The following is a 57,671-nucleotide window of genomic DNA, read 5'->3' as shown; positions in this document are numbered from 1 at the left end:
CAGGAATATCGCTGTAATCGTATGTTCTTACAGTCTCATAATGGCCATTAACATATATCTGTCCTGTTATTTCCGGGAATTGCCTTGGGGTTCCGTCTGCATTCAGGACAATTATATTAATCGTAACTTCAGTATTCTCGGGGTAATTGATTGTCACATTGGAACCGGCGTAGACGTTATATGTGTTTGTCTTGTTTTGATCTACTGTATAATTGCTGGTTCCTGTATTGCCCAAAGAATTCGAGGTGCTGATAACCATATTCTGCAGGCGATCCCAGTCAATATAATCATCATCAACAACTGTGACGCCATTAGGCTTTGTTCCTGTATAACCGTTTTCACCGGTGTATGCGCCATTAATATAATGATCACCCACAACCGTATTAACTGAACCGACATAGCTATTCCAATTGTTATCATTATTCTGACGGTTGTTGAAGAAGGAACTCTGCCTCTGCGGAACATATCCACCTACAACGGACGGCTTCGTAATCTGCGAGCTGTCAGCAACGCCTGTACCATTCCTGTAGATAATATCTCCGCGAACCAGTACGCCGCCCATCTGATGCTGATCCATCAGGAAGTCGCCGTCGCCGAATGCAGAGGCTCCGCTGTCGCTCGGGCTGGCCACCGTGTTGGGGCAGAGCGTTACGATGTTGTATCCGTTCAGGATCTGCTCAAGCGTATATCCTGTAAACTTATCTGTATTCTTTTTCAGTTCAATAACATCATAAACATCCAGATAACTGTCATAATCCGGATCCCCAATTATTGTACGGCCCTGGCTGGTGCCATTTGCCTCTACAGAAGAATAGCTGATAATCTGGAAAGAATTCAAATATTCACCTGTATTGACTTTTGCACCATCAGACGGTTTTGTGCCGGAAGTATTCTGCTTAGGATAAGCTATTTCTGTCGTTACTTTCTTCTCGCTCCCTGTGAATGTCTGTTCGGCAGGGCCCGCAGCATCTCCATTTGCTTTTTTCCATTCAGTGATCGGAATATCAATATAAGTGCAGCCGTTCTCTTCATCTACGGTCAGGTATTCCGCAGTCTTGTGTGTCGCATTGCTCAGCTGAACATAGCCATATGTATCCTGTCCGACGTTATGCTCAACAGTTACTTTGACATAGGCGCCACCGTCCAGGTTTATTTCATCCGGATCCGTTGTATCAAACTTCAGACGAACATGGTAGCGTGGGGTTGCTGTAGCCCTCTTCAGATGAACATTATAACCGTCATCCGTTGCTTCTCCGCCTCCGAATGCCCATCCTTCCGGCGGTGTATCCTCTACATGGGCAGTATCGCAGGCCTCCTCATAGTTCTTCGGTCTTTCAGCCGGACCGCCTTTCAGTTTTATAACACGGATTTGTCCTGGACGGGTATCGATGTGGTAACCGTCATCCAGGTTAATTGCCGGTGTATTCGGTTCAAAAGCGTTTGCGTTTTTCAGAACGAATTTTTCAATCTCAACATCAATATAGTCTTTGTCTTCCGGGAACTCAAATTCCTGTAAAGCATAACCCCACAGCTCCGTACCGTCAGTTCCGGACAGCAGCGGAACACGAATATAGTATTTCCCGGGGATTTTTTTATCTGGCACTAACGGCGTTTCGTTGTCATGTTCATAAGTAGAAACCCGAACGATGATCTTGCCGGTTTCCGTCGCGGTGAATACATATCCGGGATCTGCCCTGGTACGCAGCTGCTCCCAGGTATATTTCCCCAGCTTAGTGGTTGCTTCCAGATCCTTGAGGTCAGCCAGCGTCGGATTGGTTTTTGTTCCACGGTATTCAACCAGTTTTACAGCCATACCTTCCGGCAGACCGGTAAAGCTGTCAACTCCGTTGCTGAAGGTATTGTTGTCAGATGTGGAAACTTTAGCATAGTACAGAGCTTCATCACCGTCAGAGGCAACCATATAATAATTTCCGGTCAGTTCCGGATTATTATCAGGGTTCCCGTTTTTATCATAGTATCGAACTTCTACATCTTTTCTTTCGTTGCGCTTCGCTTCAAATGTACAAACTGCATTTGTTTCATCAAAACGATGTGTGAGAGCGTATTCTCCCAGAGTCGTTGCAGTTGATGCTGCAGCCGCTTCTTCGAGAGAGGCATTTGCACTGTCCGTTTTTTTAATCTCAAGGGTCATGTCTTCTGCCAGTCTGATGACATTTCCCCGATCATCCGTAAATACCATATTTCCGGAATTGGACGGTACAGCAGAATAAGCTACGGGCTCTCCGTTCTTATATGCCACAATATAGTAGTTTCCGTTCAGGTCAGCATTATTCTGGGCCGTATCCCCTTCATAATACTGTATAGAGGATGTGTACCGTTTGGGGCTTTCTGCTGTGAAAGTAATGATATTGTTTTCCGGTTCAAGTGTTTCCGGATAATTCAATGTATATTCTTCCATCTCGCTGCCATCAGCGAGCCATACGTTCCCCGTGCTCTGGAGCTCCTGGAGGGTTGGATTATCATTAGAACCGGTATATTCCACAATCTGGATCCGCTGAATTCCCGGCAGTTTTCCATTGGAAACCGCGTTATCTCCCACAAAGCTTCCGACAGTTCCGTTGCTGCTGACCGGAGCATACAGATCAAAAGCATCTCCGTCTGTGCTGGCCAGGATATAGTATCTCCCATTCAACGAAGGTGTGACTTCCGTCCCGTCCTCTTTGAACAGAATCTTTGCTTCATATTCCGGCAGCGTACCAACGATGATGGTAGTAATATCCCCCGCATCGTTCCGAATGTATTGCACAGGGAAACTGTTGTAAGTGCTGGAATCTTTATCTATTTTTGTTCCGTTAAGCTGGCCTCGAAGGGCGTTTTCAAAACTGAAATAATCATTGGGGCCCACCATCAGAATCACAACATCTGTGGTGTCACCCGATGTATAGTTGATTGTTGTCGGATTTTTGTCCGGATGTGAGAATGTTGTTCCTGAATGGATGGTGTGATTTGTTCCGCTTGTCATCCCTGTCAATTCGATTACAGAACCATAACCATCCCTTGTTCTGTCAAAGAAGATTGCATAAATCGTTCCGCTCAGATTGACACCTTTGCCGAGTTTGACTATGGCTATATGTTCGTCAGGTTCCGTTGGTTCCGGCTCATTCCCGCCGCCTTGATTATTCTCCGATTTAGTGATTGTAATCTTATATGAACTATCTCCTGTTTTCTCCCATGAAAGATTATAATCATTTTCTCCAACAGAAATCGTATTGCTTGTATTCAGGTTAAAAACAACGTCATTGCCGTTTTCGTTCGGCGTCGGTGTTTCGCCGGATTCATAGCGTTTCAAAATAACAAACAATGTGTTTACTTCATCCAGTCTGTCAACGCTGAATCCATAGGTACCGGCGGGACTGCTTGCCGTGATTTCCTGATTCTGATAAGGCGCAATGTCGTCATTGCTGCCCACAACAATATAATAACGCGATCCATCCGCGGAAAGATCAATATTAGTAGCTTCAACGGTTACCGTAACATTGGAACCGTCACGTGTAGCTTTTGTCGGTGCTTCATTAGCAACAGTTAACGTGATGATACCATTGGTTGTTGAGGTGTCCGACCAGGAGAAATACAGGCCGTCCAATATTCCGTCTTCGGTAAGAACATCATACTTGGGCTGCGTTTTGGCGCCGCTTAATGTTGTACCCCGCCAGTCATCATCCAGAGTGTATTGCTTGGTATTGGGCTTAACCACAATGTATGAATAACCGGAACCAAGATTTGCTTGCTGCTGGCCGTTTAAACTGTCAAAGGACAGTTCTGTCCCATCAGGCGCATAACTCAGCTCGGCAGATAGAATCGCTATTCCCGAAGGATTGAATGCAATGACATAATACCCCTGCGGTACGTATTCAATGCCGTCCTCCACATCCAGTTTAACACTGTATGAAGATGGCAGGCCTGCAGGCTCTACTTCCCCGGTATTACCATCCGCCGCAAACACGGACAGCGGGAATATGTTCACCAGCATCACAAGAACAAGCAGGAATGCCGTTGTTTTCTTCAATGTGTATCTCATCTGGTTCCCTCTTTTCAGTCAGCCTTTAGTATTTGTGGTAAAGCAGCATCTGCCGTGTTCATAACGAACACGGCATCCGGCTGTTATTCTTCCTGGTTTTCCTCCACATAGACGATGATCCGCCAGTAGACAACGTTATTCTCTTCTGTGATAACCATATCCATGGTAGTATCTGTTTCACCCGGGATATCGTACCAGGTTTCCTTGTCCGGGCTGTATTGCCACTGGACCGTATAATCCACATCTTCATAGCCGTTCAGCGTGGCAGTGAAGTGGGCTGTATCTCCAACAATGGGATAAGCAACATCCCATTTGATTTCCACATCGACAGACCTGCCGGATTCCGGTTCTTCTTCCGCAGGCTCGTTTTCTTCTTCAGGCTCTTCTGCCGGTTCTTTAGGATCTTCGTCGTTCGCTTCTTCAGTTGTTTCTTCTTCCGGTTCGCCGGCTTGTTCTTCTGTCAGTTCTTCTTCCGGTTCTCCGGCGGGCTCTTCTTCAGACTCACCGGCTTCCTCTTCCGCGGGCTCCTCTGTCAGTTCTTCTGCCGGTTCAGTTTCCGGTTCTTCCGGCTGTTCTTCAGTGGGTTCGGTTTCCTTTTCTGCTTCCGGTTCTTCGACGGGCTCTTCTTCGGAGTTCTCAAGGGAAGCTTCCCATGCGGCATATCCCTGGTCATCCAGGATGGTTGCCTTTGCTTTGGCCATCTTGTTAGGCTCTACAGGGCCGATGGTGATCAGGTAGGAACCTGCTTCAGCTTCCAGGTTGATCACAGCGAGCTTCGTTTCAGAATTCGCTTCAATCTTGCGAAGGTTGTCCGCGCTCTGCTCGGATTTGCGGATATTGGCCCATGCGTTTTTGCCTTCCACGATCAGGTGGATGGTCTGTGCTTTATCCAGGTCCAGTTTCAGGACCGTCAGTTTAGTATCCCGTGTGACACCTTCCCAGGTTTCACCCAGGCGCACACTTTTCGTGATGATCACTTCAACACTGTCAACGGGAGGTTCAGGTTCTTTAATCTCTTCTTCCTTCCCGTCTTCCTCAGTTTCCGGAACCTGGGGGTTTTCTTCCTTCTCGTCTTCCTCGGTTTCCGGAACCTGGGGCTTATCTTCCGGAGTCTCGATCTCTTCTTCTGCTTTCTCCTCCGGAACAGCTGTTTCTTCCTCTTCAGGAACCGCAGCCTCTTCCTCCTGTGAAGGTGCCAGGTCTGTCGGGGTGGCAGCCGTTTCTTCTGCAGAAGCCCATACGGAAACAAGGCCCGTCATGAGCATGATCGTGCAGAGAATGGAAAGCATCCGGATGAAACGATTCTTCATAATCTTGACTCCTTTAAGGTCGGTCGGTAAGGTTACATCACATCGTCCAGGCTTTTTGTTTGTAACTAATGTCCGAACAATTACCGCAAATGCAATTGTTGCAAACGTTTTTAATGTTCTGTTTTCAGCTGGATTATAACACGATAAGCCTTATTTTTCAACATTTTGAGCAGATTGTATAATTTCGTTTGCATGCAAATGTTTGCAATCCTTTGCGTCACCATTGCGTTGATTTTGCTGTATTTTTATGTAATTATGAAAAAGAGTTGTATTGTAAAAAACACGCTTTCATTTCGAAAGCGTGTTTTTTGAAAAAACTTTTTTATTCTTCCGGTGACTCAAGTTCCGGCAGGTCCGGTGCCATTCCCTGGGAGCTCAGCGGACCGACGCGGTAGTTAAATACGATGTTGCTGTTGGGGTAGCTCCGGTAGAAAATGCGCTTGATACGTTCCAGGACCATGCCGCCGGTATTGTAGTTGACCGTGGGCAGAAGCAGGGCGAAAATCGAGGGAGCAAACCGGGTGATGGTGTCGCCCTTACGGAGGTTCTGTTTCAGGATTTCCAGCAGGCCGTCCATGATGTTGTTCTGCCGCAGGGTATCCAGTTCCTTGTCGTTATAGGGGGAAACCATGATGATGGCCAGGAACATGGTGGCACCGAGACGCTCCAGGTTGCGCATCTGCAGGTTGAAGATTTCCTTGAATACGGCGTACTCGCACACGAAGGCACCGCGGTGGTCTCCGCTTTCCCGCAGTTCGTTGCGGATGGATTCCAGGTTGAAGTCCAGCGTCCGGCCGGCGGAGATGATCTGCTTGTAGAATTCCTGCAGGTCCTCACTGGGCTGGACACCCAGGTAGCGGTAGTTCAGCTGCACAACGTGCTTGTACTGCACCAGTGCCTCACCTGTCCGGTTGATCTTGATCAGGGCGGACATGAGTTCCATATGCAGCCGGTCATCGAAAGAGTCAACATCCAGTGCGCGGCGGCAGACACTGACGATATCCGCGAACTGGGACTTATCCTTCAGCAGTTCAATATAGGCATACACCGCTGCCATATACTTGTTATGCAGGGTGGTCGCCTTTGCCAGCGCCCATTCATTCTGCTCGCTGTGCTGCAGCAGGTCGCCCTGGTACATTTCCAGCAGCTGGTTATACAGCCGGCGCTGTTCCTGCACGGGAAGGGTATTCTCGGACAGGCGCTCAAAGATGGCATCGATCTCGTACAGGTCAATGCTCATGCAGTCCGGGCACTGCCAGTGATAGGCACCCCGGTCGGAAACAACGCAGGCGCCCAGCATCGGGTCGATCTGGTTAAGCAGCACGCGCAGGCGGCTGACCAGCGTTTTCAGGGCATTTTCGGGGTTGGTGCTCTTTTCCTCGTCCCACAGGGCAGCCAGGAGCTTCTGGTTCGGGACAGGCTCTCCCTCATTCAGGATCAGATACTGAACCAGGGCTGCGCCCTTCTTGGATTTGGTCGCCAGATGATCTGTCTTTTTTTCATCAATATAGATAAGGAAATGGTCCATCATCTGGATGCGGATGCTGTCTGCCACGGGCTCTCCCCCTTGCGTTTTAACACTTTATTCCAGTAAACCGTGAAATATTTCAAAATTATGACGTCACTTCAAAATTTTGTCACATTTTCAGTCACGGTTACATTGTAACAGGGCTCAACGCATTTTGCAAGTATTTTATTGAGTCAAATGCAAATATATTGCCATCGGATGTAACTCATAATTATCAATGCTTTTACCCGTTCAATCCTTTCAAACCCTTGTTAAAAACGTTTGCAGCAGGAGCCTTTGATTTTCAAGGAGTTCACTCAGGCTGTCATTTTCCTGTCCGGATTCACGCTTTGTGCTGTGTTTCGCATCGGTGTAACCGTGTCGGCGGAAATGTTGACTTTTTCTGTTTCCTCCCTAATAATGATAGCAGATTACAGCCGCGGCAGAAGGGAGGCGGAGCCTGTGACCCGTATGGATGAAACCGGGATGCGCAAGGCGCTGGAGGAAGCGGAAAAAGCGCTTGCCGAGGGCGAGGTGCCCGTCGGGGCAGCACTGTATCATGGTGATGAACTCCTCTGGGCGGACCATAACCGCCGGGAGGTCAGCAAGGATCCGACAGCCCACGCAGAAATGCTCTGCCTGCGTCACGGCGCTGAAAAGCTGAGAGACTGGCGTCTGAAAGACTGCACCCTGTATGTGACACTGGAACCCTGCCCCATGTGTTCCGGCGCCCTGCTGATGAGCCGGCTCGGCCGTTGTGTGTTCGGTGCTGCCGATCCGGATGCGGGCTGCTGCGGCAGCGTTTACGACCTGCCTGCGGATCCCGCACTGCACGGGCATACCCTTTGGACCCACGGCGTGCTGGAAATGGAATGCAAAGCACTGCTGGATCGTTTCTTTAGTGAAAGACGACCGGAAGGAGTGAACCAATGAAAAAGACCTTACTGATCAGCATTCTGGCCCTTTCACTGCTGTTCACGGGCTGTACGGGCGAGAGCGCCGGGGAAAACGAGATGTCCCTGCTGGCCATCAACGTCCGGAAAGCGGATGCGCTGCTGCTGCGTTGCGGCACAAGTGCCTACCTGATCGATACCGGAACAAAGAAAAGCGCTGATGATATGCTGGCCGTCCTGCGCGGGGAAGGCATCACCCGGCTGAACGGGGTGATCCTGACGCATACCCACGCGGACCATGTCGGCGGATTGAAGGCATTGCTTGAATCCGGTATTGAAATTGAAAACATATATACCTCTAAGTATTATGTCCTGAAAAAGGAAGACGGAAAGCATCCCGTAGATAAAGCCATTAAGAAGAAAGACTATGAAGTCACTTACCTGGCGGCCGGGGATACGCTGCCCCTGGACGGCGGAAAGTTGACCGTTGTCGGCCCGCTGGAAAAGAATGAGGAAGCGGAAAACTGCAATTCCCTGGTACTGCTGGCGGAAGGCGGCGGTGGCAGCATCCTGCTGACCGGGGACATGGAATTCCCGGAGGAGGCTTCCCTGCTGGATGCCGGGCTGATCCCCCATGCTGATGTGCTGAAGATCGCGAACCACGGGGAAAGCGATGCCACCAGCGATGCGCTGGTCGCCGCGGTATCCCCTTCCCTGGCGGTTATCTCCACCAACACAGTGGATGAGCCTGACACGCCGGACCCCCGTGTCATGCGCCTTCTGTCCGGTGCCGGCATTCCGGTGCTGATCACCCAGGATTCGGAAAAGGGTATTCTTGTCACCCTGCGTGACGGAGAAGTCATTACCGAAATAAAGTGATACCGTCCATAACGGTAAATACGAAAAAGCTCTCCTGCGCGGAGAGCTTTTTCATGAAGTACGAGCGTGACCATAAGCCGGGTTCTGTATTGGACGGTCATCTATCCAGGCCGTACGTTACCGCACGGCTCAAGCGATCGCGGAGGGCGCAGCGGGCCGCCGACATGCCTCCATTGCATCTTGCACCGGGTGGGGTTTACAGCACGGGCCTGTTACCAGGTCCGTGGGTGAGCTCTTACCTCGCCTTTCCATCCTTACCGTCCCGAAGGGCGGCGGTTTCTTTCTGTTGCACTCTCCCTGGAGTCGCCTCCGCCGGCCGTTAGCCGGCACCCTTGCCCTGTGGTGCCCGGACTTTCCTCATGCCCGAAGGCCTGCGACCGTCTGTTCACCTCGCACCCGCATAGCATATCCTGCATAAGTTGTTTTGTCAATGCGCAAAGGTGAAAAATCGGTTGACACAGCCACAGTCCGGTGATATAATGCATATCTGTCAGCGGAAACGGCAGGTTTCCCCTGAAAGCGCCGATTTTTCTCCGGAGGAAGCCGTCCTGCGGCATGCGCCTGTAGCTCAGTTGGATAGAGCAACGGCCTTCTAAGCCGTGGGCCGGGGGTTCGAGTCCCTCCAGGCGCGCCAGATTCCTATGGTGGGTATAGCGTAGTTGGTTAACGCGTCAGATTGTGGCTCTGAAGACCGTGGGTTCGAGTCCCACTACTCACCCCATCTTTTTTCCTTCGGCGTCAAGCTGGCAGTTTACCTACGTTGGGGTGTAGCCAAGTGGTAAGGCACGGGACTTTGACTCCCGCATTCGTAGGTTCGAGCCCTGCCACCCCAGCTTTGTATGACCCATTAGCTCAGTTGGCAGAGCACTTGACTTTTAATCAAGGTGTCTGGAGTTCGAATCTCCAATGGGTCACTTTCCTCTGCTTTCGCCGGGTCTGACCTGCGGGCGTGGCGGAATGGCAGACGCGCCAGACTTAGGATCTGGTGTCGAAAGGCGTAAGAGTTCGAGTCTCTTCGTCCGCACAGTTCCCCGGTTTCCTTTATGCGGTAGTAGCTCAGTTGGTAGAGTGCCACCTTGCCAAGGTGGATGTCGCGGGTCCGAGTCCCGTCTACCGCTCCATCTGCGGGTGTAGCTCAATGGTAGAGCTCCAGCCTTCCAAGCTGGTCACGTGGGTTCGATTCCCATCACCCGCTCTCAAAAAACAGCCGGTGCAATGCATCGGCTGTTTTCATATGCTCTTGAATCCCCGGAAGTTATTCTTTCTTCTGTTCTGCCTTCGGCAGGTCAAACCAGAAGGTGGTTCCCTTCCCTTCCTCGCTCAGGACACCGAATTCGGCATCGTGTTTTTCCAGGATGCCCCGGCAGATATTCAACCCCAATCCGCTGCCGATCACAGCGCGGCGGTGGTTCTCACGGCTGCGGTAATACCGGTCCCAGATAAAGGGAAGCTCGTCCGCAGGAATGCCTTCCCCGCTGTCGGAGATGCGCACGCGCACCCTGGAGCCCACGTCCTGCTGGGTAATATGGACGGTTTTGTCCTTACCCGTATAGGTGAGTGCGTTTCCAAGGAGATTGTACAGCACCTGACTGATCCGCTTGCTGTCTCCCTTCACCACGCGGTCCTGCGCCTCGTCAAAAACCACATTGTAGCCGTCCACAGCAGTCATCCGGCCGATCCGCCTGACGATCTCCCGGATCTGCTCCGTCAGGTTGAAGGGGGCTTCCTCCAGTTCCAGGTTGCCGGTCCGCAGGCGGCTGAAATCCAGCACCTCGTTGACCATGGAGCTCAGGCGGGTCGTCTCATCGATGATGATCTGCATATTCTCCGGGGTTACTTCCTCGGGAATATCCCGCATGGCCTCGGCATAGCCCTCGATCATGGTCAGGGGCGTGCGCAGGTCATGGCTGATATTAGCGATCAGCTCCCGCTGCAGGTCCTCCACCTTGCCCAGGTCTTCCGCCGCGCGTACCAGCGTATCGTTTAGTTCCGCGATCTCCCGGTATCCGCCGTTGAAGGACGGGCGTGTATAGCGGGAACGGCTCAGTTCCTTGGCTGCTTCATTGGTCTGGATGATCGGTTCGGAGATCAACCTGGCCATGGTAAAGCCCACCAGCACGGTAGCCAGCACAATGGCGCCCACCGTCAGGATGAATTGGGTGCGCACCGCGTCCTCGATCTGGATCACCGTAGCGCCCCGGTACAGGTTCCGGAAAAGGACTCCCTGCAGCATCCAGACCGTGGAAATGATAAATCCCGCAAGAATTGCGAGATAAATCAGGATCTTGGCCCGGATACCGACCCGGCCGGCAAGGAACTCCTCCCGGTAAGCCAGATTATTCTTTCTCAAAGCGATAGCCTACCCCTCTGAGCGTTGTGATCTTGTCTGCATACGGTCCCAGCTGTTTCCGCAGCAGTTTGATATGCGTGTCCAGTGTGCGGTCATCCCCGAAAAAGTCATAGCCCCATACGTCGCTGATGAGCTTTTCCCGGGTCAGGGCAATGCCGCGGTTGCGGATCATATAGAAGAGCAGGTCATATTCCTTCGGGCTCAGTTCGGCTTCCACTCCGTCCACGATCACCCGGCGGGCTGTGAAGTCCACGGTCAGGCCGCCCACAGAGACAGTCTCCTCCGCCTTCTTTTCCGCTTCCCCGCTGCGCCGGATCACAGCGCCGACGCGCATCATCAGTTCCTTCGGGGAGAAGGGTTTGACCACATAGTCATCGATGCCCAGCTCAAACCCATGGATCCGGTCATACTCCTCGCCCCGGGCGGAAAGCATGATCACCGGCACGGGATCGTTTTTCCGGATCTCCCGGACAGCGGAGAAGCCGTCCAGCTCAGGCATCATAACGTCCATGATCACCAGGTCATAATGATGCTGCCGGCACATTTCGATGGCCTGCATGCCGTTCTCCGCCTCTTCGGTCTCATAGCCTTCAAAGGCGGCGTATTTGCTGATCAGGGCACGGATCCGCGCCTCGTCATCCACAATCAATAGCTTCATGTTTTGTCCCTTTACCTGTCATCGATATGAAACAAGTACCATGTCATTCCGACCGAAGCCGAAGGCGTAGTGGAGGAATCTCCCCCGCCCCGGCGGATCATTCTGAATTCTTAATTCTGAATTACTTTCCCTCTTCCGTTGGATTCTGGATAAACTTCTCCACCTTGGACCAGTCCCCGCCGTTGTCCAGGTATTCCTGGATCGCCTGCTGCAGCTGTTCCGTAAACTCTTCCAGGCACAGGCCGTTCTCCATGATATAGGTGGCGGCAGGGATACCTACATAGCGCATATGCCAGGGCTCATAGTTGATCTCGGTGATTTCTTCCTTGTCGGAAGGATAACGGAGGATAAAGCCGTATTCATGGCAGTGTTCCGCCATCCAGATGCATTCCGGTTCCTTGCCCATCTTGCCGTTCATGGCCTTGTCGCGCCAGCTCTTGGGCACCACGTCGCATCCCAGGCCGGTCTGGTGGTCGCTGGAGCCGGGCTGGGAGACCCAGCCGTCATCCTTGCCCTTGTTCTTTTTCAGCCGGTTGTTATACATGGTTTTCTGGGTCTGGTAGGAACGGTAGGCGCTCTTGAGATACAGATTGTATCCGTCCGCCCGGGCGCCTTCGCTCATGGCCACCAGTGCCTCCGCGCAGGTCTCCTGGAGCTTGTAGGTGCCGCCCTTGGCAAAGAGGACACCGCCGTTTTTGTTGCTGCCGTCCTTGGCTGCCTTGCGCTGCTTCATCTTCACCAGCGGCTTGGGAACGAACTTGCTGTCCAGTTTATAGTGTTTGTTGGCCAGCACGACAAAGGTGGGATCCATATCCTCCAGTGCCACAGGGAAGGTCCATTCCCCGGCCTTGGCGGCAGGTTCCTCTTCCTCCGTTTCTTCTTCCTCGTATTCCTCAGCGTCGATAATTTCCTCTATTTCCAGCTCTTCCGTTTCAGTCTCCGCCAGCGCGAAAATCGGCAGGAGCAGCATCAGGGAAAGCAGGAAACAAATCACTTTCTTCATAAAACAGAACCTCTGTAAATAATCATTTGCATTCTTTTTAACGAACCGTGTCCGGATCACTCGTCCTGAACCACATAGCCTGTGAATTCCGTTCCGGTCCGGGAACCGCTGTGCAGCAGCTCCTGCAGGACCTGTATCCGGTAATCGATGAGCCAGGTTTCCAGCGGGATATCGGCATCATGGATCTGCTTGGCATACTCTTTGCCCACATAGCGGAAATGCCAGGGTTCATACTTGTAGCCGGTGATGCCTTCCCAGGTCTCGCCGTACCGAAGGATAAAACCGAAACGCCAGCAGTTTTCCCGGCACCATTTTCCGCCCTCGGTTTCCCCGAAGGAGACCTCCAGGTTCACCTTGTGCTTCTGGCCCACGTCCATGGCCATACCCGTCTGGTGCTCGCTTGCCCCCGGCGGTGCCACATATTCCTGCGCCTTTTCCACGTTCTTTTTTACGGAACGCAGCTTGCGGTTATAAATGCCGCTCTGCTTGGCATAGGAACGATAGCCGCTGATAGAAAGAAGCTGTTTGCCAGTCTCTTCCTTGCAGGCCTGGAACATCTCCCGCAGGGCTTCCGCGGCCGCCGGGCGAAGGCGCCGTACCTGTCCGGGCACATCGCTCATCTCCAGGTCCGCCGGTTCGTAGGCTTCGGAAACCGTGTATTCCCGGTTCACCAGGAACAGCAGCCCGTCAGCGTCATGCTGCGGCGCAACGGTGTCCAGGGCGCCGGAAACCATCATGGAAGCGGCGGAAAGCAGTGAGAGGATGCGGCTGACGGACGACATTGAATCCCTCCGGTAAAGTGATCAAAAAAGAATACGAAATGATTATATCACAAAACTTTGTTCAGGAAATCCCTGGTACGCTGTTCCTGCGGATTGGTAAAAATCTGCTGCGGTGTTCCCTCTTCCAGGATTCTGCCTTCATCCATGAACAGCACCCGGTCAGCGACTTCCCGGGCGAAGCCCATTTCATGGGTCACGCACACCATCGTCATACCGCTCTTTGCCAGCTCCTTCATAACGTCCAGCACCTCGCCGACCATTTCCGGGTCCAGGGCGGATGTGGGTTCGTCAAAAAGCATCACTTCCGGCCTCATACACAGGGCCCGCACAATGGCGATACGCTGTTTCTGGCCGCCGGAAAGTTGGGCTGGATAGCTGTTCGCCTTGTCTTCCAGGCCGACGCGTTTCAGCAGCTCCATAGCTGCCTTTTCCGCCTCTTCCTTGTTCATGATCCCTGTCCGGACAGGCGCCAGTGTGATATTCTTCAGGATGGTCATATTGGGGAACAGATTGAAATGCTGGAAAACCATGCCCATCTTCTGGCGGATTTTGTTGATATCGCATTTGTCATCCGTAATGGACTGACCCTCGAAGATGATCTCACCGCTGGTAGGTGTCTCCAGCAGGTTCAGGCAGCGCAGGAAGGTGGATTTTCCGCTTCCGCTGGGCCCGATCAGCACAACACGTTCTCCCCTGTTGATGTGCTGGCTGACGCCTTTGAGAACTTCCAGGTCACCAAAGCTTTTTGTCAGGTTTTTAACGTCTATCACTTGCGCGCAGCCTCCTCTCAAAGATACCCAGCAGCCAGGTGAACAGCATCACCAGCAGCAGATAGACAATGGCCGCCCCGACATAAGGATACATCGGTTCATAGTTCCGGGAAGCCACACTGCGGGCCGCGTACAGCAGTTCCTTTCCGCCGATCACGCTGATCAGGGAAGTATCTTTCAGCAGCACGATGAACTCATTGCCCAATGCCGGCAGGATAGCCTTGATCGCCTGGGGCACCACAACAAACCTCATCGTGTCCGTATAATTCATACCCAGGCTGCGTCCGGCCTCCATCTGGCCATGGTCCACGCTCATCAGTCCGCCGCGGATGATCTCAGCGGTATACGCGCCGGAGTTAATACCCAGCGTCAGAGCGCCGACCATCACAAAATTCCGGCTGGACGCGAAGATTACCAGGCCCATAATCATCAGCTGCACCATCATAGGGGTACCGCGGATCACGGTCACATAAACCTTCAGCAGCCCGTTGAAGAATCCAAGCACAGGATTCCTGTGTCCGGGACGCTGCTGGTCATGTGCCGTGCGGATCACCGCAACGATGACGCCGAGGACCACGCCCAGGAGCAGTGCCAGCACCGTCACATACAGCGTAGTCACTACGCCGTTCAGGTACTGCAGCCAGCGGTCTTTTTCAATAAATGCCTGATAGAAAAGCACATAGAATTGCTGCCATAATGTGGTTGGTTCATTCGCAGCCATCATGGCTTTCCAGGCTACAAACTGTTCCATGGAAACGGATCCTCTCCTTCACAGGTCGATTGGGTTATTATGCGATAATAACACAGAAAGGAAAAGGCTGTTTTGCCTTTTCCTTCCGGTGATCAAAGCTCTCCGGCTTATAGATTACTCGTTCCACTTCAGAATGATCTCTTCAATGGTACCATCGTCGATCAGCTTCTGCAGTTCAGCATTGAAGGCTTCCACCAGTTCGGTGTTGCCCTTTGCGAAACCGAAAGCGAAATCTTCGGGTGTATAGTCGGTCTGGAACATTTCCAGTCCGGGAATCTGCTTCACATAGGCAGCGCCGACCATGTCGTCCACCATGATGCAGTCCACCTGGCCGTTCTGCAGGGCCTGGAAAGCGAGGGAGTACTTGTCGTACGCAGTCACATGATCTTCACCGAAATTATCAATGGCGAGATCCTTGCCCGTGGTGCCGCTCTGCACACCGATCATTTTCTCACCCAGGTTTTCCATGGTGATGTCATCGCCGGTCTTGAAAACAACGCCCTGCACGATCGTCACATAGGGAACGGTGAACTCCAGGGAAGATTTCCGTTCTTCCTTCACGGTCACGCCGGAAACAACCGCGTCAGCCTTGCCGGCACCGGGAGCAACCAGTGCGCTGTCGAAGTCGATGGCATAAGGTTCGGCGGTCAGGCCGAGGTTGCCGCAGATAATAGCCAGGATGTCAGGCTCAATACCGATGACATTATCATTATCATCCGTAAACTCAAAAGGCGGGAAATCCGGGCTGGTGGCGTAAATGAATTTACCCTCTTCGAGCGTCTTCAGCTCAGCCAGAGCAGCGGCTGTGCTCAGAACCAGTGCCAGCGCCAGAACCATAGCAAGAATCTTTTTCATTGTCATATCCTCCTTGTTCCTCTTTGGATTGGGCATAGTATAGCACCGGGTTATATCCTTGTCAATAGATTTTTTGCATTTTTATACATAATAATATCTTTTTCATGTATATTATGCATAAATACAACGAATATACATGATTTAACCCTGATTTTATGCATTACAGTTTCATTCCCAACAGGATGACCGTTACAATCACACAGATCACATAGACCGCCATGGAGGCATTCAGCACAATTCCCCGATGGTCTGTTCCGTCATCTTTTACCTTGCCGGGTATTCGCGGCAGTCCCAGCAGCAGGCAGAACAGGCAGGGCAGGAAATACCGTCCCTGGATTCCCTGGATCACGGAAGATCCCTCCCCGGTCCACCAGACCATCAGGGCGCAGGAAAGGATCATCCAGCAAAGGATAAAGATCCCGATCAGCAGCAGGCGGAGTTTCACAGCCTGTTTCCGCTCCGGCAGAACAGCCTCCGCTCCGCTGTCCGCCAGTGCAACCCCGCAGAAGGAAACTGCCAGCAGGCCGGTCAGGGCCCAGGGTGAAAAAATGTCCAGGCGGCCGAACACGCCAAACAACTGGCGGGCCCAGCCCGGTGCGCTGTGAATCAGCGTCCTGACCTGCGCGCCGATCAGGAGCAGCGGATTGGCGGCTACCTCCCCCGCGCGAATCACCGCATCGGAAGTCAGTCCTTCCCTGCCCGAAAGGCTCTTCACCGAAAGCAGGTACCAGGCTGCCAGCGCCGCCAGCAGCGCCCCGGCCATCACCAGCGTCTGCCTTCTTTTCTGTTTTTTCTCTTCTTCGGTCACCGCGTTCGGCATCAGACCGAGCAGCAGTGCGGGCACATAAAGCAGCTTGCACAGCACAGCGCCGATTCCGATCCAGGCATACCGCCACAGGGAACGGGATGTATAGTCTGTATGATTATTCATTCTCCTGAGCAGTTCCGCTGTGATCAAGCTGACTCCGGCAATCGTCATGCCGTCGCAGGACGCGGACGCCGCCTCCTGCAGGGTCAGCGGCAGGCAGGCAATCGCCAGCAGGATCATGTTTCCCGCCGGGCTGCGCCTGATTGCCAGCCAGAACAGGAAACCCGTCACGATCATGCTGCCGATCCGGGCACTGTATAACAGGAAATCAATCCGGTCTGTAAACAGCCGGGTCAGGAACATCATGCAGCTTTGGGGCAGATAGGATACCAGCGGGTAGATCCCCGTTGCCTGGTTTTCTTCTTCTGTAACAGTTTCTTCAGACAGCCGGACATTCCGGATCTCTTCATCCTTCAGCGCGCTGGCTTCCGTTCCGCCCACCGCGTCCTGAAGCAGATCCCGAAGGTTTGCCGGGAAAATATGTCCGTCGTTTCCGACCTGGCCGGTGCTCAGCAGCCATACCTGTTTCAGGTGGGCCTGTTCATCCGGCGGGCCGCCGACCGGCATCACCAGCATCATGGCCAGCACAAGCGGAATATACAGCAGCAGAAAAAGCCGTTCCACGGCAATCCGGCCCTGTTTTCCTTTCATAAACCGCATTGTGTTCACCGGCCTTTCCTGGTCATTCCGGTTTCCGGTAGTTCAGTTTGTCCAGTGCTTCCTTTTTGATCCCCGGGGTGAGCCTGAAACGGGTCGGATCAAAATCCGGCGCTTCCGGTTTCATCCGGAAAACCGCGTATTTGATCGGTACTCCCAGGGCTGTATATTTCTCTTCGTGTTCACTGATATAGTTGGGGCTGAATCCGTCCCTGTGCAGGTCACTGCCGATCACCACCGGTTCAAAGCCGCACAGGTCAAAATATGCCAGTGAATCCTCAAAAAGCGTATCATCGTCCGTCTTAAACCAGATCTCACCGTTTTCCTTCAGGAAGGAACGGTACTGCATCAGCTGCCGCGCGTGGGTCAGCCTGCGCTTTTCATGCTTGGGATGCTCTGTCCAGGGATTGCAGAAATGGATATAGATCCGTTCCGCTCCGTCTTCCGGGCCGAACACCTGATCCACAAAGCAGATATCCGCCATCACCAGCTGCACATTCCCGGGATTCTCCCCGCAGGCTTCCACGATGTTGCGCCGGGCCACGCCCAGGATATCCGCGCTCAGGTCCGCGGCGATATAGTTGATCCCCGGATTATCCGCGATCATCTTTGCCGTGCTGACGGCCTTGCCGCAGCCCATCTCAATGTGCAGGGGCAGGTCAGGGTTCGCGAAACGCGGCCGCCAGGTTCCCCTCAGTGCGCCGGTTTTGGCATCCGGTCCCTTGATCGCATCTATAAAGAACGGGCAGGCCTGAAGTTCAGGTCTGGCCCATTTCTTGGTCCGCATATGCATGGTACTATCTTACCCCTTAAAGGTCAATGGAATCTTTGGTATCAGTGGCTTCCGCAAACAGCGGACGCAGTTTATCCGCCAGGGCGGTCACCTGTGCGCCGCAGCGTCCCGTGTACTTCGCGGGATCCAGCACAGAGCGCATTTCCTCTTCGGTCAGGCCGAAGTCCTTTTCCGCCGCCAGCCGGGCCAGCAGGTCGCAGGGCTCGCCCTGCTTCATCTTCTCTGTCGCGGCCATGGAGCAGCGGCGGATGATCTCATGCAGCTGCTGGCGGTTTCCGCCCCGCTTCACCGCTTCCATCATTAGGTTCTCGGTGGCCAGGAAGGGCATATACTCCCGCAGGGTCTTGTCGATAACCTTCTCGTTCACCCGCAGGCCGCCGGCGATGTTCCGCACCAGGCGCAGGATCGCGTCCGCGCACAGGAAGGCTTCCGGCAGGGAGATCCGGCGGTTGGCGGAATCGTCCAGCGTCCGCTCCATCCACTGGACGGAAGCGGTCAGCGGCGCGTTCATGGCATCCGCCATCAGGTAACGGGCCAGGGAGCACACACGCTCGCAGCGCATGGGGTTCCGTTTGTAGGCCATGGCGGAGGAGCCGATCTGGTTTTCCTCGAAGGGCTCGTCAATCTGCCGGTCATGCTGCAGCAGGCGGATATCATTCGCCATCCGGTAGCAGCTCTGGGCCAGGGCGCTCAGGGCGTTCAGGATCCGGGCATCCGTTTTGCGGGGATAAGTCTGTCCGCTGACGGTGAAGCATTCGGTAAAGCCGAAGGTGCCGGCGATGCGGCGGTTCATTTCATCAATCTTCGCCTCATCTCCCTCAAACAGGTCCATGAAGCTCGCTTCGGTACCGGTGGTGCCGCGGCAGCCCAGGAAGCGGAGATGGTCGATCACGAAATCAATCTCTTCCAGGTCGGAGGCCAGGTCCTGCAGCCACAGGGAAGCACGCTTGCCCACAGTCACCGGCTGTGCCGGCTGGTAGTGGGTGTAGCCCAGGGTGGGCATATCCTTATACTTCTCCGCGAAATCACACAGGCTCTTCATGGCGCCCAGCAGTTCCCCGCGCAGGTACTTCAGGCCATCCCGATAGATCACCAGGTCAGCGTTATCGGTCACATAGCAGCTGGTGGCTCCCAGGTGGATAATGCCCGCTGCGGAAGGCGCAACCTTTCCGTAGGCATACACATGAGCCATAACATCGTGGCGGACTTCCTTTTCCCGCTCACGCACGCAATCGTAATCAATGTCCTCGATATGGGCGGCCAGCTCGTCCACCTGCGCCTGTGTCACCGGCAGGCCGAGTTCCATTTCCGCTTTTGCCAGAGCAACCCAGAGACGTCTCCAGGTGCGGTACCGGGTATCGGCGGAGAACAGCTCCAGCATATATTTGGAAGCATACCGGGAAGACAGGGGCGTTTCATACTGCTGTGTCATGTTTTTACTCTCCTAATAGTGTTCGTTCCGCAACCTCTATCGGCGCGACTCCCCACCTGGGAGCTTGCTTGTTTCGGTTGAATTCATCTCTGACGAGATTTCCGCCACCGGCGGTCGTCAGAGATTCATCCTCTTGTAATGATGCTTTCCCGTTCCGGTCCAACGGAAACCCACTTGATCGGGCAGCGGATCTCGCGCTCGATCATCTGCACATAGGCCTTGGCTTCCTCCGGCAGGTCTTCCCAGGTACGGATACCGCTGATGTCCTTTTTCCAGCCCTTGACGGTCTTGATAACCGGCTTGCAGGAATCCAGCGCGGCCGGGAAGGGGAACTTGTCCGTTTCCTTGCCGTTCAGTTCATACTTCACACAGACCGGGATCTCGTCCATGTAGCTCAGCACGTCCAGCTTGGTCAGGGCGACTTCCGTGGCGGCCTGCACCTGTACGCCGTAACGGGTTGCGACCAGGTCCACCGGACCGACCCGGCGGGGTCTGCCGGTCTTCGCGCCGTATTCATTGCCTGCTTCACGCAGTTTTTCGGCTTCCTCACCGAACATCTCACAGGTGAAGGGCCCTTCGCCCACGCAGGTGGAATAAGCCTTCACCACACCGATGATCCGGTCCAGCTCGGCGCCCGGCAGGCCGGAGCCAACAGGAGCGTAAGCCGCGATGGTGTTGGAGGAGGTGGTCATCGGGTAAATGCCGTGATCCAGGTCACGCAGGGAGCCCAGCTGGGCCTCAAACATGATCTTTTTGCCGTTTTCCTCCGCTTCGCGCAGCAGGTCGCCGGTATCGCAGATAAAGGGTTTAATGGCTTCACAGCTGGTGTTCAGCCAGTTTTCGATCTCTTCCCAGGTGTAGGGTTCAGCACCGTACACGCCCTTGATGATGAGGTTTTTCCACTCCATCAGGTCCTGCAGGTGAGCCTTCAGCCGTTCCGGATAGAACAGCTCGCCGGCCATAATGGTCTTTTTCTGGTATTTATCGGAATAGAAAGGAGCGATTCCCTGCTTGGTGGAACCGTATTTCTTGTCCGCAAGACGTTGCTCTTCCAGCTCGTCCAGGCGGCGGTGCCAGGGCATCAGCAGGGAGGCGCGGTCACTGATCTTCAGGTTTTCCGGAGTTACGGCTACGCCTTTCTCCGCCACGTCTTTGATTTCATTCATCAGGCTTTCCGGATCCACGGCCACGCCGTTGCCCAGAATGTTGATCACATTCTTCCGGAAAATACCGGAGGGCAGCAGGTGCAGGGCAAACTTACCGTGTTCATTGATTACGGTATGACCGGCGTTGCCGCCGCCCTGATAACGAACCACGATGTCAATCTGCTCTGTCAGCAGGTCCACCATACGTCCTTTGCCTTCGTCACCCCAGTTGATTCCAACGATCGCTGTACAAGCCATTTTGTCTTCCTCCGGTCGTCATTCTTGTGCAAAAAACACAACAAGTTATTTTACCGCCGAACCATTGACGTGTCAATGTTCGTGAATGTTTTAAAGCTGCATCCGCACAGGTCTCCGGCGCACGGGTCCAGCGCCTGTTTTTCCGTTAATCCGGATGTTCTTCCTGCCGCAGGCATCGGCGGATATTCCGGATATAATCCGGCGATGTTCCGCAGCAGCCGCCGATCAGGTTGGCACCTTTCCCTGCGCAGTCCAGCAGCAGTGAGGTAAACTCCTGTATTCCGACGGGATACTGTCCCTGTACCGGATATCCGGCATTGGGTTTGCAGACCAGCGGCAGCCCGGTCATCCCGCGCAGTCTGCCGATCAGTTCCGGTAGTTCAGCAGACGCAGGCACGCAGTTAATGCCCACAGCCGCGGCGCCGGCTTCTTCCGCCGCGCGCAGGGTCTCCGTCAGATCCTCTCCGGAGAAAAGCCGGCCACCCCGGCAGGTAAAAGAGATCATCACCGCCGGTGCGGACAGCTCTTCCGCCAGTTCCAGGATGATCTTTGCCTCATCGGCATCCATCAGCGTTTCAGCCGCAATGAGATCCACGTCTCCGGCAATCAGTGCCTTCATCTGGCACCGATACGCGTTCCGCATGGCTTCCGGATCATCGGTACTGCCCCGCATGGTTGTCAGGTTGCCCGCGACCAGGCAGCCCAGGGCCGCTGTCCGGGACAGCCGGACCAGTTCCCGGTTGATGGCTTCTGTTTTCTTTTCGAGTCCCCACTTTTTCAGGGCAAGCGGCTGGGCCAGGAAGGTCGGCGCGTAAATGATTTCGCTCCCCGCTTCCGCGTAAGCCTGCTGAAGCCGGATAATCTCCCCGGGATGACCAGCGATCCACTGTTCAGTGCAGCAGTCCGCGGGCATCCCCGCTTTCCGCAGTTCAGTTCCCGTGGCGCCGTCCAGCAGATGAACCCCGGTTGAAAACCGTTCGATAAACTGTTCCCGGTTCAGCATATCATCACCCTCCGTAAGTATTTTATGCTTTCCCGTCATATTGTACAAGGAATCAATTGACGTCACCTTTTGGGAATAATATAATGATTCCGACAGATGAATAGCCGGTGTATCTGCGCAGCGATGCGCATCTGCGGTTCTTTTGAACCAATGATATAGGAATCGGATGAAAGTTCCGGGCTAACCCAGTAACCGTGAAGCTGACAAGACGCAATGAAACCACTGCCGGACGGCGGGAAGGTGCGTCAGCGGATGAAGCCAAGCCGGGAGACTTGTTTACACCGTGAATCATTGTTGTCCCCTGGGTAACGGGATATGCTTGCGACAGACCCGCATAAAAGGTCTTTGTTTGCATGGCGTTCCTCAAGGGAACGCCTTTGTTTGTAAAGGCGGTTCCCTGCTGATTCATCTGATCTTGTTTGAGGAGGGACTAAATATGTCCAAGAAACTGGTATCCCTTTTCCTTGCCGTGCTGATGGTTTTCAGCATGACAGCGGTGCTGGCTGAAGATACCGCGATCACGGTTACAGATATGTATGGCCGCGAGATCACGCTGTCCGAGCCCGCTACCCGGATTGTTGCCATGCAGCCTTCCGACTGCGAGATCCTGTGCGCCATCGGCTGCGAGGAAGCACTGGTCGGCATCGGACAGTACTGCGATTACCCCGCTTCCATCACCAGCCTGCCTGTGGTTCAGTCCGGCGCCAACACCAACATTGAAGAGATCCTGGCGCTGAATCCCCAGGTCGTACTGATGAACGACATGAGCCAGTCCGAAGAGCAGGTCAAGCAGCTCGAAGAAAACGGCGTGAAGGTTGTGATCAGCACAACCAGCAACATTGAAAGTGTTTATACCGCGATCCGCATGATCGGCACCCTGATGGGCAAGGATGACAACGCCGAAGCTCTGATCGCTGACATGCAGGCTACCATCGATGAGATCAAAGCCAAGAGCGAAGGCAATGAAAAGACCGTCTATTTTGAGATCTCCCCGCCTCCGTACCTGTACTCCTGTGGCAGCTCCAGCTTCACCCATGAGCTGGCTGAGATCTGCGGCCTTAAGAATATTTTCGGCGACCAGGCTGATGCCTGGCTGATGATCAGCGACGAGCAGGTCATCGAACGCAACCCCGAATACATCATCCTGATGAACGGTATGGGTGCCGCCGGCATCGAAGAGATCTCCTCCCGTGAAGGCTGGGGAGACATCACCGCTATCAAGGAACAGAACATCTTCTATGATGAAACCAGCATGATGACCCGTCCCGGCCCGCGCCTGAAGGACGCCGTCATTGCCCTGTATGACTTTGTCTACGGCACCGAAGCTGAGGAAGCCCCGGCTGCCTGATCTCCGGTATTGATCGGGGAACCGGACAGGTTCCGGTTCCCCGTTTCCTTTATGAGGTTGCTATGCAGAAATCACGTCTGCTCCTGCGGGAGCGTTTTTCTCCCCTGACGTATTTATTCCTGACCGTCGCGCTGTTCCTGACCATGATCCTGTGCATCTGCGTCGGCAGCGTCAGGATTTCCTTTTCAGATACCGTCACAGCGATCTGGAACGCTGTCTGGGGGCTTCCGATTCCCCAGAATATTGCCAAAAACATCATACTGAATGTCCGGCTCCCCCGTGTGCTTTGTGTCACGCTGTCCGGGGCGTCTTTATCCATATGCGGTGCCGCCATGCAGGGGCTGCTTCGCAATCCCCTGGCGGACGGTTCCACCATGGGCGTTTCCTCCGGCGCAGCCCTGGGCGCGATCGTCGCCATCGTGGCCGGAATCACCATTCCCGGTTCCGCCTACGGCGGCACCATGATCACGGCCATGGTCTTTGCCTTTGGCTCGCTGATCCTGATCCTGTCCCTGGCCTACGCTCTGGATCGTTCTCTGAGCACCAGCAGCATCATCCTGATCGGCGTCATCTTTACCATGTTCATCTCCAGTATCATCTCGCTCATGATCACCTTCTGCAGTGATCATACGAGGTCCCTGAGCTACTGGACCCTCGGTTCCTTCTCCGGCGTCAACTATGACCAGGCGAAACTGATGTTCTTCGCGCTGCTCCTCTGCGGCGGGATCCTGTTCCGCTTCAGTCCGGAGCTGAACGCTTTTGCCATCGGCGAGGATAATGCCCGTCATATCGGCGTGAACGTAAAGCGGGTGAAGCTGATCATCATGATCACCGTATCTGTCCTGATCGGTGTCTGCGTATCCATTTCAGGTACTGTCAGCTTCGTGGGTCTGGTTATGCCCCATATCGCCCGAATGCTGGTGGGGCCGAATCACAAGCGGCTGCTTCCCGCCTCCCTGTTTTCAGGAGCGATCTTCCTGCTCCTGGCGGACCTGACCGCCCGGACCCTGCTCAGTCCCATTGAGCTGTCCATCGGTGTGGTCACGTCCATGGTCGGGGCCGTCGCGTTCGTCATCATCTTCAACAAAACGAGAAAGGCCAGGTGACCGGCATGCTGCAGGGAGAACATATCACAGTCCGTTACGGCAGCTTCACCGTTGTCGATGACCTTTCCTTTCACCTGAAGGAAGGCCAGTGGCTTATGCTGGCCGGACCGAACGGTGCAGGCAAATCCACCCTGATCGAAGCAATTGCCCAGGGTGCTCCCCACTCAGGAACCATCCGGTGGAAGGGCGAGGATATCCGTGGTCTGAAAGCATCCTCGCTTGCGCGGAAGATCGGCGTCCTGGCGCAAAAAAACAATGTGGGTTATGCCTACACCGTTGAGGAAGTTGTCGGGCTGGGCCGCTATGCCTACAAGTCCGGCCTGTTTTCCGGCCGGGATGATGATGGAAAAGCTGCCGTGGAAAAAGCGCTGGAAATGACCGGCCTGTCCGATCTGCGGCATGCCAGCATGCTGACCCTTTCCGGCGGCGAAACGCAGCGCGTCTTCCTGGCCCAGGTCTTTGCCCAGGATCCGCAGGTGCTGATCCTCGATGAACCGGCCAATCACCTGGATCTGAAGTACCAGCAGCACATCTTTTCCCTGATCCGGGACTGGCTGAAAGAGCCCGGACGGGCCGTCCTGTCCGTTGTCCACGACCTGAGCCTTGCCAGGAAATACGGCACCCACGCCATCCTGCTGGACCACGGTAAAACCATTTCCCGGGGACTCATCGATGACGTCATGACGCCGGAAAACCTGAAGCAGGTTTACGGTATGGATGTCTACGCCTGGATGAAGGATATGCTGTCCCAGTGGGAAAAATAAAAACCGGCGGGATCACCGCCGGATCTGTGTCCAGGTTCCGTCCTCTTCCAGGATGAATCCGCAGCCGTTCGGAACCTGGTAATCATAAAACGGTTTACGCGGCATCGCATACTGTTCCATAATCGCCATCACCGTACCGCCGTGTACAACAAGCGCGCAGTCTTCCTGCGGCGCTTTTTTTCGTATTGTCTCAAACGCTTCCAGGCAGCGGGCAGCAAACTCTGCCCGGCTTTCCCCGCCCGGAAAAGGCAGTTCACCGCCGGAATCGATCCACGCCTGGTAGTCTTTGCGTCCGTTCAGTTCCGCGTAGTTTTTCCCTTCGAATTCGCCGAAATCACATTCCCTGAAATCAGGAACCTCCTCCGCGGGAATTCCCGGATACAGCAGTTCCGCTGTTTCCAGGCAGCGGCGCATCGGGCTGGTATATACCTTCCCCGCCGCCGGATAAGTACCCTGTTTCAGTTCTTCAATGCCTTCAGCGCACAGGTTCTCATCACTGCGGCAGCCGATGTACCGGCCTTCCAGGTTGCCCCGGGTCTTTCCGTGCCGGATCAGGATCCACCTCATTTGATCCTCACCCCGATCCCGCAGGTGCACCGTGTCACCTGCTCCGCTTTCCCGGCGATCACGCACAGGGCGCGGCCGACCGCTTCCCGGAATGCCCGGTCTTCCGCGGCCATGGGCACAACACCTGCCCCGACTTCATTGGCTGTGACAACCGCGTCCGGATGTTCTGCGCAGAACTGTTCCGCAAATGCCCTGGGATCCTGTTTTTCCGCCAGTACAGCCTTCCGGATCCGCTCATGGAAATCCGGAAAGATCTCCGCGGAAGGATTCTCCTGTCGCGCCAGTTCCTCCTGGCCCTGGTACGCTCCGCCGATATACAGTTTCACAGCAGTTTCCCTCCCATCACAACCACCGCCGCCAGCGCCAGCTCCGTAACCTGCAGGAACCAGCCTGCCAGGTCTCCGGTCACGCCGCCGAACTGTTTATAGGCCATATGCCGGTAATACAGCAGGCAGAGAGCGGCTGCCGCCGGGCAGATCAGCGCAAGCCAGCCGCCTGTCAGCCCCCAGATGGCGACACATACAATTCCATAGATCATGCCGCTCACCAGGATCATCCGCCGCTGTGCGGTCCTGGAAAAGTCGTCCAGCATGCCCTGCGGGCGCGCGTTCCGGAAGATCGTCAGCGCCAGGGCGCTCAGCGTCCGGGACAGCACAAACACGCAGAGCAGTTTCAGCCCGTCAGCCGCCCGCGCCTCGCTGAACAGTGCCGCGGAAAGCAGCAGGTATCCGGCGCAGCCCATCACCGCGAAGGCACCGGCATGGCTGTCCTTCAGGATCTCCAGCCGTTTTTCCTTTGGCTGCCAGGAGGCCAGCGCGTCCGTCACGTCCATATACCCGTCCATGTGGATCCCGCCTGTCACAAGCAGCGGCAGGAGCGCCGCGACCGCGCCGCGCAGGAAAGCACCGATCCGCAGCGCGTCACACAGGGCCAGCCATCCCCACAGGATCAGTCCCAGCACCGCTCCGATAAGCGGAAAGAAGCACATAGCATAGCGCCGGTTTTCCTCTGTCCACTCCACCTGAGGAACCGGAATCCGGGAATAGGTGGAAAACGCGATCAGGAAAGAACGGATCAAACGCATGGCAGTTCTCCTTTCAGCGCAACCGGAACAGAATACACAACTTCCACGGCGCAGTCAGCCATCTCAGCCGCCTGCCGGTTGATCTCCGCCAGGCAGCGTAGGTATTCCTTCACAGAGAGGGAATACTCCTCCCCGTCGGAAAACAGGTCATTGGTCACCATCACCAGCCAGCTGCACCGGGCCGCCAGACGCCGGATCGCCGGAATGATCCGTGAAACGTCCCCATTGTCAAACATCTCATTGGCAGTCAGGTTTACCAGGTCTTCCAGCAGAACAGCACTCCCCTCCGGAATCTTCACGCTGTCCAGGTCTTTTTCACATTCTATGGTTACAAAGTTTTTATCCGCCCGCTGGGCCCGGTGCCGGGCAACCCGCTGCCGGGATTCCTCGTCATACACCTGCATGGTGGCGATATAGAAGCGCCGGTCATACTGCAGGTTATCCATCAGCTTCTCCGCCCAGGTGGACTTGCCGCAGCCGCTGCCGCCTGTTACCAGTACGATCATTGCTTTCCTCCCTGGGGCGTATAGGGTTCCATGCCCAGTCCATCAAAGGTATGGGGGCCGTGATAAACCCGCAGCGCCATATCCAGCAGGGGCAGCAGCAGTATGCCGCCGGTTCCCTCTCCCAGCGCCATCCGGGCATCGATCACCGGTTCCATATTCAGTTCCTTCATGATGATCTGATCCACGGGTTCTTTGCTCACGTGTCCCGGCAGGATGGCGGATACCGCCTCCGGGCAAATCCGGACAGCCGCGAGTGCCGCCACAGAGGGGATCATCCCGTCTGTCACAACGGGTATATGATACTGATATCCGCCCAGGAAAGCGCCTGCCATCCCGGCGATCTCAAAGCCGCCCAGTTTCGCCAGCACATCCGTCGGATCTGACGCGTCCGGATGATTGACCCGGACCGCCTGCCGGATCACTTCGATCTTTCTTTTCAGCCCGGCGTCCGAAAGGCCGGCACCCCGTCCGGTCACCTGCTCCGCGGGCATGTCCAGCAGCACGGAAGCCACCACGCTGGCCGCTGTCGTGTTGCCGATGCCCATTTCCCCGATGACCGCGATTTGGTACCCCTTGTCCCGCAGGTCCCGTATCATCTCCATGCCGGCCTGCAGTGCCTGCTCCGCCTGTTCCCGCGTCATGGCGGGGCCTTCCGCGATGTCAGCCGTTCCGGCACCGACCCGCCGGTTGACGGTCCCTTCCACTTCGGTGAGCATGCCCATATCGACCGCGAACACATCGGCCCGGGCCGCGTCAGCCATCAGGTTGATGTTGCCCGTTCCCTCCGCGATGCTGCGGGCTACCAGCGCCGTCACTTCGCTTCCGGCCTGGCTGACCCCTTCCTTAACAACGCCGTGGTCACCGCAGAAAACAAGCGCGCACCGCTTGTCGATCCGCACGTCCGCGGTCTGCGTGATCCCGGCAATCTGAACCACCAGGTCCTCCAGCCGGCCAAGGGAATGAAGCGGCTTCGCGATGCTGTCCCAGCGCCTGCGGGCCTGTTCCTGTGCATTCATCCTTCTGCCTCATCCATCCGCCGGACCACCTCCGCGATCTCCCGGAAGCGGCCGGTCAGTCTTTCATAATTATCCGCGATATGCGGGAAAGTGCAGTCCTTGCAGCTTTTGATCCCTTTATCCGTATAGGTATAGTTTCCGCCGCATTTCCTTCCGAGCGTATACAGGGGGCAGTAGCAGAACAGGCAGTTGAACTCCTCTTCCGCCACACCCTTGTGGCACGGGAAAAACCTGCATTCCCGGTTCTGGAAAAACCGGCTGGCATCCCTTTTCTCTTCCATCCTGTTCACTCCCTTCCCTGCTGTTACAGCAAAACTCCCGCGGCAGCGATGATCAGTATCATCAGGCCGCTTGTCACATACAGAAGCCGGTTTGCCCGGCGGATATCCTCCCGCTCCGCGGGCCGATCCGCGTCACCGATGGTCGGTTTTTCCACCGGTTTCCCGAAGTATTCATGCGTCCCGCCCAGCTGGATATGCATGGCTCCCGCCGCTGCCGCCTCACTCCAGGCGCAGTTCGGACTTTTATGGTTCGCGTGGTCCCGGCGCACGATCCGGAACGCGTTTGGGCCGTCCATTCCCGTCAGAAACGCCGCCAGGATCATCAGCAGTGCCGTCAGCCGTGCCGGAATATAGTTCAGTATGTCATCCAGTTTCGCGCTGCTCCAGCCGATATCCCGGTACTTCTCATCCATGTAGCCCACCATGGAGTCCAGCGTGTTGGCCGCCTTGAATCCCCACAGGAGGACCGGTCCGCCAAGCAGTGCCCAGAACAGCGGGGAAATCACCCCGTCCGTTGTGTTCTCGGCAACCGTTTCCACCGTGGCTTTGATAATTTCTTCCCCGCTGAGGTTCTGGGTATCCCTTCCCACAATGCGGGCTATCTGTTTCCGTGCCTCGGGCAGACCCTTCTCCAGCGCCTTGCCGACACCCCGGGCTTCTTTGGCCATGCAGGTCACGGCGATTCCCATCCAGTCCAGCAGCGCCATTCCGATAAACAGCGGAATTCTGCCCAGCAGCTGCAGCAGGACAAGGATTCCTGCCGTAACGGCCATGGTCACAAGCAAAGTGGTAACCGTCAGGATCACCGCGCTCCGGCGCAGGTTTCCGCCCCGGGCACGCAGCCGTTTTTCCAGCCGGGAGATCAGTCCGCCGATCAGCCGCACCGGATGATAAAGCCATTCCGGATCACCCAGCAACAGGTCCAGGATAAACCCGGCGATCAGCGCGGCTATTCCGAAACGCATGAGACATCCTCCCCGTGTATGATCCGGTATACAGCCTCCATGTCCACACTTTCACGGACAATGGCGGCAATCCGGTCAAACTCACTTTCCCGGAATTCCTCCATGCTGACAGGCTGCTGTTCCTTTCCGGCATCGCCCCGCAGTTCCCGGATCCTGTCCGCTATTGCGGCAAACAGACGGCCGTCGTCAAACAGCCCGTGCAGGTAGGTACCCAGCACATTGCCCTGCGCGTTCATAACTCCGTCTATCTCCCCGCCGATCCGCAGCCAGGGATACGCTTCCGGGCCATAGCTGTTCCTGCCCGTGTGGATCTCATACCCGTCCACACGCGTCCCGTTCAGTTTTTCCGGCCAGCATGTTCCACACTCAACAGTCGCTGTTGCCTGGACGGTGCGCTTTTCCTTTTCAAATTCAACTTCCATATCCAGCAGGCCAAGTCCTGCTGCTTCCGGCACCTGCGACTCGGAATGACCGGGATCCCGCAGCACGTTTCCGAGCATCTGGTATCCGCCGCAGATTCCCATCACCATCCCGCCGTGGCGGGCATGGCGGATGATCGCCGCATCCATCTTCCGGTTGCGCAGGTCGATCAGGTCTTCAATGGTATTCTTGGTGCCGGGCAGAATGATCAGGTCAGCTTTCTCCAGGTCCTCCGCGTTCTCCGCGTATCTCACCCGTGCCCCCGGCTGCAGGGCCAGGGACTGGAAATCCGTAAAGTTGGAGATATGGCGAAGCCGGACCACCGCCACGTCTATATCTCCCCGGCCACTCTGCTTCCGGAGGCGTTCCGTAACGCTGTCCTCGTCATCCAGCTCCACATCCATCCAGGGCACCACGCCCAGTACAGGAATGTGAATACGCTCTTCCAGCATGCGCAGCCCCGGTTCCAGGATCTTCACGTCCCCCCGGAACTTGTTGATAATCACGCCCTTCACCCGGGCCCGTTCCTCTTCGGTCAGCAGCATCACCGTGCCGTAAAGGGAAGCAAAGACACCGCCAAGGTCAATATCCCCCACAAGGATGACCGGCGCGTCAGCGGCTTCCGCCATGGACATATTCACAATGTCCCCTTCCCGCAGGTTGATCTCCGCGGGGCTGCCCGCACCCTCGATCACAACGCAGTCCACTTCGTTTTCCAGTGATTCGTAGATGGCTTTGATCCGTTTCCGCAGTTCCGGTTTGTACTGGTGGTATTCCATCGCCGTCATGCTGGCGACAGCCTTTCCTTCAATGATCACCTGGCTGCGCCGGTCGCTGGTAGGCTTCAGCAGCACCGGATTCATCCGGACATCCGGCTCCATACCGGCCGCCTGCGCCTGGGTGACCTGTGCCCGGCCCATCTCCAGGCCGTCTTTGGTCGCGAAGGAATTAAGGGACATGTTCTGCGCCTTGAAAGGTGCGGCCTTCAGGCCGTCCTGGCGCAGGATGCGCAGGAAAGCGGCACAAAGCACGCTTTTGCCGACAGAGGAAGCTGTCCCCTGGATCATCAGGCATTTACCGCGCATGCAGTATCTCCTCCAGTGCGGCGATCAGCCGCCCGTTTTCCTTTTCTGTCCTGACCGCCAGCCGCAGGAAGCTGTTTTCCAGCCCGAAAGACCCGCAGGTACGCATCAGGATTCCCTGTTCCTTCAGTCTTTCTGCCGGTTCCGTCATATCCCTTCCGAAATCAGCCAGCAGGAAATTGCTTTGGGAAGGCACGACCTTCACGCCAAGCTGTTCCAACTGCGCGGCAAACTGTTCCCTGCGTCGGCGGTTTGTCTCCGCGTCCCGGCGGATCAGGTCCGCGTGTTCCGGCAGGCGTGCCGCGATCTCCGCCGCCTGGGTTCCCAGCGACCAGGGAAGCATCTTTCCCTGCAGGGACTGGATCACTTCAGGAACAGCACACAGAAAGCCAAGCCGTACACCCGGGATCCCCAGGATCTTTGTCATGGAGCCGACGATTATCAGCCCCGGCGCGATTGCGTCCCGCAAGCTGTATTCCGGGCAGTAATCAATAAAAGCCTCATCCACGATCAGTTCAGCCCCGGCGCTGTTCAGTTTCCGGTGAAGGGCCAGCAGCGATTCTTTCGTCCGGACGCTTCCGGTGGGATTATCCGGATTGGATAGGATCAGGGTGTCTCCCCTGCCGCAGGTTCCGTTCCACGACGCACGCGCCCGTCCGTGGGCCTCCGCCCGGCGGGCATATTCCCCGAAGGCCGGCTCCGGAATATACACACAGCCGGTCCGGTATGTCAGTGCCAGGTCAATGGCTGCCGTTCCCCCGGCCGTCGGAAGAACGCATTCCTCCGGCAGGCCCAGGTACCCGGCCAGTCCCCGGCGGGCTCTTTTCATGTCTGGATCCGGATAGAACCGGATATCGTCCAGTGTGGACCGCAGGGTTTCGCTCACCCAGTCCGGCGGTCCCTCCGGACGAAGATTTGCGGAAAAATCAAGCCAGTCGGACGGATTCTCCGTGTTCCATACATTACCACCGTGGATCACAGTTTCTCCTCCTTCCAGCCTGTATCACTTATTGTCTTCCCTGGACCATGGTCAGGGCAATGCGCTTTTTCTGCTCGTCCACGCTTACAACCCAGACCTTGACGATGTCGCCCACCTTCACAACTTCAGAGGGATGCTTGATGAATTTCTCCGCCATGCGGCTGATATGCACCAGGCCGTCCTGATGGACACCGATATCCACGAAGGCGCCGAAGTCGATCACGTTCCGCACCGTTCCGGTCAGTTCCATACCGGGCTTCAGGTCCTTCATCTCCAGCACGTCCGTACGAAGCACCGGCTTGGGCAGCTCGTCACGGGGATCCCGGCCGGGCTTGGCCAGTTCGCTGAGCATATCGTTCAGTGTCGGAAGACCGACCCCGATCTCCGCCGCCAGTTTTTCATGGCCGTAGCGGCTGGCCCGCTGGATCACGTCCGCCGCGCCGCCGCGGATCTCCTTCAGGTCATAGCCCAGCTTCTCCAGCAGCAGCTTGGCCGCGTCATAGCTTTCCGGGTGGACCGCCGTGGCATCCAGCGGGTTTTTGCTGTCCATCACCCGAAGGAAACCGGCGCACTGCTCATACGCTTTCGGTCCCAGCTTCGGCACTTTCTTCAGGGCCGTGCGGCTGGCGATCCCGTTCTCTTCCCGATAGGCAACAATGTTCTTCGCCAGGGCCGGGCCGATGCCTGCCACATGGCTCAGCAGCTCCGCCGAGGCGGTGCTGACTTCTACGCCCACCTGGTTCACGCACTGCTCCACAACACCGTCCAGCGCCGCGGTCAGTTCATTCTGTTTCAGGTCATGCTGATACTGGCCCACGCCGATGGCCTTCGGATCGATTTTCACCAGCTCCGCCAGCGGGTCCTGCATGCGGCGGGCTATGGAAACCGCGCTGCGCTGGGTCACGTCAAAGTCCGGGAATTCCTCCGCCGCCAGTTTGCTGGCGCTGTAAACGGAAGCGCCCGCCTCACTGACGATCATATAGGCCACACCCGGCAGTTCCGGCAGAAGAGAAACAATAAACTGCTCGCTTTCACGGCTGGCAGTGCCGTTGCCGATGGCCACGGCCGTAATCCCGTATTTCCTCACAAAGCTTTTGATCAGCTTCGCCGCCGCGGCCTTGCCGCCTTCGTTGCCCGGCAGGGTGAAATAACCCACGCCGGTGTCCAGCACCTTGCCGTTTTCATCCACAACCGCCAGTTTGCAGCCTGTCCGGAAGCCCGGGTCCACCCCCAGGGTCACCTTGCCCTTGATGGGCGGCTGCATCAGCAGTTGATGCAGGTTGTCGCTGAACACCTTGATGGCACTGACGTTGGCCCTGTCGGTCAGGTCGTTCCGGATCTCCCGCTCCAGGGAGGGAAACACCAGCCGCTCCCAGGCATCCGCGCAGGCTTCAGCCACCTGCTGTGCCGCGGGACTGCTGTTCCGCACAAAAGCCTTGCGGATAACCTCCTGCGCCTTTTCTTCCGGTGCTTCCAGGGAAACCTTCAGGAACTCCTCCCGCTCGCCCCGGTTCACCGCCAGGATGCGGTGGGCAGCGATCGTCCGAACCGGTTCCCGGAAGTCATAATACATGCTGTAAACGCTGTCCTCTTCTTTGGCAGCCTTGCTGCGGATCACGCCTTCCCGGTTCAGCAGTGCCCTCAGTTCCTTCCGGATCTCCGCGCTGTCGCTCACCGTTTCAGCAAGGATATCCCGGGCACCTGCCAGCGCGGTCTCCGCGTCCGGCACTTCCTTGTCCGGGTTGATATACTTTGCCGCTTCCGCTGCGGGATCACCCGCCTGCTGCAGCATCAGCCACAGGGCCAGCGGCTCCAGTCCCCGTTCTTTCGCCACGGTCGCCCGGGTACGGCGTTTCGGCCGGAAGGGACGGTAGATATCCTCCAGTTCACTGAGGGTAACGGCCTTTGCCAGCTGCGCTTTCAGTTCGTCGGTCAGGACGCCCTGTTCCTCCAGGGAGGAAGCGATCTCCTCCCGGCGTTTTTCCAGGTTCCGGAGGTATTCCAGCCGTTCAGCCAGTTCCCGCAGCACCTGGTCATCCAGGGAGCCGGTGGCTTCTTTCCGGTACCGCGCGATAAAAGGGATTGTATTTCCCGCATCCAGCAGTTCCACCGCTGCCTGCACCTGCTGCGGCCGCAGCTTGAATTCTCCTGCCAGTCTGTTCACAAAATCCATTTCATGTTCTCCTCTGTTACTAAACTCTTATATTCGGTCCTGTCCGGAGCAATCTTTTCCCGGTACAGTAAACCATTTCATTCTGCATTCTTCATTCTGCATTCTGCATTGTACTCAAATCAGAATTCTTCTGATTTGAGTACCTGCATCCGCAGTAATCCTGCCGGTACAGCCCGTATTCCTTCGACAGCTCCAGCGAGCGCAGGTATCCGTTCTTCTTCTTGAAATCCGCGAACAGATACTTCACCCCGTACTTTTTGCCGGCTTCCTCTCCGATCCGGTTCACGTTGTCCGCGTTCTTGTGGGGACTGACCGAAAGCGTGGTGGTGAAGTATTCAAAGCCGTGCTTTTTCGCATGTTCCGCGGTATAGTTCAGCCGCAGCACAAAACAGGCAAGACACCGTTCTCCGCCCTCCGGAGCGTCTGCCAGCGCCGGGGCAAAAGCTTCAAAGGCTTCATTGTCATATGCGCAGGGAAGCATAGGAATCTCCCTGGGCAGGAGGGTGAGCAGCCGCTGCTGTTCCGCCAGCCGGTGAAGGTATTCCTCTTCCGGTTCAATATTCGGATTGTAATACAGAAGCGTCACGGAAAAATGCTCCGTCAGCCGTTCCAGCACTGCGCTGGAGCAGGGGCCGCAGCAGCTGTGCAGGAGCAGGGTGGGCCGCCGGCCTTCCAGCCTTGCGATTTCCGTCTCCATTTCCCGCTGATAGTTCCGTTTTTCCATCCTCTTCTCTCCTTATATTGACTGCATGGTCACTTTACTCCCCTCCCGCGGTAAAGTCAACAATCCGGGGCCCGCCGTTGTCCGGCCCGCGTCCTGCATCCGGTTATAATCCCGCGTTATAGGTCATGATAAAAAGAATCTATCTTTCGCCTATTGACTTAGTAGGTTTAATATGTTATTCTTACCGCAACACATTGAGGAGGGAAAGGAAATGTCTAAGATTTATAAAGGATCACTGGAACTGATCGGCAACACCCCGCTGGTCGAAGTCGTGAATATCGAAAAGGAACTGGGATTGGAAGCCACCGTCCTGGTCAAGCTGGAATACTTCAACCCCGCCGGCAGCGTGAAAGACCGTATCGCCAAGGCCATGATCGAAGATGCCGAAAAGAAAGGCCTGCTGAAGGAAGGCTCCGTCATCATCGAGCCCACCAGCGGCAACACCGGTATCGGTCTGGCCTCCATCGCTGCCGCCAAGGGATACCGCATCATCCTGACCATGCCCGAAACCATGAGCGTGGAACGCCGGAACATCCTGAAAGCCTACGGTGCCGAGCTGGTGCTGACCGAAGGTGCCAAGGGCATGAAGGGTGCCATCGCCAAGGCTGAAGAGCTGGCAAAGGAAACCCCCAACAGCTTCATCCCCGGACAGTTTGTGAACCCCGCCAACCCCGCCATTCACAGGGCTACCACCGGTCCCGAAATCTGGAAGGATACGGACGGCAAGGTTGACCTGTTCATCGCCGGCGTTGGCACCGGCGGCACCCTGACCGGTGTGGGCGAATACCTGAAATCCCAGAACCCGAATGTGAAGGTTGTGGCCCTGGAGCCCGAAGATTCCCCCGTCCTGTCCGAAGGCCATGCGGGTGCCCATAAGATCCAGGGTATCGGCGCCGGTTTCGTGCCGGATGTGCTGAACACCAAGATCTATGATGAGATCTTCAAGGCCGCCAACGCGGATGCCTTTGCCACCGCCAAATTACTGGCCAAGAAGGAAGGCATCTCCGTGGGTATCTCCTCCGGTGCCGCCCTGTTCGGCGCCATCCAGCTGGCAAAGCGTCCGGAGAACAAGGGCAAGGTCATCGTAGCCCTGCTGCCTGACAGCGGCGACCGCTACTACTCCACCGCCCTCTTTACCGACTGATTACTATGCATTCTGCATTGTAAGCATACAAACCACCTCCAAAAAACACCAGCGCCTGGATCAATCCAAAGCGCTGGTGTTTTTCTGATATATAATCAAGAAAACGGGTTGTCCAACAAGACAACCCGTTTTTTCCACCATTCTTCATTCTTCATTTTTCATTTTTCATTGTCGATTTAAAAATCTGAAATCAGATTTTTAAATCGACCCATTTCCCCTGCCTGAACCGCAGGGAAACCATAATAAACCTGGACAGCTGGTCCGCCAGGATTCCCAGCCAGACACCGTGCAGCCCCCAGCCCAGCACATTCACCATCAGCAGGGTGGACAGCGTACGGATTCCGGCAATGGAGATCATCGCAGCATAGAGCACATACCGTACGTCCCCTGCGGCCCGCAGGCAGCCGGTAAAGATGATCTGGCTGATCTGGAGCAGTACGATCAGGATCAGATACCGGCAGATCAGCTCACCCATCTCCAGGATATGCGGTTCCTTAAAGTACAGGCCATAGAACCATCGTCCGCCGAAAAACAGGAGCATTGCCAGAATAAAGGAGATCAGCAGGCCGATCCGCTGGCAGATGCTGCCGTAGCGTTTGGCCATTTCTTTTTCTCCTGCGCCAAGGGATTCGCCCGCCAGCGCCACCGCCGCCACCTGCATGCCGTCTGCAAAGGAAAAGCCGAGGCCCAGGATGCTCATACCGATATTGTGGGCCGCGAATTCATCCGTTCCAAGCCGGGCGGCGATCATTGCCGTTGCCAGGAAGCCGACCCGGGCGGCGATATTCTCCAGGGAGGTGTTCAGGGCCAGGTTCCAGATGGATCTGGCACAGCTGCGGGAAAAGCGCAGTTTCAGATCCCTCATCAGGGGAATCCGCACATAACTGTTCCTGCGGAACAGGGAAGACACCGCCATTCCGGCAGCCACTACCGTACCCAGCACTGTTGCGATCGCCGCTCCCCGGATCCCCCACCGGGGGAAACCGAAGTGTCCTTCGATGAGCAGGTAGTTAAAGATAATGTTGACCACGCTGCTTGTCAGGTTGGTGGTCATGGAAAGCTTGGTGTTTCCGCTTCCGCGCTGGGCGGAATTGATCACCATGGTGATCACGTTGAAGAACGTGCCGCCCATGATGATCCGGAAATAGATCACCGAAGCTTCATGGGTGTCCGCGTTGCTGCCCGCCAGCTGCATCATCCACGGAGCAAAGACCACAAACAGCACAGACACCGCCACGCAGGCAATGCAGGCCAGGATGATCGCCGTCAGCAGGATCTGATTGGCCGTATCCTGGCGCTTCTCTCCCTTGCGTCGGGCCACCAGGGCGGATACCGCCACATTGATGCCGAAAAAGATCGTCAGTCCGATGAACTTGGGCTGGTTGGTCAGTCCGACCGCCGCCACGGCATAGCTGCCCAGGGCGGAAACCATCATGGTATCGATCATGCCGGCCAGTGCCACAAAAAAGCTTTCCGTCATCGCCGGCCAGGCAACAGACAACGCCTTCCGTGTCATTGATCCCCGCGTCATCACATCTGTCATTTGATCTTTCCCTTAATTATGCATTGTACATTATGCATTATGCATTGTTTTTAAAATCCGTGTCCGCCTCCGCCGCCGTGGAAACCGCCGCCTCCGCCGCCATGGAATCCACCGCCGCCAAATCCTCCGCCGCTGTGGAAGCCGCCACCGCCGCTCCGGAAGCCGCCGCCTCCGCTGCGGAAGCCACCGCCGCTGCCCGAGGAGCTGTTATGAACAATCTTGCGGCTCAGTGTCTTGGCAGCGATTACCGCGCCCGCGCCGGCCGTGGCGGTGATAATATCAGGCATATGCACCTTCACTTCCTGCTCCATGCGGGCGGAAATGAACAGGTAGGCCAGCAGGATCGCCGCTATAAGGGCCAGCAGCGCGTTGCTGATATAGCGCATGGGTCCGGTGACGTTTTCTCCCATCAGGACCCTGTGCATCTGGTTGAACGCGGTCAGCACACAGCCTTTGTAATCCTTGTCAGACGCATAGGTATATACATTATCCGTGATCGTATATCCCTTGGCCCGGGTCATCGTTTTCATCATGTCGTCGCTGGACCAGACCAGGAGCTGCCTTGTTGCCATATCGATGATAAAGATTGTGCAATGACCGGTAAACACCTTATTGGCCCATGCCTCGACCTTGTTCTCCACATATTCCGTGGATGATCCGCCGTAGGTATACAGGCCGGCGTTGCAATAGTCCGTTATCCCCATCATCGTGTTCAGCACGTCATCGTAATCCCCGTCTTTCAGCAGGGACGCGCCGTCTTCGATCACGGCAATATAACCGGACTCTTCATTGGTTCGTCTCAGCACTTCCGCGCCAACTGTACAGGGGATCAGCAGCAGGATCAGGAGAAAAGCGATAATCCTTTTCACAGCATCTCACCTCCGTTATGGGATTCGAACTGCGGAAGGGCGTTCGAGCAGGATTTGTTATACATCCGCAGCAGCTGCAGGCTTTCCAGGACAACACCGGCCATGATCGCCACCGTGATGATATACACCGGTGCGTCCGCGCTGTGGAAGGGATCCATGATCATCAGCACGCATCCGCCGATCATGGCGCAGAAGGTAAGGATACTGCCAAGCGGAAGCTTTCCGCCGTCATCTCCCATGAACATGATGATTCCCAGGAGCACCGTCAGGGCCACAGCCCCGAAATGGTATATGCTCACATTGTTCAGGCTGGAAGCAAACTCCATAATGAAATAAGTAGCTGCACCGGCTGCCAGTGCACCCAGGTACCGGAAAATACCGTGGTTTTTCTGGCGGTTGACCCGCTTCTGCAGCCGTTTCATTTTGTTCATCCGGTCCTGCACATTCACGGTCTGCCCTTTGACTACCGCCTCAGCCATTTCTGTGTCGTGGATCCGGGCCCTCCGCCCGTTGACCGCCAGCTGGGCAAAGACAGCCAGGATCATGGCGGCAACCATGACCATCTCCGGCCGCAGCGTCAGGAAACGGTCAAACAGCAGGTAAAGCACCGCGGCAAGGCCCAGTGCCACCAGCGCAAAACGGGAAATATCCATCGGGATATCCGCCCACATCTCGCCTGTCACAGCATTCTGCACGGCATAGAGTACCCGTTTTCCACTTCTCATGGACATGAACCACACTGGCAGCAGCGTATCACCGGTATATTCGGCTTTTGCCTTGGAGGTCAGTGCCGTCTCCAAATCTGACGTGGAATAACTGGAGGGGTCACCCTTCAGGGTGGGCAGGGTCTGTTCCAGGCTCTTGCGGATCGCTTCGGATTTCGCGTACGGCTCATAAAGATCCGGATCCGTATCCGCCATGTCCGCGTAAAATCCGCTCAGGTAAGCCGGGGAAAACGGCACAACCTTATCCCTGGCTTCACTGGAAACAGAGATCGCTTCGGAAATGTTGTCCGGCATTTCCCGGGAAGCGTCATGCAGAATGCCCTCATACTCGTGATTGAGCTTCACCTGCGTTTTATAAACATAGGTGGCATTCCCCTTCTCTTCTTTTCCCTGGAGGGTTGCCGTTCCTTTCACGCTGGCGCTATAGGTATGATACGGCACATAGATTCCGCGGAAGCTGTCCGCCGTGATATTCCGCTTCAGCCGGTGATCGGCGCAGAAACTGCCGCCAAGCATGTTACGGAACTTTTCAAAGCATTCCTCCCGGGTGATCTGGAAAGGGATCACCTTTTCCGGAGGCATATATTCCGCCTCCTGCTTTTCCAGCATCACAGAAGAACCGCAGTAGCTGCAGAAGGAAGCCGCCGCGGTGTTGATCGCGTGAATTCCCGCGCCGCAGGTGGGGCAGGTCAGCAGTTCCACGTCAAAACTGCTTCCCGCCTGCCGGGCTTCCTTCTCATCCGCCTCGGCAATGCTCATCATCCGGTCACATCTGCCGCATTTCAGCTGCTGTGAAGGAATATCAAACAACATCTGGGATCCGCATCCGGGACAACTGTACATGAATGTTCCTCCTGCAAACTTATTTCAGTCTGTTCTTGAACCAGACAGAGATCAAATGGAAATCCCTCGCCGTGGGCACAAACAATTCGCCCTTGAAAGCGCCAACCAGCACGGACATCAGTACCGGCCCGCCGATCAGGCCGAGGATTCCGCCGAAGCGCATACCTACAAACATGCCAATCAGGCTCTGAAGCGGCGTGATGCCGATGGAATCTGACATCAGTTTCGGCTCCAGCACTCTGCGCAGAAGCTGCAGTCCCAGGGTCAGGAAAAGGAGCTGCACTCCCGCAGCCGCGTTCCCCAGCAGGAACTGAATGATGCTCATGATAATATAGGGCACGCCGCTGCCGATCATCGGAACCAGTTCCATCACGCCGCAGAAGAGGGCTGTGATACCCGCATAGGGAAAGCCGAAAATGGTCAGATAAATCCAGGAAACAATCCAGACGATCAGGCCGAAAGTGCCCTGGACCCGCAGATAGCCGAACAGGCTTTTCAGCGTGGAGTTGGTCAGCTGGGTAGTCCGGCTGTCCTGCCTGCGGCGTTTCCCGCCCGGCAGGTAGCTGCGGATCTCATCATAGTTTTTAGAGATAAAGTACAGGCCAATGGTCAGGAAGCTGATATAGATAATACTGTAAGGTGTGGCAGCAGCCAGGCTCAGGGCAAAGCCTCCCACATATTCGGCCACGCCGCTTCCCCACTTGCTCACAGTTTCCAGTCCGGAGGTCACAACACTGCGGATCCAGTTTTCCACGCCCGGATCCGTTGCTTCCCCGATACGCGTCAACAGGTTATTGAATGCCTGCCGGATCATGTTGATACTTTCTGTGATCATGTCCCCGGAATGAGCCACAAGCTTGGGTGTCTGCTCAATAACAAAAATCAGCAGCCAGATAATCAGGCCCAGGAACAGGAACAGCAGCAGGAGCACCGGAATCAGAGAAGCAGGGCTCCGTTTCAGCCGGATCCGTTTCTGCAGGAAGCGGATCACCGGCTGCAGTGCGGCTGCTACCGGAACAGCAATGATAAACGGGGAAAGCTTGTCCCAGATCTCCGGCAGTACCCAGCGCACAACAGCAAAAGCCGCGGCAATCCCCAGCAGCCGCAGAAGCAGCCGTTCAGCCGCCTTTCTTTCTTCGCTCATACGCTCACCGCCTTTCAGGCAAAAAACTATTGTTTATTTTACCTCTGTCCTTCTGTCTTTGTCAAAAAGAAAAAGCCCCTCAACGGAGCTTTTTCACGGCTTCTGCTATTTCATCCGCACCGTTCAGCGGATCCACGTAGCCTTCCAGCAGTTTTGCCTTTACGCTTAACCCCCTGGAACGGGGATTCAGGAAAATCCGGCAGCGGCCCTGGCCGTTACGCGCCTCCTGGATCAGGTTCATGGCCGGTGCGTTTCCGTCAAAGGCCAGCAGCACCGAATTCATGCGCTTGAACACTTCATAGGCGAAGCTCTTGTACAGTCCCATCCCGGAGCTCTCGATCGAGATCCGGACAGATACGCCGGCCTCCAGCAGGCGTTTTTTCTCCGCCCGGCTGATCCTTGTCGGTACAATGGCCGCGATCCTGAACCTTCCCCGGTTCATTTCCGCCAGCCGTCCTTCCAGCCCTGTCAGGCTGTGCCCGATCACAAAGAACGTTTCAGCAGGATCCAGTGTATCCAGCAGCTGTTCGATCAGCCGCACGTCCTCCTCCCGGATCACAGTCCGGTGACCGCTGTGGTTAAAGCTTCCGCCGGCCACCACCACCGGAAACAGCCCTTCAGGCAGCGGAGCGATCCGTTCCTTCAGTTCCTCCGCCGCGTCGATCCTTCCGGACTCCTTCCACAGGTCCTGGGTGATCCGGGGTGTCTCCTCCAGCCTGCGCTGGTACCACTTTTCCGTATCCCCGGCACCGCAGGCTTCCCGGAACTCCGCCATCCGCCGTTCAAATACCCGGCGGCTCTCCTGAAGGATCCGTTCATCCGCCCGGCGCATTTTCTTCAGTTCCTCAAAGCTCAGTCCCAGCAGTTTCTCCAGGGAAAGCTCCTCATCAATGGAATCCGTTCCGTACAGCGCGCCGCCATCCGTTCCCTGCACGCAGGCGATCCCCGCCCGCAGGTACCGCCGCAGCGGATGGTTGTCCAGCCGGGACAGGTTGTTCAGCCTCACATTGGAGGTGATCTGGAACTCCAGGGTTACCCCGAGTTCCTTCAGATCCTCCAGCAGTTTCCGTCCCTTCGCCGTCCGCAGATCACAGGTATACAATCCGTGGCCGATGCGCATGGCTGGCATCTTCTGTCCGTCAGCCAGGGCTTCCTTCACACAGGCGATACTGTTGGCCACATTGTCCCGCAGGGAATCATTCTCGCCGGCATGGATCCGGATCACAAAGCCTTCATGCTCTCCTGCTATCCGGACCAATTCCCGGATGACCGCCCGCAGCTCCAGAATATTGTTGATCTCTTCACCGATGATATCGCTTCCGGCCACATAGGGATCCCCGGCAATCGTCCGCAGGATCTGCAGGTTGTCCGCCAGGTAGTCGTTCGGTGTGATCCTGTCCCGGATGATCGTCAGCGGTATCCGGCGGATACCTGCCAGGAACCGGAGCATCACGCCGGTTTCCCGGGTAACAGCCGGCATGATCTCATGGATCTCCCGCAGTCTTCCCGCGAACAGCTGCCGGTTCAGCAGGGCTGTATCTGATATCTCGGCGTATTCTATGCCTCTGCGCCGGTATTCCCGGGCGATCCACAGCAGCAGATCCTGATAGAGCGTATTCCGGCCGAAGCGTTCCGTTTCCCGGTCCCGGCGCATCTGCTCGGCATAAGCCAGCACTTCCCGGTCCGGGATCAGCGCCAGGTTGATCCCGCTGACAGGGTTCTCCGCCGGCTGTCCCTTAGTGAACACATAGCGGTACAGGTACACCTTCTCCAGGTCAGCGAACACCGCCTGGCCGTCTTTGGGAATGGTCAGGGAGTTCCTGATCCTGTCAATGTTGTACTGCGCGTCCGCGGGATTTCCGAGAATCAGCTCGGCAAAGTTGATAAACGTATTGTCATCGATCCGGCGGTCCCGGTGTTTGCCGGTCAGTACGGTCTCACCCAGTGCCGCTTCTGCGGCGATCCGTCGTTCTTCCAGTTTCGCCGTCTGGGAAAGATCGCACCGCAGGCCCAGTTTTTTGATATAGTAATAGGGATAGCGCAGCTGGCGCACAATGCCCAGGGCGATCAGCGCATCCGGCGGCAGGTTGCCGTTCATGTGCGTGTGCAGATCCGTACGGAATTTGCACTCGCTGCGGATATAGGTTTTCACGATCGTCTTGGCCACACCAAGCCGGTAATCCCGCGTCTGGCTCATCAGGGTTTTGGAGATAGCGGGAATCGATGCCTTCATTTCCACCCTTCCATCCGGGAAAATGTTGGCGATCTTGGTGTTTCCCAGCCGCAGGATGTACATTTTCCGGTTATCTCCGTCATAATAGCAGGGGATCTCATCCCGGATCACCCTCAGTCCCTGGTCATCCTCCTCCGTCTCCAGGCCGCACAGCCTGGCCAGGTTGGTGATCAGGTTTCCGGTATGGTGATTCGGCGTCCGGATGGTATAAAACAGGCGGTCTCCCTCCATGCAGAGATCGACCGCAATATCCTTTTCTTTATCGAGATAGAACTGCTGAAAAAAGATCATGCCCTTCCCTTTCCCGCTTTGCGATCCTTCAGGTCCCTTTTGCCTACTATATCACAGATCGGAGAAATCGTTCAAGTTTCCCCTCACCCCGTTACTGGACGGGATTTTCCGGATATGATACTATGGCTTTGTACCGGTTTGTCCCCGGCGGATAACGGTTTCCGGAGGTTTATATGAATTACGAAACCCTTGATGAGGCCCTGCGCTCTTTTGACGCGGAATCGCTGCAGTCCCTCATTCTCAGCAACCCCGTCCCTTCCAAAACAAAATACAGGAAGATCCGTGCCGAAAGAAACGGTGACGCCTTCTTTGTTTCCTCCTTTACAGTCACCCAGGTTTTCCACGAGACAGTTCCCGCGGAGAAGATCCTGGACTACTGTCTGGACACGGCAAGGGAAACCTACCGCCAGCTGAATCTGTGGCTTTCTGACGGGCGGGTTGTTGAAATCCTGCTGTCCAAAAAAGGAAAAGCCCACGTCAGTGTCCGGGCAGATCAGCCTTCTGTTCTGGACCGGACGAAAGCCCTTCCCAACCGGCAAAAGAACCACATCCTGCAGGAAGGCATGATTGTTCCCCCGCTGGTGGATATGGGCGTACTGACGCCGGAAGGAAAGATCATCCGCTCCCGGTATGATAAATTCAAACAGATCAACCGGTTCCTGGAGATCATTGATGATGAATATAAGGACTATGTTTCCGACAAGCCCCTCCGCGTGATCGACTTCGGCTGCGGAAAGGCCTATCTGACCTTTGTCCTGTATTACTATTTCACCGAGATCCGGCACCTGGCAGTAGATATGACCGGTCTTGACCTGAAGACGGATGTCATTGAAAAGTGCAACCTCGCCGCGCGGAAATACGGCTATACCGGGCTCCGTTTTGAGATTGGCGACATCGCCGACTATTCCCCGGATGACGATATCGATATGGTCATCACCCTGCATGCCTGCGACACCGCCACCGATTATGCCCTGTACAACGCTGTCACCTGGAACGCGAAAAAGATTTTCTCCGTTCCCTGCTGCCAGCATGAGATCAACAAAACCATCATCTCGCAGCACCTGAACGTTCTCACCCGCTACGGCATCATTAAGGAGCGCTTCTCCGCCCTCCTGACCGATGCCCTCCGGGCGGACATTCTGGAATGCTGCGGTTATGAAACCCAGGTCCTGGAGTTTATCGACCTGGAGCACACTCCCAAGAACATCATGCTCCGCGCCGTGAAGCGTCCCGGCGGTGAAAAGGCTGCTGAAGCCCGCAGGCAGAAAATGCTGCCTGAGATCGAGGCAGCCCTGCAGGAGTTCCGGATCGAACCAACCCTCTATAAACTCCTACTGAAAGACAGTGCTTCCGGCAAATAACCTGTATGCGCAAAAAATCCCGCACGCACTCGTGCGGGGTTTTCTGTATCCGTCACTTTTCGATTCCCAGCAGCATCCGGTCATTGTCCAGTGCCCGGCCGCTCAGCTGGCGGAACTTGTCTGTCAGGTCTGCTATCGTCAGGCTGGCCCGTTCCTCGCCGGTCACGTCATAGATCACCCTGCCCCGGTCCATCATCAGGGTCCGGTTGCCCAGGTCCAGGGCGGACTGCATATTATGGGTGATCATCAGGCAGGTGATGTGGTTTTCTTCCACAATGCTCCGGGTCAGTGCCAGCACCTTTTCCGCCGTACCGGGATCCAGGGCTGCCGTATGCTCATCCAGCAGCAGCACTTTCGGCACGTGATAGGTTGCCATCAGCAGGGTCAGCGCCTGGCGCTGTCCGCCGGACAGCAGTCCCACAGGCTGGCGCATACGATCCTCCAGGCCCATGCCCAGCAGGCTCAGCCGGTCCCGGAATGCTTTCTTGTCCGCCGCGGAAACCCGGGAAAGCCAGCCGCCGTTTCCGGCTGCCAGCGCCAGGTTTTCCTCAATGCTCATATCCGGTGCGCTGCCCCGCATGGGATCCTGGAACAGGCGGCCGATCTGCCTTGCCCGCTTGTGTTCCGGCACCATGGTCACGTTCTTCCCGCCCAGGTAAATGGATCCGGAGTCCAGCACAAAACTGCCGCAGATGGCATTGAACAGGGTGGATTTTCCGGCTCCGTTCGCGCCGATAATGCTGACAAAGTCGCCGTCTTCAATCTTCAGGGAAACGTCAATCAGTGCCTTCTTTTCATCCGGTGTTCCGGCATGGAAAGTTTTGCATACATTCTTCAGTTCCAGCATCAGGCATTCCTCCCTTCCCGGGAAGCCTTCCACCGGCGGATCATCAGCGGAAGCTGCTGCCGCAGATAGGGACCGGAGATCGCAAGTACCACGATAATGGAGGAAACCGCTTTCAGCATAAAGGCAGGCATGTTGAACCGAAGGGCCAGGGCGTATACGATCCGGAAGAGGACCGCACCCAGCACCGCACCGACTGCCCGCAGCGGAATCGGCTTATGCTTCGCTATGAACACTCCGCCGATCAGCAGGCTGGCCAGGGCCACCGTCACCATACCGGAGCCCATGTTGATATCAAAGCTCTTGGCCTGCTGTGCCATCAGGCAGCCGCTTAACCCCGTAAACGCGTTGGAAACGCACAAGCCCACAGTGGTCGTAAAAGTGGGATTGATGGAAGAAGATCTCACCATGTCCGCATTGCTGCCCGTTGCCCGGATCGCCAGGCCCAGTTTCGTCTTCAGGAAGAAACAAAGGAGCAGCACCACCAGTGCCACAACGATCAGCATCACAATCAGCGTGCTCTGTCCCGCCAGGGGTGTTCCCTTCAGCAGGTTCTTCGCCATGGAGAAAATCGTAGTGGTCTTGTTCATGGCCAAAGTCGCCTTGTTGCCGGTCAGCGCCATATTCACGGAATACAGGGCGGTGTTCACCACAATGCCCGCCAGCAGGCTCTGCACACCCATCCGGGTCTGCAGGGTCGCTGTCACAAAGCCGGAGATCATCCCTACCAGCATGGCCGCCGGCAGCGAAAGCCAGGGATAGCCCGCAATTGCCACCAGCGCCCCCACTGCAGCGCCCAGGGTATAGCACCCGTCCGTGGACAGGTCGCACACGTTCAGCATGGAATAGCTCAGGAACAGGCTCAGCACCGTCAGGGAGTTGATCAGGCCCAGTTCCATGGCCGTCTGGCCTAATGCAAGAATCTTGTCAAATGTCATAATTCACAGTCCATTATTTCATGATTGAAAAAAATACCGCAGCGGAGGGAAGAACTCTTCCCTCCGCGTCGTTTTTACCGGATCAGGAGCTGAATCACTCAAAGGCTTCCGCCGTGGTGATTTCCTGCACCTTGGTGCAGTAAGGTCCGAAGGCTTCCTTGATCGCTTCAAAGTCGAAGCCGATCGCAGCACAGGTTTCGGTGTTTACAGTGGCAGTGCCGTTGTCGAAGGTCTGTACGGGAGTCACGGCAGGATCCGCACCGTCCACCAGGATCGCGGCAATCATATCGCCAGTAACGCGGCCCAGGTTGGCATAGTCCACGCCGTAGCCCAGGAAGGCGCCGTTCAGGGCGAAAGAGTCAGCGCCGGTATAGTGCGGAATCTTCGCTTCAGCCAGGGTCTCATAAATGGAAAGCTCGGCTTTCATGATCGTGTTGTCCGTGGGGGTAAAGACGGCATCCATGCCATCGCTCACGATGGCTTCAGCTGCCTGCATAACCTCAGTCACGTTGGCGCCGGTGTATTCCTTCACTTCAACGCCCTTTTCAGTCAGGATTTCCTTTGCCGCGGCAACGGGAGCCGTGGAAGCGTCCTCAGAGGGATTGTAAAGCAGGCCGACCTTCTTTGCATCCGGATTGGCGGCGAAGATCAGGTTCAGTACTGCGGCGGTGTCCAGGTAGTCAGAGGTGCCGGTGATGTTGGCGCCGGGCTTTTCCAGGCTTTCCACCAGTTCGGCTCCCACCGGATCAGACACGGCAGCGAAAACCACCGGAATTCCGTTATCCGTGGTCATACCCTGCATACCGATCGCCACAGGCGTCGCAACGCCCACCATCAGGTCCACTTCATCGGCGATGAAGTTGGCAATAATCTGCTGCATCACGCTGGTGTCCAGGTTGCAGTTGTCTTCGACGATTTCAAAGGTAACTCCCTTTTCCTGCCCGATCTCGCCCAGCCGTTCCCGGATGTTCGCGATGATCTGGTTCAGGCTCGCGTCGTCCACAAAGTTGCAGATGCCGATTTTGAAGCTTGTCTTTTCCTCCGCGGAAGCCAGGGAAATCATGGAGAATACCATAACCAGGGTCAGTACCAGTGCCAGTGCCTTTTTCATTGTTTTGTCCTTCCTTTCATTTGTCTGTCCTGAAATACAGGGGAAGGTTTTGAGCCGGAAACAAAAAACCTCAGCACACAGGATCCCTGTGTACTGAGGCGAATATTTCGCGGTGCCACTCAGTTTGACTTTCCCGGAGGATCGTCATCTCTTTCATCACGTACCCCTGATACGTGCCGCCCTGGTAACGGGTGCGTCCCCCGTCGCTTCCTACTCATTGCTTTTCGGAGCGCCCTCAGAAGTCCATTCACATCCTCCGCACGCACCGCCGTTCCACTGTCGGCGGCTCCCTGTTCCGTGCCGCGGGGTTGCTACTATTCTTCCTCATTGGTTTAGATGCAGGATACTCTCTCTCAGCCTTATATGTCAAGCATAAGATTTGTATTTCTCCTGTACTACAATTCATTTTCCATAATCATTCTGTGCCGGATAGCTCAGGACACTACACATTATGAATTATGAATTGTGAATTATGGATTATTCTCCGATATACGCCATCGCGCTCTCAGCAGCGATTCTTCCGAAGATCACGATGTCAGCCACCGCGTTTCCGCCAAGGCGGTTTCCGCCGTGAACACCGCCGCAGACTTCGCCGGCCGCGAACAGGCCGGGAATAGCCGCGCCTTCGGTATTGATAACTTCCGCTGCCACGTTGATCTTCACGCCGCCCATGGTGTGGTGGATACCGGGAGCGATCCTGATGGCATAATACGGCGGGGTGGTCAGGTCTTCCTTCATGCCTGTGGTCCGGCCGAACTGGGTATCCCGCTGGTTCTTCACGATTTCGTTCCAGTCTGCCAGTGTCTTTGCCAGTGTGGCCGGAGCAATGGCCAGCTGCTCCGCCAGTCCCTCAATCGTGTCTGCCTGGACGGTAATGCCGCTCTTCACATATTTTTCAATGGCCTTCAGGTTATCCCTCAGCTTCTGGTCGAAGATGATATAGGCATAGCTGCCTTCCTGCGCCAGTTCCGCTGCGGAAACCGCGTCGCGGGTCAACAGTTCGTTGGTGAAACGCTCGCCGCTCTGATTCACCAGGATAGCGCCGTCTCCGCGGACAGATTCGGTAATCAGGATGGAGGTCGTCTGTTCCACGGTGGGATGCAGCTGAATCTGTTCAATATCCACCAGGTCAGCACCCAGTGCCTGCGCCATCACGATGCCGTCACCGGTTGCGCCGGGCGCGTTGGTGGTTACCGTCCCCTTCAGGTCAGGCCGGTAAGTGGTATACATTTCCTCGTTTGCGCCGAATCCGCCGCTGGCCAGGATCACGGCCTTCGTGTTAATCGTATAGATTGCGTCCGGACCCTCCGCCTTTACGCCGGTAATCTTTCCGTCCGCGTCTGCCAGCAGTTCGGTTGCCGCGGTTTCCAGCATCACTTTCACGCCCAGCTCATTCAGCTTGGCGGAGAAACGGTCCACCAGGTACGCTCCGACGCCGGAGCCGTCCTCCGGCGCGTGAATACGGTTCACGGAAGCACCGCCGGAGAAGGAGATCTTCGGCAGTTCCGCGCCGATGGTGTCCAGCCAGTCAATGGCTCCCGCCGAGCTGTTGGCCATCATCGCCACCAGGGCGGAATCGTTCAGCGCGTGGCCGCCCTTCATCGTATCGGCCGCAAACAGCGCGTTGGAATCCTCAATCCCCTGTTCCTTCTGGTAATGGGTTTCGGATGCGTTCATACCGCCGGTGGCCTTGGTGGTGTTGCCGCCCACATAAGGCATCTTCTCCAGGATCACAAAATCCTTTCCGGCCTGTTTCAGCATGATGGCCGCGGTCATACCCGCGCCGCCGGCGCCGATGATCACGATTTCCGTGTCAATCGTTTTTTCTTCCTTGGGTCCGTCGTCTTTCGTGTCCTTCCGGTTTGCGTCCAGCACGGCAATGTCCGCGCCGGCCTGCTCCAGGGCGGATGTCGCTGCAGCGATGATCGCGTTGCTGGTCACGGTGGCGCCGCTCACGGTGTCCACGTTCGGAGTCTGTGCCATCATGATCGCCATGGCCATCTTTTCCGCGGCAACGCCGCCCAGTTCAGGCGTCTCGCCGGTAGCGTCGATCAGCACGGTCTCGATCTCGGTCTCACTTACCCGTACCGTCACCTTCACCGGTACAAAAATGCCCTGGGCTTCCCCGGTATAACTGCCGGGCTTAAAAAGGGACTCTTCCGGCTGCGCCTCGGCAAATGCCGTTGCGGAAACCAGCAGCATAGCAAACGTAAGCAGAAGGCATAACAGCTTTTTCATCGTTTTTCCTCCATTCGGCACTGTTCAGTTGTCAGGCAGTTGTCATCCTTTATTATTTTACAGCATCCGCGGAAAAGCTGTCAATCTTTTCCAGCCTGAAAAAAGGGAACGGATCCGCGGATCCGTTCCCAGAGTCAGGGGGGGGTAACCTGGTCCTCTTTATTTCATGTAGCGGTCATAGGCAGCCTGATAGACAGCCAGCACGTCCGCCAGTCCCATGCTCTCCACCTGCGCCACATAGTCGTCAAACTTGTCCAGGGACTCTGTACCCATAATGAACTTGTCGATAGTCTCGTTCATATAGGTTTCAATTTCGGTGTACTTTTCATTGATGATATCCTGTTCATCCTCCGTGAACGCCAGTGTCGGGAACGCATCGCCTATGTGGCCTTCCTGTTCATAGATATCGCGGATGCGGTTCACTTCGTCGCTCACGAAAGCGCGCTCATAACGGGCATCCTGCAGCAGGGTCAGCATGCTCTGGATACCGAAGGAGCGCAGCGCGTCCTGGGGAGACAGGCCGTCGGGATTGTTCATGATCAGGTCGGAATACTTGTAATCGCCGTCCACAACATTGAAGTGGGTTCCCTCTTCACCGAAGTTCATCAGGATCATGCCTTCGTCGCTGTAAACGTAGTCCAGAAGTTTCAGGGCAGCCTTCTTCTGTTCATCCGTAGCTCCGTCATAGATACCGGCGTTCCAGTCCTCATCTACAGTGATGGGCTGCAGCTGGTCACGGGTTTCGCTGATGCCGGTGGGTCCTTCCGGAGGCACGGCACCCACGATGTTGATGTCGCTTTCCACATCCTTGAACAGGTTGGCTACGTTGTCAATATAGGCGCTCCAGTCATAGCTCATGAACACCTGGTTGTTGGTCCAGGCGCTGTACCAGGACGTCTTGTCCCGGGTCAGGTATTCCTGGTCGATCAGGCCTTCGGCGTAGCAGCGGTTCAGCCATTCCAGCGCTTCCTTCATCCGGGGATCGGTCGCGCCAAACTTCACCTGTCCGTCTTCCGCGAAGAAGGTCTCGGCAATGCCCCAGTTATTGATGAAGGGGATCACGTTGCCCCGGTTGTTGCTGCCGTTCTTGCGTACAGCAAAGGGAATTTCGTCCGCTTGGCCGTTGCCGTTCGGATCGCCTTCCTTGATGGCTTTGAACACGTTGTAAAGATCCTCGGTGGTCTTTGGGGTTTCCAGTCCCAGCTTGTCCAGCCAGTCCTGGCGCCAGAAGTAAAGCTTGCCGGCAGTGATGGCAGTCCGCTGGCCGATGAAGCGCATGATGCCGTCCGCGTCGGAAACCTTCCGGCGGATGTCCGGATCGCTGTAAACCTTCCACAGGTTCGGCGTATCGGTTTCATTGATCAGGTCATTCAGGGGCGTCCAGGCATCTTTGTACAACAGCAGATCCTTCGCCTTGTACTGAACGATGGTGGGGAAATCTCCGCCGGCGATCAGCAGGCCGTATTTCTCAGCCAGGTTCTCGGTCGGAGCGGAGATGATCTCGATCTTGATGCCCAGTTTTTCCTGCAGCTTGTCAATGGTCCACAGGCCGTTACGGAAGGGCATGTTCTCACGGTCGGATCCCCAGATCGTGATCGTCACGGGTTCCTCTGCGGAAGCGGCTTCCACAAAGGTCAGCGGCAGCAGGCAGACTGCCAGCAGCAGTGCCAGGAGACGGGAAAAGTGTTTCATGGTTTTTCCTCCTTCTGTTCTTTGATAAACTGTCTATCTTAACCCCGTTCCCGGGGTCCGGACCGATAAAGGGGGATCACTCCTTCACGGAGCCGATCATGACGCCCTTCACAAAATAGCGCTGTACAAAGGGATAGATGCACAGGATCGGCAGCATGGCCACCACGATGGTGGCATATTTGATTCCTTCCGCCATCACATTTTCCGTACTGCTGGAGTTCTCCACAATTTCATTCAGCAGCACCACCTGGCGCAGGATGATCTGCAGGGGGAATAATTCCCGTTTATCCAGGTAAAGGACCGCCGGGAAATAACTGTTCCAGTGTCCCACAGCATAGAACATTCCGATGGTCATCAGGCTGGCCAGGCTCAGGGGAAGCACAATCCGGAAAAGGATTCCGAAATCCCTGCATCCGTCCAGTTCCGCTGCTTCCACCAGACTTTCCGGAATCTGGCGGAAGAAGGTTCGCATCAGGATCATATTATAGGTACTGACCGCTCCGGGCAGCACCATGGCCCAGATCGTATCCCGAAGTCCAAGCCCTTTCACCACAAGGAAGGTCGGAATCATTCCGCCGCTGAAGAACATGGTAAAAGTACACATCAGGGTGAAAAAGCGGCGACCGGCCATCTTCTTCTGGCTCAGGGACCATGCGCCGAACACTGTCAGGATCAGGTTGATGGCTGTCCCCAGGACAGTATACAGAAGGGTATTGCCGTAGCTCTGCCACAGCAGCGGATATCTGAAAACCTTCTCATAGGCTTTCACATAAGGCCGCACCGGCAGCATGAACACTTCCCCTTTCAGGATTGCCAGTTCATCTGAAAAGGAAGCCGCTGTTACATAAATGACCGGATACAGCATGGCAAAGCTGATCAGCAGCATAAACAGAGTGTTGAAGATCAGGAATGCCCTGCGGCTGGCGGAAACCCGGATGGTTCCGGTGTGTTTGCGTGTCAATTCCATTTCTTCTTCCGCCTCCTTTACCACAGGCTTGTGTCGCTGTAGCGCCGGCTGAGCCAGTTCGCGAAAATGACCAGTCCGAACCCGATCACGCTCTGGAACATGCCTACAGCGGTAGCATAGCTGTATTCGCCCTTTTCGATACCGCGCCGGTAAACAAACGTACCGATTACTTCACTGGTTTCCTGGTTCGTGTTATTTTTCAGCAGCAGGATGGTTTCATAACCCGCATCCAGCACATGTCCCAGCCGCATAATCATCAGCACTACGATTGTGCTGGCAATCCCGGGCAGCGTAATGTGCCACATCTGCCGGAGATAACCGCCGCCGTCCACCCGGCAGGCCTCATACAGTTCCCCGTTAATCCCGCTGATGGCCGCCAGAAAGATAATGGAGTTATAGCCCACATTCTTCCACATGTTCATCATCGTATAGATCGTCCTGAAGGATTCCGGCTGAACCATGAAATACTGCCGTTCACCGCCAAAGGCTGCTATAACGTTGTTGACAATGCCGCTTGAGGGCGACAGAAACTGAACCACCATACTGGCTATGACCACACTGGAGATAAAGTAGGGCATATAGGTAATCGTCTGCACCGCTTTTTTGAAGCGGCGGTTCTGTATTTCATTAATCAGCAGTGCCAGCATAATGGCTGCCGGGAAATTGAACAGCAGGTCATACAGATTGATCAGCAGTGTATTCCGGAGCAGTCTCCATATAAAGATAGAATTGAAAAAGCTTTCAAAGTGTTTGAACCCAACCCATGGACTTTCCAGGATCCCGGTAATCAGGTTTTTGTTTCCCTTCAGCAAATTGTATTTCTCAAAGGAAATAACCAGGCCCAGCATAGGACCGTAACGGAAAATGATATAATAAAGAAGCACAGGCAGAAACATCAGGTACAGGTACCTTCCTGCCCACAATCTCCGCCGCAGCCGTGCTCCGCGGGATTTGTTCATATGTAGTTCACCTCCACGCAAACAAAAGATAGCACAGAAAAAAGTTTCCGTGCTATCCGCGATTCTGTGAAACCGGTTTCAGATTTGCCGAACAGGAATCATCCATTCTGCGAATTCATCGCCTGATTCGCCACCCGGTATTGTCCGGGCGTAACCCCCGTTGCCTTTTTGAACGTGCGAATCAGTGTGTTCTGGTTTGTGATGCCTACTTCTTCCCCGATTTCCCGCAGTGTCAGGTCCGTCGTGGTCAGCAGCCGTTTCGTTTCTTCCATCCGGATGTCCGTCAGGTATTTCAGGAAACTGGTCTCCCCCACCTTCCGGAACACCAGGCCGATGTAGCTGGGCGACATGCCCAGCGTCTCCCCGGCGCTGTCCAGGGAGATTTCATGCATATATTCCTTCCGGATGTATTCCGTCAGTCGTGCGTAATGTTTTTCCTCCCGGCTTTCCTCTCCGCTGCGCAGATCGATCATCGCATCCACCAGCGCCTCCGCCGCCCGTTCCTTCTCCCGGGCGCCGCCCAGGCCGATGGCGCAGGGACAGTCTCCGAACACCTGTTCCCTGCAGGTCAGCAGCCATTTTTCCGCAGGAACGGTAGCTGCCGGCAGCCCGTCCAGGTTGAACAGGATCAGGATCATGCCGTCCGTCCGCCGGGCGCACCAGACTCGCATCAGTCCCAGGTCAGATTCCGCTGCCAGGGTTTCGATCCGGTCCGCTGTGTTTTCGCCATTCCGTGCTTCCAGGCGTTCCAGGTCCCGCAGGGCCGTTTCAACCACCGCAATCCGGATCATCTGATAGGGCAGTTCCACCCCGGCTTTGGCCAGTGTCTCGTCTGCGTCGCCCTTGAGGCGTCCCTCCATCCAGTCATTCAGCAGGCGGTTCTTCAGCAGCCGGTTTACTTCCCGATTGGAAAGCGTCAGCTCATGGTTTTCCGCCGATATCAGGTGAATGGCGTCATCCAGCATCTTGTACTCGTTGCCCCGGCTGTCATCCGGAAGTTCCCGGCACAGCTGACGCACATTGCCCAGCAGCCGTTCCAGCGGTGCGTACAGGCGTCTGGAAGCCAGCACAGCTGCCAGCAGGCCGATTACCATGCAGGAGCCCATAACCGCCATCACCACGTCCCGCAGCTGCAGACTGGGTTTCAGCAGTTCACCGTATGGAATCACCGCCATGCAGTACAGTCCTTCCGCAGCGGTCTCCATACTCACCACACCGTATTCACTGCCGTTGTTCCGTATTCTGTTTTTCGGTTCCTGCATGTAGAGACGGCTGATTTCTCCCTCTTCCCCTGCATCCTCCGGTATTACAGGATTCCCTTCCCGATCTGTCAGCAGCAACGTACCGGAGTCGCTTTCCGGCAGGCACGCGTACAGCCGTTCCGCATTCAGGTGAAAAAAGGCATAGCTTTCTCCCGCCTGTGCGTTCAGCGGCAGGCTGCTGACAAACGCCAGCACCGGTTCTGCGCTCAGGATCCTGTGAATTGTTCCGCTGCCGGCAAAGCGGCTCAGTGCAACTTTTCCCGGTTCGGAACGTTTTGCAATCATCCCCTGCTTTGTAATGCCTTCCGTACGGCTGTAATAGTCCTCCGCCTGATAGCTGCTTTCTCCCGTAATGATAATATCCATGCCTTCCGCATAGATTCCGATATCAGCCATTGTGTTGCTGAAGGCCTTCATCTGCTGCAGCTTTTCAATGATTCCTCGTTTGGTCAGGATATCCTTCGGTGTCTGTTCCGTCAGATGCAGGTATTTCTGCACGCCGTTGTCATTGCTGATCTGCCAGGAAAAAGACCTGATCTGATCAATTTCCCTGTTTACCGAGGCGCAGGCACTGCGCAGCAGGGCCTCCTGCTGCTGCCAGGTATCCCGGATCACCTGGTCTGACATCCGGTCATAGATAATCCAACCCGTCAGCGAAGTAGTCAGAATAGTAAAGAGCAAAAGCAAAACAACCATCTGCAGCTGAACCCTGCGATGGCGTGTTTTGTTTCCCGCTCTTCGTATCATGGTCCTGAACCTTCTGTCTTCTTTTTTGCTGAGAAGAGTATAGCACAACCCCTTACGGGAGCTCAATGACTGTTTCTGTATCCAGTTTAACCTTTCCGGTGATCCTGACCGACAGGAGACTTCCCTCCTGCGCGTCCGCCGTAACGCTGATCACGCCGCCGGGCTGCTTCACCGCCGTGGTCAGCGTCCCGTCCCCGGCAGCAAGAGCTTCCGCCGCACCGACGGCTGCACTGCCGCTGCCGCAGCCGTTTTCCCAGACCAGGCTTCCGCTTCCCCGCACCCATACCAAAGGCCGGAGGAATCCGGTTTCCCGGTTCCACTGCAGCAGGCCCGCCGCCTCATCCGGCAGGCTGGCAGCTGCTTTCTTCAGCAGTTCTTCCGCTTCCTGTCTGCCCATTTCAGGGCCGGTACAGATCAGGTGCGCAATACCGTCCATCCGCACCAGCGTGAAACTCCTCCCGGAGAAACTCTCCTCCCGGATCTCCCGGATTGGCGGCATGGCCACCATACCTTCGTAACCGTCCGCAGTTTTCCGGATGGTACAGAAAACCGGTTCCTCAGTGCCGGACATCTCCAGCAGCAGGGATTTTTCCTCCCCTTCCGCCAGTTCATCCCGAACCAGCCAGGCGGCCGCTGCCATAGCCGCGTTGCCGCAGAACTCCCCGCCCATCAGGCGGACAGCCGCGACAGCGCCGTGGTTCTCCGGTTCTTCCAGATAAGCCACCTGCTCGCATTCCTTCAGCAGTTCCCTGGTAAGGATCTTTTCATCCTCCGGGCTGGTCCTGTCCAGTACAAGGCAGGTAAGATTTCCTGTGGGATTCAGTTTCACATACCGATAGCTTCTCATTTTTCCTGCAGTCTCCTCAGGAACTGGATCGTCCGCTCCTGGGTCGGATTGTCGATCACATCCCGCGGATCTCCCTGTTCCACGATCACACCGCCGTTCATGAACACCACCCAGTCCGACACATCCCGGGCAAAGCTCATCTCATGGGTTACGATGACCATGGTCATTTTCTTCTCTGCCAGTTTCCGAATAACCTTCAGAATTTCTCCCGTCAGTTCCGGATCCAGCGCCGAGGTTGGCTCGTCAAAGAACAGGATTTTCGGATTCATCGCCAGCGCCCGGGCAATGGATACCCGTTGCTGCTGGCCGCCGGACAGCTGGTAGGGATAGGCATCCGCCTTGTCTGAAAGCCCCATCTGCTCCAACAGGGACATTGCTTCCTCCCGGACTTCCTTCTCCTGTCGTTTCTGTACCAGCATAGGTGCTTCCATGACGTTTTTCAACACAGAATAATGCGGAAAAAGATTGAAGTTCTGGAACACAAGGCCAAACATGCCCCGGATCTTCTGCAGCTCCGGCTGCGGAGCGTAAACGGCTTTACCATTCACGTCCTTTGCGGCATAGTTGCCCAGATAGATCAGGTCTCCGCCGTCCATGGTTTCCAGAAGCGTGGCACAGCGCAGCAGCGTGGATTTACCGCTGCCGCTGGGGCCGATAACAGACAGCACCTGGCCTTCCTCCACCGAAACGTTCAGATCCGTCAGCACCTCTGTTGCACCAAACTGCTTCCGGCAGTGATTAATCTCAAGAAGCTTGCTCATATACTCTCCCGATCCATTCTGAATTATGAATTCTGAATTATGAATTACTTATAATAGCTCAGTCTCTTTTCAAACCGTCCCATAACCCAGCCCACAATCGCGTTAAACAGGAAATAGAACACACCCGCGATCACAAAGGGCATAAAGCTGGTCTGGGAATTCGCGATCTGCTTGCCGATGGTGA

Annotated in this window: 48 protein-coding genes, 7 tRNA genes, 1 other RNA gene, 1 pseudogene and 1 riboswitch (2 of these 58 running past the window's edge); of the genes and pseudogenes, 14 read left to right on the top strand and 43 right to left on the bottom strand. The window is 55.7% G+C overall.

Annotated elements, in window-relative coordinates:
• The 3 genes from JYE50_RS00780 to JYE50_RS00770 form a co-directional block, all read right to left on the bottom strand.
• Window positions 1-4,039: the beginning of a Cna B-type domain-containing protein gene (locus JYE50_RS00780; RefSeq protein WP_304588088.1), read on the bottom strand. The gene continues 5,885 nt to the left of window position 1, outside the view; 4,039 of the gene's 9,924 nt are visible here — the first part of the coding sequence; it begins with the start codon at window positions 4,037-4,039; its stop codon lies beyond the left edge, outside the window.
• 83 nt (window positions 4,040-4,122) lie between these two features.
• Window positions 4,123-5,349, bottom strand: a complete 1,227-nt coding sequence (locus JYE50_RS00775; protein ID WP_084095979.1) for a hypothetical protein — start codon at window positions 5,347-5,349, stop codon at window positions 4,123-4,125.
• A 322-nt stretch (window positions 5,350-5,671) separates the two neighbouring features.
• Complete coding sequence (locus JYE50_RS00770) at window positions 5,672-6,904, bottom strand: AfsR/SARP family transcriptional regulator (RefSeq protein ID WP_084095978.1); 1,233 nt, start codon at window positions 6,902-6,904, stop codon at window positions 5,672-5,674.
• Window positions 6,905-7,327: 423 nt separating this feature from the next.
• Here JYE50_RS00770 and tadA point away from each other — a divergent pair, with 423 nt between their 5' ends.
• Both tadA and JYE50_RS00760 read left to right on the top strand, forming a co-directional pair.
• Window positions 7,328-7,789, top strand: coding sequence for a tRNA adenosine(34) deaminase TadA (gene tadA, locus JYE50_RS00765; protein ID WP_283399212.1), 462 nt, complete (start codon window positions 7,328-7,330; stop codon window positions 7,787-7,789).
• Complete coding sequence (locus JYE50_RS00760; RefSeq protein WP_084095977.1) at window positions 7,786-8,628, top strand: ComEC/Rec2 family competence protein; 843 nt, start codon at window positions 7,786-7,788, stop codon at window positions 8,626-8,628. Before tadA ends, JYE50_RS00760 begins: the two co-directional genes overlap by 4 nt.
• A gap of 57 nt (window positions 8,629-8,685) precedes the next feature.
• On the opposite strand, the gene rnpB is transcribed toward JYE50_RS00760, so the two are convergent.
• Window positions 8,686-9,021, bottom strand: an RNA gene (gene rnpB / locus JYE50_RS00755) — RNase P RNA component class A.
• Between the two features lie 164 nt (window positions 9,022-9,185).
• Between rnpB and JYE50_RS00750 the strand changes: the two genes are divergently transcribed.
• The 7 genes from JYE50_RS00750 to JYE50_RS00720 all read left to right on the top strand — a co-directional run bounded on the left by JYE50_RS00750 (window position 9,186) and on the right by JYE50_RS00720 (window position 9,823).
• Window positions 9,186-9,262: transfer RNA gene (locus JYE50_RS00750), tRNA-Arg, on the top strand.
• 10 nt (window positions 9,263-9,272) lie between these two features.
• Window positions 9,273-9,349: transfer RNA gene (locus JYE50_RS00745), tRNA-His, on the top strand.
• Between the two features lie 40 nt (window positions 9,350-9,389).
• A tRNA-Gln gene (locus tag JYE50_RS00740) sits at window positions 9,390-9,461 on the top strand.
• An 8-nt stretch (window positions 9,462-9,469) separates the two neighbouring features.
• A tRNA-Lys gene (locus JYE50_RS00735) sits at window positions 9,470-9,542 on the top strand.
• Between the two features lie 29 nt (window positions 9,543-9,571).
• Window positions 9,572-9,652: transfer RNA gene (locus JYE50_RS00730), tRNA-Leu, on the top strand.
• Window positions 9,653-9,673: 21 nt separating this feature from the next.
• Window positions 9,674-9,749: transfer RNA gene (locus tag JYE50_RS00725), tRNA-Gly, on the top strand.
• A 3-nt stretch (window positions 9,750-9,752) separates the two neighbouring features.
• Window positions 9,753-9,823: transfer RNA gene (locus tag JYE50_RS00720), tRNA-Gly, on the top strand.
• A 60-nt stretch (window positions 9,824-9,883) separates the two neighbouring features.
• On the opposite strand, the gene JYE50_RS00715 is transcribed toward JYE50_RS00720, so the two are convergent.
• The 12 genes and pseudogenes from JYE50_RS00715 to JYE50_RS00660 form a co-directional block, all read right to left on the bottom strand.
• Window positions 9,884-10,978 (bottom strand): sensor histidine kinase, encoded by a 1,095-nt coding sequence (locus tag JYE50_RS00715; protein ID WP_084095976.1) that lies wholly within the window; start codon window positions 10,976-10,978, stop codon window positions 9,884-9,886.
• Window positions 10,965-11,636, bottom strand: a complete 672-nt coding sequence (locus JYE50_RS00710) for a response regulator transcription factor (RefSeq protein WP_084095975.1) — start codon at window positions 11,634-11,636, stop codon at window positions 10,965-10,967. Before JYE50_RS00710 ends, JYE50_RS00715 begins: the two co-directional genes overlap by 14 nt.
• A 267-nt stretch (window positions 11,637-11,903) precedes the next feature.
• Window positions 11,904-12,258, bottom strand: a pseudogene (locus JYE50_RS15560) (M15 family metallopeptidase); the annotation flags it as partial.
• A 437-nt stretch (window positions 12,259-12,695) separates the two neighbouring features.
• A complete protein-coding gene (locus tag JYE50_RS00700) occupies window positions 12,696-13,421 on the bottom strand; it encodes a M15 family metallopeptidase (protein ID WP_084095973.1) in 726 nt (241 codons plus the stop codon).
• A 47-nt stretch (window positions 13,422-13,468) separates the two neighbouring features.
• Window positions 13,469-14,191, bottom strand: coding sequence for an amino acid ABC transporter ATP-binding protein (locus tag JYE50_RS00695; RefSeq protein ID WP_084095972.1), 723 nt, complete (start codon window positions 14,189-14,191; stop codon window positions 13,469-13,471).
• The gene (locus JYE50_RS00690) at window positions 14,178-14,912 is read right to left on the bottom strand and encodes an amino acid ABC transporter permease (RefSeq protein ID WP_436197989.1); all 735 of its coding nucleotides are present in this window, start codon (window positions 14,910-14,912) and stop codon (window positions 14,178-14,180) included. The genes JYE50_RS00695 and JYE50_RS00690 overlap by 14 nt, the downstream gene beginning before the upstream one ends.
• A 144-nt stretch (window positions 14,913-15,056) precedes the next feature.
• Window positions 15,057-15,797, bottom strand: a complete 741-nt coding sequence (locus JYE50_RS00685) for a transporter substrate-binding domain-containing protein (protein ID WP_179138339.1) — start codon at window positions 15,795-15,797, stop codon at window positions 15,057-15,059.
• A 160-nt stretch (window positions 15,798-15,957) separates the two neighbouring features.
• Window positions 15,958-17,325 (bottom strand): DUF2142 domain-containing protein, encoded by a 1,368-nt coding sequence (locus JYE50_RS00680; RefSeq protein ID WP_084095969.1) that lies wholly within the window; start codon window positions 17,323-17,325, stop codon window positions 15,958-15,960.
• A gap of 22 nt (window positions 17,326-17,347) precedes the next feature.
• Entirely contained in the window at window positions 17,348-18,115 is a 768-nt protein-coding gene (trmB, locus tag JYE50_RS00675) for a tRNA (guanosine(46)-N7)-methyltransferase TrmB (protein ID WP_084095968.1), read from the bottom strand.
• 16 nt (window positions 18,116-18,131) lie between these two features.
• Window positions 18,132-19,547, bottom strand: a complete 1,416-nt coding sequence (gene purB, locus JYE50_RS00670; protein ID WP_084095967.1) for an adenylosuccinate lyase — start codon at window positions 19,545-19,547, stop codon at window positions 18,132-18,134.
• A 125-nt stretch (window positions 19,548-19,672) separates the two neighbouring features.
• Window positions 19,673-20,950: an adenylosuccinate synthase gene (locus JYE50_RS00665; protein ID WP_084095966.1), complete on the bottom strand. Its 1,278-nt coding sequence runs from the start codon at window positions 20,948-20,950 to the stop codon at window positions 19,673-19,675.
• A 145-nt stretch (window positions 20,951-21,095) separates the two neighbouring features.
• A complete protein-coding gene (locus JYE50_RS00660; protein WP_179138338.1) occupies window positions 21,096-21,953 on the bottom strand; it encodes a homocysteine S-methyltransferase family protein in 858 nt (285 codons plus the stop codon).
• Window positions 21,954-22,063: 110 nt separating this feature from the next.
• Window positions 22,064-22,247, top strand: a riboswitch (cobalamin riboswitch).
• Between the two features lie 142 nt (window positions 22,248-22,389).
• Here JYE50_RS00660 and JYE50_RS00655 point away from each other — a divergent pair.
• The 3 genes from JYE50_RS00655 (at window position 22,390) to JYE50_RS00645 (ending at window position 25,171) form a co-directional block, all read left to right on the top strand.
• A complete protein-coding gene (locus JYE50_RS00655) occupies window positions 22,390-23,301 on the top strand; it encodes an ABC transporter substrate-binding protein (RefSeq protein ID WP_084095964.1) in 912 nt (303 codons plus the stop codon).
• Between the two features lie 62 nt (window positions 23,302-23,363).
• Entirely contained in the window at window positions 23,364-24,407 is a 1,044-nt protein-coding gene (locus JYE50_RS00650; protein WP_084095963.1) for a FecCD family ABC transporter permease, read from the top strand.
• Window positions 24,408-24,412: 5 nt separating this feature from the next.
• On the top strand, window positions 24,413-25,171 hold the full coding sequence (locus JYE50_RS00645; RefSeq protein WP_143763615.1) for an ABC transporter ATP-binding protein: 759 nt from the start codon (window positions 24,413-24,415) through the stop codon (window positions 25,169-25,171).
• A 12-nt stretch (window positions 25,172-25,183) separates the two neighbouring features.
• Here the strand turns inward: JYE50_RS00645 and JYE50_RS00640 are convergent, their stop codons facing one another.
• The 11 genes from JYE50_RS00640 to JYE50_RS00590 form a co-directional block, all read right to left on the bottom strand.
• Entirely contained in the window at window positions 25,184-25,738 is a 555-nt protein-coding gene (locus JYE50_RS00640; protein WP_084095961.1) for a histidine phosphatase family protein, read from the bottom strand.
• Window positions 25,735-26,064, bottom strand: a complete 330-nt coding sequence (locus JYE50_RS00635; RefSeq protein ID WP_179138337.1) for a bifunctional adenosylcobinamide kinase/adenosylcobinamide-phosphate guanylyltransferase — start codon at window positions 26,062-26,064, stop codon at window positions 25,735-25,737. Before JYE50_RS00635 ends, JYE50_RS00640 begins: the two co-directional genes overlap by 4 nt.
• Window positions 26,061-26,822, bottom strand: coding sequence for an adenosylcobinamide-GDP ribazoletransferase (locus tag JYE50_RS00630; RefSeq protein WP_084095959.1), 762 nt, complete (start codon window positions 26,820-26,822; stop codon window positions 26,061-26,063). Before JYE50_RS00630 ends, JYE50_RS00635 begins: the two co-directional genes overlap by 4 nt.
• On the bottom strand, window positions 26,813-27,328 hold the full coding sequence (locus JYE50_RS00625) for a bifunctional adenosylcobinamide kinase/adenosylcobinamide-phosphate guanylyltransferase (RefSeq protein WP_084095958.1): 516 nt from the start codon (window positions 27,326-27,328) through the stop codon (window positions 26,813-26,815). The genes JYE50_RS00630 and JYE50_RS00625 overlap by 10 nt, the downstream gene beginning before the upstream one ends.
• Window positions 27,325-28,344, bottom strand: a complete 1,020-nt coding sequence (gene cobT / locus JYE50_RS00620; RefSeq protein ID WP_084095957.1) for a nicotinate-nucleotide--dimethylbenzimidazole phosphoribosyltransferase — start codon at window positions 28,342-28,344, stop codon at window positions 27,325-27,327. The genes JYE50_RS00625 and cobT overlap by 4 nt, the downstream gene beginning before the upstream one ends.
• The gene (locus JYE50_RS00615) at window positions 28,341-28,625 is read right to left on the bottom strand and encodes a cysteine-rich small domain-containing protein (protein ID WP_084095956.1); all 285 of its coding nucleotides are present in this window, start codon (window positions 28,623-28,625) and stop codon (window positions 28,341-28,343) included. The genes cobT and JYE50_RS00615 overlap by 4 nt, the downstream gene beginning before the upstream one ends.
• A gap of 23 nt (window positions 28,626-28,648) precedes the next feature.
• Complete coding sequence (cbiB, locus tag JYE50_RS00610; protein ID WP_084095955.1) at window positions 28,649-29,590, bottom strand: adenosylcobinamide-phosphate synthase CbiB; 942 nt, start codon at window positions 29,588-29,590, stop codon at window positions 28,649-28,651.
• The gene (locus JYE50_RS00605; protein ID WP_084095954.1) at window positions 29,575-31,095 is read right to left on the bottom strand and encodes a cobyric acid synthase; all 1,521 of its coding nucleotides are present in this window, start codon (window positions 31,093-31,095) and stop codon (window positions 29,575-29,577) included. Before JYE50_RS00605 ends, cbiB begins: the two co-directional genes overlap by 16 nt.
• The gene (locus JYE50_RS00600) at window positions 31,085-32,071 is read right to left on the bottom strand and encodes a pyridoxal phosphate-dependent aminotransferase (RefSeq protein ID WP_179138336.1); all 987 of its coding nucleotides are present in this window, start codon (window positions 32,069-32,071) and stop codon (window positions 31,085-31,087) included. The genes JYE50_RS00605 and JYE50_RS00600 overlap by 11 nt, the downstream gene beginning before the upstream one ends.
• A gap of 28 nt (window positions 32,072-32,099) precedes the next feature.
• Window positions 32,100-34,244, bottom strand: a complete 2,145-nt coding sequence (locus tag JYE50_RS00595; RefSeq protein ID WP_084095952.1) for a Tex family protein — start codon at window positions 34,242-34,244, stop codon at window positions 32,100-32,102.
• 91 nt (window positions 34,245-34,335) lie between these two features.
• A complete protein-coding gene (locus tag JYE50_RS00590) occupies window positions 34,336-34,968 on the bottom strand; it encodes an epoxyqueuosine reductase QueH (RefSeq protein WP_084095951.1) in 633 nt (210 codons plus the stop codon).
• Window positions 34,969-35,179: 211 nt separating this feature from the next.
• On the opposite strand from JYE50_RS00590, the gene cysK reads away from it, so the two are divergent.
• Complete coding sequence (cysK, locus tag JYE50_RS00585) at window positions 35,180-36,112, top strand: cysteine synthase A (protein WP_084095950.1); 933 nt, start codon at window positions 35,180-35,182, stop codon at window positions 36,110-36,112.
• Window positions 36,113-36,302: 190 nt separating this feature from the next.
• On the opposite strand, the gene JYE50_RS00580 is transcribed toward cysK, so the two are convergent.
• From JYE50_RS00580 to JYE50_RS00560, 5 genes are all read right to left on the bottom strand, one after another.
• Window positions 36,303-37,655 carry an MATE family efflux transporter gene (locus JYE50_RS00580; protein WP_283399207.1) on the bottom strand — a complete coding sequence of 451 codons (1,353 nt, stop codon included), beginning with the start codon at window positions 37,653-37,655 and terminating at the stop codon, window positions 36,303-36,305.
• 50 nt (window positions 37,656-37,705) lie between these two features.
• Entirely contained in the window at window positions 37,706-38,524 is an 819-nt protein-coding gene (locus tag JYE50_RS00575) for a hypothetical protein (RefSeq protein ID WP_143763614.1), read from the bottom strand.
• Window positions 38,521-40,092, bottom strand: coding sequence for a zinc ribbon domain-containing protein (locus JYE50_RS00570; RefSeq protein ID WP_084095949.1), 1,572 nt, complete (start codon window positions 40,090-40,092; stop codon window positions 38,521-38,523). Before JYE50_RS00570 ends, JYE50_RS00575 begins: the two co-directional genes overlap by 4 nt.
• A 19-nt stretch (window positions 40,093-40,111) precedes the next feature.
• A complete protein-coding gene (locus JYE50_RS00565; protein WP_084095948.1) occupies window positions 40,112-41,236 on the bottom strand; it encodes an AI-2E family transporter in 1,125 nt (374 codons plus the stop codon).
• Between the two features lie 79 nt (window positions 41,237-41,315).
• On the bottom strand, window positions 41,316-43,760 hold the full coding sequence (locus JYE50_RS00560) for an amidohydrolase family protein (RefSeq protein ID WP_084095947.1): 2,445 nt from the start codon (window positions 43,758-43,760) through the stop codon (window positions 41,316-41,318).
• Between the two features lie 173 nt (window positions 43,761-43,933).
• Here JYE50_RS00560 and JYE50_RS00555 point away from each other — a divergent pair, with 173 nt between their 5' ends.
• Window positions 43,934-45,121: a class I SAM-dependent methyltransferase gene (locus tag JYE50_RS00555; RefSeq protein ID WP_084095946.1), complete on the top strand. Its 1,188-nt coding sequence runs from the start codon at window positions 43,934-43,936 to the stop codon at window positions 45,119-45,121.
• 52 nt (window positions 45,122-45,173) lie between these two features.
• On the opposite strand, the gene JYE50_RS00550 is transcribed toward JYE50_RS00555, so the two are convergent.
• From JYE50_RS00550 to JYE50_RS00500, 11 genes are all read right to left on the bottom strand, one after another.
• On the bottom strand, window positions 45,174-45,968 hold the full coding sequence (locus JYE50_RS00550) for an ABC transporter ATP-binding protein (RefSeq protein WP_084095945.1): 795 nt from the start codon (window positions 45,966-45,968) through the stop codon (window positions 45,174-45,176).
• Entirely contained in the window at window positions 45,968-46,903 is a 936-nt protein-coding gene (locus JYE50_RS00545; protein WP_084095944.1) for an ABC transporter permease, read from the bottom strand. Before JYE50_RS00545 ends, JYE50_RS00550 begins: the two co-directional genes overlap by 1 nt.
• Window positions 46,904-46,997: 94 nt before the next feature.
• A complete protein-coding gene (locus tag JYE50_RS00540; RefSeq protein ID WP_084095943.1) occupies window positions 46,998-48,014 on the bottom strand; it encodes an ABC transporter substrate-binding protein in 1,017 nt (338 codons plus the stop codon).
• A gap of 477 nt (window positions 48,015-48,491) precedes the next feature.
• Window positions 48,492-50,252 (bottom strand): flavocytochrome c, encoded by a 1,761-nt coding sequence (locus JYE50_RS00535; RefSeq protein WP_084095942.1) that lies wholly within the window; start codon window positions 50,250-50,252, stop codon window positions 48,492-48,494.
• 159 nt (window positions 50,253-50,411) lie between these two features.
• A complete protein-coding gene (locus JYE50_RS00530; protein WP_084095941.1) occupies window positions 50,412-51,944 on the bottom strand; it encodes an extracellular solute-binding protein in 1,533 nt (510 codons plus the stop codon).
• A gap of 76 nt (window positions 51,945-52,020) precedes the next feature.
• Window positions 52,021-52,911 carry a carbohydrate ABC transporter permease gene (locus JYE50_RS00525; RefSeq protein WP_084095940.1) on the bottom strand — a complete coding sequence of 297 codons (891 nt, stop codon included), beginning with the start codon at window positions 52,909-52,911 and terminating at the stop codon, window positions 52,021-52,023.
• Window positions 52,912-52,928: 17 nt separating this feature from the next.
• Complete coding sequence (locus JYE50_RS00520) at window positions 52,929-53,870, bottom strand: ABC transporter permease (RefSeq protein WP_084095939.1); 942 nt, start codon at window positions 53,868-53,870, stop codon at window positions 52,929-52,931.
• A 98-nt stretch (window positions 53,871-53,968) separates the two neighbouring features.
• Window positions 53,969-55,879: a helix-turn-helix transcriptional regulator gene (locus JYE50_RS00515; RefSeq protein ID WP_084095938.1), complete on the bottom strand. Its 1,911-nt coding sequence runs from the start codon at window positions 55,877-55,879 to the stop codon at window positions 53,969-53,971.
• A gap of 52 nt (window positions 55,880-55,931) precedes the next feature.
• A complete protein-coding gene (locus tag JYE50_RS00510) occupies window positions 55,932-56,726 on the bottom strand; it encodes a histidine racemase CntK family protein (RefSeq protein ID WP_084095937.1) in 795 nt (264 codons plus the stop codon).
• Entirely contained in the window at window positions 56,723-57,487 is a 765-nt protein-coding gene (locus JYE50_RS00505; RefSeq protein WP_084095936.1) for an amino acid ABC transporter ATP-binding protein, read from the bottom strand. The genes JYE50_RS00510 and JYE50_RS00505 overlap by 4 nt, the downstream gene beginning before the upstream one ends.
• Window positions 57,488-57,531: 44 nt before the next feature.
• A protein-coding gene (locus tag JYE50_RS00500) for an amino acid ABC transporter permease (protein WP_084095935.1) crosses the window boundary here: on the bottom strand, window positions 57,532-57,671 show its 3' end. 508 nt of this gene lie beyond the right edge of the window; the window shows 140 of its 648 coding nt (coding positions 509-648); its start codon lies off the right edge, out of view; the stop codon is at window positions 57,532-57,534.

This window comes from Aristaeella lactis (genome assembly GCF_018118585.1).
In the GTDB taxonomy this organism is placed as follows: Bacteria; Bacillota; Clostridia; order Christensenellales; family Aristaeellaceae; genus Aristaeella; species Aristaeella lactis.
Note: the sequence above shows the minus strand (reverse complement) of the source record. Positions and strands in the feature narration are given on the sequence as shown.

Coding starts and splice junctions, on each gene's coding strand:
- JYE50_RS00775 (WP_084095979.1), bottom strand. CDS start 5,349: ATGAAGAATCGTTTCATCCGGATGCTTTCCATTCTCTGCACGATCATG.
- tadA (WP_283399212.1), top strand. CDS start 7,328: ATGGATGAAACCGGGATGCGCAAGGCGCTGGAGGAAGCGGAAAAAGCG.
- JYE50_RS00760 (WP_084095977.1), top strand. CDS start 7,786: ATGAAAAAGACCTTACTGATCAGCATTCTGGCCCTTTCACTGCTGTTC.
- JYE50_RS00710 (WP_084095975.1), bottom strand. CDS start 11,636: ATGAAGCTATTGATTGTGGATGACGAGGCGCGGATCCGTGCCCTGATC.
- JYE50_RS00700 (WP_084095973.1), bottom strand. CDS start 13,421: ATGTCGTCCGTCAGCCGCATCCTCTCACTGCTTTCCGCCGCTTCCATG.
- JYE50_RS00690 (WP_436197989.1), bottom strand. CDS start 14,912: ATGGCTGCGAATGAACCAACCACATTATGGCAGCAATTCTATGTGCTT.
- JYE50_RS00685 (WP_179138339.1), bottom strand. CDS start 15,797: ATGAAAAAGATTCTTGCTATGGTTCTGGCGCTGGCACTGGTTCTGAGC.
- JYE50_RS00680 (WP_084095969.1), bottom strand. CDS start 17,325: ATGCGGTTTATGAAAGGAAAACAGGGCCGGATTGCCGTGGAACGGCTT.
- trmB (WP_084095968.1), bottom strand. CDS start 18,115: ATGCATATGCGGACCAAGAAATGGGCCAGACCTGAACTTCAGGCCTGC.
- purB (WP_084095967.1), bottom strand. CDS start 19,547: ATGACACAGCAGTATGAAACGCCCCTGTCTTCCCGGTATGCTTCCAAA.
- JYE50_RS00665 (WP_084095966.1), bottom strand. CDS start 20,950: ATGGCTTGTACAGCGATCGTTGGAATCAACTGGGGTGACGAAGGCAAA.
- JYE50_RS00660 (WP_179138338.1), bottom strand. CDS start 21,953: ATGCTGAACCGGGAACAGTTTATCGAACGGTTTTCAACCGGGGTTCAT.
- JYE50_RS00655 (WP_084095964.1), top strand. CDS start 22,390: ATGTCCAAGAAACTGGTATCCCTTTTCCTTGCCGTGCTGATGGTTTTC.
- JYE50_RS00650 (WP_084095963.1), top strand. CDS start 23,364: ATGCAGAAATCACGTCTGCTCCTGCGGGAGCGTTTTTCTCCCCTGACG.
- JYE50_RS00645 (WP_143763615.1), top strand. CDS start 24,413: ATGCTGCAGGGAGAACATATCACAGTCCGTTACGGCAGCTTCACCGTT.
- JYE50_RS00640 (WP_084095961.1), bottom strand. CDS start 25,738: ATGAGGTGGATCCTGATCCGGCACGGAAAGACCCGGGGCAACCTGGAA.
- JYE50_RS00630 (WP_084095959.1), bottom strand. CDS start 26,822: ATGCGTTTGATCCGTTCTTTCCTGATCGCGTTTTCCACCTATTCCCGG.
- JYE50_RS00625 (WP_084095958.1), bottom strand. CDS start 27,328: ATGATCGTACTGGTAACAGGCGGCAGCGGCTGCGGCAAGTCCACCTGG.
- cobT (WP_084095957.1), bottom strand. CDS start 28,344: ATGAATGCACAGGAACAGGCCCGCAGGCGCTGGGACAGCATCGCGAAG.
- JYE50_RS00615 (WP_084095956.1), bottom strand. CDS start 28,625: ATGGAAGAGAAAAGGGATGCCAGCCGGTTTTTCCAGAACCGGGAATGC.
- cbiB (WP_084095955.1), bottom strand. CDS start 29,590: ATGCGTTTCGGAATAGCCGCGCTGATCGCCGGGTTTATCCTGGACCTG.
- JYE50_RS00605 (WP_084095954.1), bottom strand. CDS start 31,095: ATGCGCGGTAAATGCCTGATGATCCAGGGGACAGCTTCCTCTGTCGGC.
- JYE50_RS00595 (WP_084095952.1), bottom strand. CDS start 34,244: ATGGATTTTGTGAACAGACTGGCAGGAGAATTCAAGCTGCGGCCGCAG.
- JYE50_RS00590 (WP_084095951.1), bottom strand. CDS start 34,968: ATGGAAAAACGGAACTATCAGCGGGAAATGGAGACGGAAATCGCAAGG.
- cysK (WP_084095950.1), top strand. CDS start 35,180: ATGTCTAAGATTTATAAAGGATCACTGGAACTGATCGGCAACACCCCG.
- JYE50_RS00580 (WP_283399207.1), bottom strand. CDS start 37,655: ATGACAGATGTGATGACGCGGGGATCAATGACACGGAAGGCGTTGTCT.
- JYE50_RS00570 (WP_084095949.1), bottom strand. CDS start 40,092: ATGTACAGTTGTCCCGGATGCGGATCCCAGATGTTGTTTGATATTCCT.
- JYE50_RS00565 (WP_084095948.1), bottom strand. CDS start 41,236: ATGAGCGAAGAAAGAAAGGCGGCTGAACGGCTGCTTCTGCGGCTGCTG.
- JYE50_RS00560 (WP_084095947.1), bottom strand. CDS start 43,760: ATGATCTTTTTTCAGCAGTTCTATCTCGATAAAGAAAAGGATATTGCG.
- JYE50_RS00555 (WP_084095946.1), top strand. CDS start 43,934: ATGAATTACGAAACCCTTGATGAGGCCCTGCGCTCTTTTGACGCGGAA.
- JYE50_RS00550 (WP_084095945.1), bottom strand. CDS start 45,968: ATGCTGGAACTGAAGAATGTATGCAAAACTTTCCATGCCGGAACACCG.
- JYE50_RS00545 (WP_084095944.1), bottom strand. CDS start 46,903: ATGACATTTGACAAGATTCTTGCATTAGGCCAGACGGCCATGGAACTG.
- JYE50_RS00540 (WP_084095943.1), bottom strand. CDS start 48,014: ATGAAAAAGGCACTGGCACTGGTACTGACCCTGGTTATGGTATTCTCC.
- JYE50_RS00535 (WP_084095942.1), bottom strand. CDS start 50,252: ATGAAAAAGCTGTTATGCCTTCTGCTTACGTTTGCTATGCTGCTGGTT.
- JYE50_RS00530 (WP_084095941.1), bottom strand. CDS start 51,944: ATGAAACACTTTTCCCGTCTCCTGGCACTGCTGCTGGCAGTCTGCCTG.
- JYE50_RS00525 (WP_084095940.1), bottom strand. CDS start 52,911: ATGGAATTGACACGCAAACACACCGGAACCATCCGGGTTTCCGCCAGC.
- JYE50_RS00520 (WP_084095939.1), bottom strand. CDS start 53,870: ATGAACAAATCCCGCGGAGCACGGCTGCGGCGGAGATTGTGGGCAGGA.
- JYE50_RS00515 (WP_084095938.1), bottom strand. CDS start 55,879: ATGATACGAAGAGCGGGAAACAAAACACGCCATCGCAGGGTTCAGCTG.
- JYE50_RS00510 (WP_084095937.1), bottom strand. CDS start 56,726: ATGAGAAGCTATCGGTATGTGAAACTGAATCCCACAGGAAATCTTACC.
- JYE50_RS00505 (WP_084095936.1), bottom strand. CDS start 57,487: ATGAGCAAGCTTCTTGAGATTAATCACTGCCGGAAGCAGTTTGGTGCA.